The sequence below is a fragment of the Streptomyces guryensis genome (genome assembly GCF_021261325.1).
Classification (GTDB): domain Bacteria; phylum Actinomycetota; class Actinomycetes; order Streptomycetales; family Streptomycetaceae; genus Streptomyces; species Streptomyces guryensis.
This window is the reverse complement of record NZ_JAJSBI010000040.1, coordinates 9,386-64,709: the sequence shown is the minus strand read 5'-3', so window position 1 is coordinate 64,709 and position 55,324 is coordinate 9,386. Positions and strand designations below refer to the sequence as shown.

The window sequence follows — 55,324 nt, the reverse complement described above, 5'->3', positions numbered from 1 at the left end:
GGCTCATGGGCGGCGAGGGGCTGAAGCGGGCCACGCAGGTGGCCGTGCTGAGTGCCAACTACATCGCCAAGCGGCTGGAGCCCCACTACCCCGTGCTCTACAACGGTCCGGGCGGGCTGGTCGCGCACGAGTGCATCATCGATCTGCGGCCGCTGACCAAGGCGACCGGCGTGAGCGTGGACGACGTCGCCAAGCGGCTGATCGACTACGGCTTCCACGCGCCGACGATGTCGTTCCCGGTGGCCGGCACGCTGATGATCGAGCCGACCGAGTCCGAGGACCTGATCGAGCTGGACCGGTTCTGCGAGGCGATGATCGCCATCCGTGCGGAGATCGACAAGGTCGGCGCGGGCGAGTGGCCGGCCGAGGACAACCCGCTCCGCGGCGCGCCGCACACCGCCGCCGCGCTCGGTGGGGAGTGGGAGCACGCCTACACGCGTGCGGAGGCCGTCTTCCCTTCCGGGGTGGCGGCCGCCGACAAGTACTGGCCGCCGGTGCGCCGGATCGACCAGGCCTTCGGTGACCGGAACCTGGTGTGCTCGTGCCCGCCGCTGGACGCGTACGACGACTGACACAGTGGCAGTGGACGAGGGCCCCGCTTCGGCGGGGCCCTTTCCCGTTACGCCGTCGCGAGTGAGATCTCCGTCGACTTGATCAGGGCCACGACGGGTGTGCCGGCGGTCAGGTCGAGGTCCGTGACGGCGTCCTTGGTGATCGCGGAGGTGAGTTCGCCGCCGTCGACGGCGATCTTCACGGAGGCCATCGCGCCGCCGGTGGCCACGTCGGTGACCGTGCCGGGGAGCTGGTTGCGGATGGACAGGCCCTCGACCGGGGCGGTGGCCAGGGACACCTCGGTCGACTTCACCAGGGCGCGTACTGCGGTGCCGGCGGCGAGGCCGAGTTCCTCGGCGGACTCCAGGGTGATAGCTGCGGTGATGTCCTGGCCGCCGTTGAGGCGGACCTTGACGGTGGCCATGACCGCGCCGGGGGTGATGCCGGTGACCGTCCCGGGGATCTGGTTGCGGATGCTCAGGCTCATGGGGCTGGTGGGGCTCGTGGGGTTCATGGGGGACGCCTCGCAGGGGGTGGGGATTGGGGCTTGGTGCCCGGGGCCACCGTAGTCCTGCTGGGGTGTTATGCCCGGTATGGCCAACAGGTCGACGCGAGTGCGCTCCCTCTGGCTTCTGCGGGGAGGAGGCCGTCGGTCCTGGTTCGTGGTCAGGTGCGGTCGATGTGCACGTTGGTTGACTTCACCCGGGCGGTGGCCTCCATGCCGACTTCGAGGCCGAGTTCCTCGACGGCCTCCCGGGTGAGCAGTGAGACCAGGCGGTGGGGGCCTGCCTGGATCTCGACCTGCGCCGCCACGTCGCCGAGTTTGATCGCGGTGACGATGCCCGGGAAGGCGTTGCGGACCGAGGTGTAGGAGGTCTCCTCCTCGGCACTGCCGGCCTTGGCGAGTTCGACGGAGAAGGCGGCCAGGTCCCGGCCCTCGATGAGCCGTCGTCCGCCCTCGTCGCGATGGGTGGCCACCCGGCCGGCGTCCGCCCAGCGGCGCGCGGTGTCAGGGCTGACGCCGAGCAGCCGTGCTGCCTGGCCGATTGTGTAGCTCTGCATGCGGTCACGATAGGGCCGGGAACGTGCCCTGGTGGACGTGGGGTTGAGGGTTGGGTGTAACGCGATATAGCGTTAGTGCCGTGACGGGGAATCGGGGTGTGGGTATGTCGGCTGAGCCTTCACGCGGCGGCGGAGCGTCGCTCGATCTGCGGGCCTCGCATGCGGACCGGGACCGGGTGGTGGACGTGCTCCGCGTCGCTGCGGGGGACGGTCGGCTGACCCCGGAGGAGTTGGACGAGCGCCTTGAGGCGGCTCTGTCCGCCCGCACGATGGGGGAGCTCGTCGTACTGACGACGGATCTGCCGGCGGTCGCCGACGGGGTCGTGGGCGAGGCGGAGGACATGGACCGCATCGATCAGAAGGGCGGTTCGGCGCGGCGCGGCGATCAGTGGGTGGTGCCGCGGCGGCTGGAGATCGAGTCCGAGTGGGGTGATGTGACACTCGACTTCACCGGCGCGGTGATCACGCACGACACTCTGCACATCGACCTCGACATGCGGGGTGGAGCGCTGCGGCTGGTGACGCGGCCGGGCGTGGTGGTGGACACCGGCTCGCTGGTGACCGAGTACGCCAAGATCAAGACACGTCCGGAAGACGGCCAGGGCGTGCCGGTGGCGCTGCGCGTGGTGCTGGGCGGACGTAAGAGCTTCGGCCGGGTGGTCGTACGACCGCAGCGGCGCGGTTTCGTCAGGAGAGACCCGACGCCCTGAGCACCGCCTGCGCGGTCTCGTCGTCGATGCGGTGGCCGAGCGTCCGCAGCACGTCCGTGCCCTGGCGCAGGGCGGCGCTCAAGCGAGCGGCGCATGCCGGTGTCGAGTTCGTGCCACACCAGTGGATCGGCGACCGGGACGCGGGGGTCGAGTTCCAGGCGGTGGCCTTCGGCGTCGCGCAGGACCAGGTGCGAGGAGGCGCCGCTGAACTGGCCCACGCAGACCAGGGCGTCCGTACGGACCATACGGCGACGGGTCGTGCCGCGTGCCACGGGCCGGCCCGGGCCTGCTGTGACCCGGGGCGGGAGCAGGACGGACGGTGAAGACGGCTGCCGAGAGTGCGGCGTCGTCGTGGCTGGTCGCGCAGTTCCCCGCGCCCCTCGGGGGCGCCCCCAAGGGGCGCCAACGCTGCGCAGTCGTGCGTGGTTTCAGCCTGTGTGGACGCGTGGCCTGCGGGCCCGGTCCGGTTCCGCCTCGCGCAGGACCTCGCGGGTGACCGGGGCGACCTCGCCCTGGCCGAAGAGGAAGAAGCGGAGGAAGTTGGCGAAGGGGGTGCCCTCGGTCCACTCGAAGTAGATGTGCGGGGTGCAGTTGGTGGTGTCGCGGACGTGCAGGAGCAGGGCGGCCAGCGCGTTCGGGATGGAGGAGGATTCCAGGGTCAGCACCCGGAAGCGGTTGTGCAGGACCTCTCCGCGTACCGTCAGGCCCGCCTCGAACTCGGAGGGGTCGACGACCGTGACCTCGACGAAGACGAAGTCCTCGCCAGGAATGTCGTTGTCGTTCTGGATCTGCTCGATCTTGTCGCGGTACTCGGCCTTGTCCCGCTGGTCCGGCTCGTTGGCGATGAAGCGGATCTTGCGGCTGGCCATGTCCCGGATGAATCGTTCCGCCATGCCGTCCAGCGTCACGCTGGTGACACGCAGCTCGAAGGCGCGGGCCAGCCGGGACAGCAGGGAGACCAGGATGATGCCGGCGATGAAGCAGGCGCCGATCTTGACGCCGTCGGGGCGCTCGACGACGTTCGCGACGGTGACGTAGAGCAGGACCGCGGACACGGCCGCGAAGCCGATGGTCCAGCCCCGCTGCTGGGCGCGGCGGGCCGCGATGGTCACCGCGATCGCCGCCGAGGACATCAGGACCAGGACGCCGGTGGCGTAGGCGCCGCCCTGGGCGTCCACGCTGGCGTTGAAGATCCAGGTGACCAGGAAGGCGATCAGGGTGAAGACGATGACCATCGGGCGGACGGCGCGGGCCCAGTGCGGGGCCATGCCGTATCGGGGCAGGTAGCGGGGCATCAGGTTGAGCAGGCCGGCCATGGCGGAGGCGCCGGCGAACCAGAGGATGGCGATGGTCGAGACGTCGTAGACCGTGCCGAAGGCGTTGCCCAGGTATTCGTGCGAGAGGTAGGCGAGGGCGCGTCCGTTGGCCTGGCCGCCGGACTTGAACTCCTTCGCCGGGATCAGCACGGTGGTGATGAAGCTCGTGGCGATCAGGAACACGCTCATGATCAGTGCGGCGGCCGTGAGGAGCTTCTTCGTGTCGCGGATGCGGCCCTTGGGGTTCTCCTCCGTGTCGCCCGGGTCGCCCTGGACGTGTGGCATGACCGCGACGCCGGTCTCGAAGCCGGACAGGCCCAGCGCGAGCTTCGGGAAGACCAGCAGGGAGACCCCGATCATGGCGAAGACATTGCCGTGCTCGGTGGTCAGGGCACTGGTCCAGTCGGTGACCACGTGGCCCGCGGTGATCACGTGCCAGAAGCCGACGGCCACGACGACGACGTTGAGCCCGAGATAGACCACCACCAGGGCGACCGCGACGCCGATCGCCTCCAGGAAGCCCTTGAGGAACACCGCGCCGAGCAGGGCCACCAGGATCAGGGTGATGATCATCTGCTGGCCGTGCAGGGTGCTCTGCAGATGCGGGTTCTCGACCAGGTGGGTCGACGCGTCCGCCGCCGACAGGGTGATGGTGATCAGGAAGTCGGTGGCGGCGAAGCCGAGGAGGGTCAGGACGAACAGCTTGCCCTTCCAGAACGACAGCAGCCGCTCCAGCATCGCGATCGAGCCCTCGCCGTGCGGACTCTCCTCCGCCACGCGGCGGTACACCGGAAGCGCGCCCGCCAAGGTGACGACGACGAGCACCAAGGTGGCGACCGGGGAGAGCAGGCCGGCCGCGAGTGCGGCGATGCCGGGCTGGTAGCCGAGGGTGGAGAAGTAGTCGACGCCGGTCAGGCACATCACGCGGTACCAGCGCTGCCCCTTGTGGGCGGGCTCCGGCTGGGCGTGCGGTGCCTGCTGGACGCCCTTGCCCATGTCGGACAGGCCCTCCAGCATCCAGGCGCGCAGGCGACTGGGAGGCGGGTGCTCGGTCGTGGCCATCGGCGTGCTCCTGATGTGCGGCTCAGCGTGTGGATTCCGGCCATCACGCGGACGGCGGCACCAGCGTAAGCGGAGAGTGACGCATGGGCCCACGGATGAGGGGGGCGACGGCGTCAAGCTTCCGTTAAGACTCGCTGCTCGACTGGAGTGGCGCCCAGGACGGGCGCTTATGGAGTGGTTGACGATGGTTTGAGCCATCTGGGGGAGGGGAGTTCGATGATCGGGGACGGATACCCAGCGTCATGGCGGGCGTGGGATGCCGGGACGGTGCACGGGCCGGTCGTGCCGTGGGTCCACGTTTGGTGGGTGATCCCCGCCGAAACGGACGAAGGACGCCGTCACACGCCCCGAACTCCTCTGCTCCGCAAGGAATTTGCGGCTTTGGTGCATCCGGGGCAGGGCTCGGGTGCGTGGTGGCTCAGAGGTCCGTGAGGCGCGCTTCTTCGAGGTCCAACGACCGTTGCAGCCTCCTGCGCGTCGTGTCGCTGATGGCGTGTTCGTCGTACAGCCGCTGGAGCTCCACTGCCTCGAAGGCGATGACGTCGCGGCGCAGCTGGCGGTAGACCAGGTCGGCGGATTCGGCGGGGGCGGTCCGGCCGGTGTGGTCGGTGTGGTCGGTGAGGCGGTCGCGGGCGTCGTCGAGGCGGGCGGTGAGGCCGCGGCGGAGGCGGTCGAGAACGACGTCGGGGACGGCCTCCAGCTCCGAGAGTTCCTCCAGCCGGCGGATGCCCGCGTCGGCGAGACGGCAGCGGGCCGCGGCCTCCTCGCGCTCGGTGTGGTCGGGTTCGAGGGCGATGCCGGAGCGGCGGACCACGGAGGCCAGAGTGAAGCCCTGGACGACGAGGGTGATGACCACGACCGAGGTGGTCAGGACCAGGACCAGGGGGCGGTCCGCCAGCGCCGAGCCGCTCTTCGCGGTCTCCGGGATGGAGAGCGCCGCGGCCAGGGGGACCACGCCCCGGGTACCGGCCCAGGTCAGCACCATCGGGACGCGCCAGTTCATGGGGCGGATGCCGCCCTTGCGCTGTACCACCGCCGACAGCGGGGCCAGCCACAGCAGTCGTACGGCGATCAGCGTGCCGGCGACCGCGAGCGCGTACAGGGGCCACGCCCGGTCGCTGTCGGACAGCGCCCGCACCTGGGCGGGCAGGGCGAGGCCGATGAGGGAGAACACCACGCTCTCCAGCAGGAACACCACGGTGCCGTACACCGCGTGCAGCTGGAGCCGGATGCGTGCGTTGGTGAGCTTCTCGCCCCGTCCCCCGAGGATGACTCCGGCCACCACGACCGAGGTGACGCCGGAGGTGTGGGCCGCCTCGGCCAGGACGTAGGCGGCGTACGGCGTGACCAGGGCGATCACCGTCTCAAGGACCGGATCCTCGGTGCGCCGCCGGATGAGTGTGACGATGTAGGCCACGACCGCCCCGATCAGCGTGCCGCCGCCCGCCAGTACGGCGAACTCGCCGCCCGCCGCGCCCCAGTTCGCTGCCGCGGACGCCACGGCCACGCTCACCGCGACCCGGTACAGGACCAGCGAGGTGGCGTCGTTGAACAGGCTCTCCGCCTGGACCAGGACCTGGACCCTGGGCGGCAGGGCGAGGCGTCTGCCGAGTGCCGTGACCGCCACCGGGTCGGTGCTGGCCAGGACCGCGCCCAGCACGAAGGCCATCCGCCACGACAGCGGAGTCACCAGCGAGGCCACCGCGCCGACCGCCGCCGCCGACGCCAGGACCAGGCCGATCGCGAGGATTCCGACGGGCTGCCACACCGCGCGCAGCTCGCGCCAGGACAAATCCTCCGCGCTCGCGTACAGCAGCGGCGGCAGTACGACCAGGCCGATGATCTCGGGGCTGATCTCGATCTCGGGGGTGCCCGGCAGCAGGGCAACGGCGAGGCCGGCGACGACCAGGAGGGACGGTGCGGGGATGCGCCGGCGGCGCGCGAAGGTCGCCACGACGGTCGCCAGTACGACCAGTGCGAGTACCGTGCCCACGCTGCGCATGCCGTCCCCCTGGAGCCTTCACGGGAGCCACCGTGGCTCCCGGCCGACCAGACTTCCCGGCACACCGCTTTCACCCTATCCGTCCCACGTACGTCAAGACAGGGGCGGAGCCGGTCAGGGGTTGGCGGCGGACGCTGTTGGCATGTTCTTGGCGAAATCTTGGATCCTGGGCGGTGCTCCGCCGGAACTGCCCTCGCGACCTGCGGCGTTCTGCCTGATGTGACGTCGACTCTCCCCCTCTGCATACTGCCCGGCCAGAGATCGCAGCACATGGTGATCTGCGGCGACGACGCTCTCGCGCACCGGCTCGCCGTCGAACTGGACGCCGTGTGCGGCGAGATCGTCACCGTCGTGCTGCCGTCCGTGAGCGACGAGCGCGGCGCGCAGATCGCCGCGCTGCACGGCGACCCGGACTCCCCGGTGGAGGTGCACGTCTCCGTCCGCCCCGACGAGCGGGCCCTGCGGGCCGCGGGTGTCGAGCGGGCCGCCGCGCTCGCCCTGACCTACCGGGACGACCAGGTCAACATGACCGCGGCGCTGCTCGCCCGGACCATCAACCCCTCGGTGCGGCTGGTCGTCCGTATGTTCAACCGCGAGCGAGGCCGCCATCTGGAGCGGCTGCTGGACCGGGCGGCGGGACTGTGCGACGACCCCGCCCAGGACACCTCCACCACGGTGCTCTCCGACGCCGACACCGCCGTACCGGAACTCGTGGCGGCCGCCGCCGTGGGCCACGGCCACACCCTCCAGGTCGAGGGCAAGGTGTTCCGCGGTGTCGTACGGCCCGCGGGGTCCCCGTCGAACGCCACCGACCTGGCCACCCTCGCCGTCCTGTCCGGCGCCCACCAGGACGACCCGGCCAGCCAGGACAGCGCGGAGACGCCCGGCGAGGAGGGCACCCAGCTGCTGCCCGACACCCGGACCGCCCACCACCGCCAGGTCACGCACGGCCGGCTGATACTGCAGGAGGTCACCCACCTCGCCTCCGAAACGGCCGCCTGCGCCCGCCGCCTCCACCCTCGCCGATGGCTGCGGGCCCGTCTCGCCCATCTGCCGTGGAAGGTCTTCCTGTCCCACCAACTCGCGGCCGTCTACGGGGCGTTGACGGCCGTCGTGCTCGCGCTCGCAACGGCCACCGCGCTCTTCGCCGACGAGCACCCGTGGTGGAAGAACTTCTACCTGCCGCTGCTGGACATCTTCACCATGGGGGACCCGGCCACCGAGGAGTCGGTCGCCCGCCGAATCCTCCAACTACTGGCTGGTTTCGTCGGTTTGGCCGTGCTTCCGCTCGTCGTCGCCGCGACCATGAACGCCACCGATGCCTTCCGCACCGCCTCGGCGAGCCATCCGCCCGAGGACGACGTCAGCGGCCACATCGTCCTGGTCGGACTGGGGATGGTCGGCACCCGGGTACTGGACCGGCTGCGCGCCACCGACCACCAGGTGGTGGCCATCGAGCGCGACCCGCACGCCCGCGGCATCGCACTCGCCCGCCAACTCGGCGTACCGCTGATCCTGGAGGACGCCACGGCCCCGGGCGTACTCGAACTGGCCCGCATCCGGCAGAGCAGCTCGCTGCTCGTCCTCACCCGAGACGACGGCCAGAACCTCGACATCGTCATGGCCGTGCGGGAGACCAACCCCGCCGTGCGGGTGGTGACACGCCTGTACGACGACGCGTTCGCGGCCACCGTCCAGCGCACCCTGCGCGCCTCCTACCCGGACGCCCTCACCCGGAGCAGAAGCGTTTCCGCGCTGGCTGCTCCCTCGTTCGCCGCCGCGATGATGGGCCGCCATGTGCTGGGGGTGATGCCGGTGGAGCGGGGCTCGCTGCTGTTCACCTGCGTGGACGTGGCCGGGCACCGCGAGTTGGAGGGGCGCACCGTGCACGAGGCCTTCCGGGAGAACGAGTGGCGGGTGCTGGCCGTCGGGACCGCCGCCGGTCCGCTCCCCGCGTCGGCGGCCGTGGAGGGAGTCACCGAACCGCATCCCGGCCGGACGGATTTCGACTGGCGTCCCGCGCAGGGACGGATCCTGCGGGCAGGCGACCGTGTGGTCCTCGCGACGACGCGGCGCGGCCTGGACATCCTGATGACGGGCGTGCAGCCGCCTTCCGCGGACCGGCGGCAGTAGCTGCGGCCAGGCGATCCGCGGGATGTGCCGAAGGGCGACTCCCTCGCCGGGCCGCGCTGCACCATGGATCGCCTGCGGCATCGTCGTGGCTGTTCGCCCCCGCGCCGGAGCCGCAGATCGCAAAGACCCGTGCTCCTTCAGGGCGCTGCCGAGCCGCTCGGGGCACCGTCACCTCAGGTCGGAGACCCGGAACACCGTCTCGGCCGTCTCGCGCTCCACCTGCTCCGAGAGCCGGTCCAGCGCGGTGTTCCCGCACAGCAGGGTGCCCAAGGCCGGCGACGTCCCGGCATCCTCGCGCAACCGGTGCCGGAGGTCGGGATTGCGGACGAGGACCCCGGGGTCGAGTGCGACGCGCTCGCCGAAGGCGTCCCGGAGCACCGGGCGCTGGGTGATCCCGTCGAGGCCGGATCCGTGCCGTCGCGCGTCGTCGCGGTGTCCCATGGGCAAGACGGTAAGAGACCTTACGACGTGGGGGAATGGACCTTGACGGGACCCGTACGGCCCAGCCGTCCTTCTTGGCGGCGCCGCAACGTGGACCTGCCGTAGCCAGGGGGCGTGCGCCGAAGGACCGGCGCGGTGATCTTCTGGCTGCGCTTCTGTCTGCTCTGCCCCGGGACGCCTCCGACCTGCGGCGCTCGTACGGCCGACAGGGTTCCGTCAAAGGCGCGCGGAGCGCCGTGTGGGAGCCGTCAACGGAGCTCGTCTCGGCTGCGAAGCCTGTTTCCTCCAACCGTCCCTGTCCGACCGAACCCCTCCACGAGTTCACGATGGCCGATCTGGCCTTCGTCGTCGCCACGATCGCGTGCTTCGCGCTGGTGGCCCTCGTCGCCAGGGGGGTGACGAAGCGGTGACCGCCGAGAACATCGCCGGCCTGGTCGTGGCCGCCGCCCTGCTGGGTTATCTCGTCCTCGCCCTGATCTGGCCAAGGGCTGACCGGGTCGCGAGAAGCGAGCGGGTGCGGTCGGCAGGTGCGTCGGCACGGAGTGGTCGTGGCCCCCGACGGGGTCGTGGCCCCGGTGTCGGCCAGACGTACGCGACGACGTCCGAGGCGCACCGGCGCGTTGGACGTGGCACCGGGGGCATGGGCGCGTTCGTCATGCTTGGGTTCGGCGCGCAGTGCAGTGGCGCCGCATCCGCTGATGCCCCCCGGGGCGCCTGGCGGAGTGAGCGCGCGGTGCAGGTGGCGGCGCCGGCTCTCTGTCCGCGACCGGCCGTGGATCACGGGACCGGTGCCGAGCAGGCCTCCCGTCATGGAACGGGCGGCGCGGCGGTCGGCACCGGCCGGGTGTGGTGGTGCTATCCCTCCTCGCCCGCCGATCCTGCCGAGGGCAGTCGGTCGCGGATCTCGTCCATCACCGAGGAGTCGGTGAGGGTGGTGACGTCACCGAGCCGGCGGTTCTCGGCCACGTCCCGCAGCAGGCGCCGCATGATCTTTCCCGAACGGGTCTTGGGGAGTTCGGTGACGACCAGGATCTGCCGGGGCCGGGCGATCGGGCCGATCTCCTTGGCGACGTGGGCGCGCAGCTCGGTGGCCACCTCGTCCGCGCCGGCCGTGCCCGCCTGCTCGGCGTCGCCGCGCAGGATGACGAAGGCGACGACGCCCTGCCCGGTCGTCGGGTCGGTGGCGCCGACCACGGCGGCTTCGGCGACCAGCGGATGCGAGACCAGTGCGGATTCGACCTCCGTGGTCGAGATGCGGTGGCCGGAGACGTTCATGACGTCGTCGACCCGGCCCAGCAGCCAGATGTCGCCGTCGTCGTCCTTCTTCGCCCCGTCCCCGGCGAAGTACATCCCGGAAAAGCGGGACCAGTAGGTGTCGACGTACCGTTTCTCGTCGCCCCAGATGGTGCGCAGCATCGCCGGCCACGGATCCGTGAGGACCAGATAGCCTCCGGAGCCGTTGGGCACCGGCTTGCCCGAGTCGTCCACGACATCCGCGTGCACCCCGGGCAGCGGTCGCAGCGCTGAGCCCGGCTTGCAGGTGCTCACCCCTGGCAGTGGGCTGATCAACTGGGCGCCGGTCTCCGTCTGCCACCACGTGTCGACCACGGGGCAACGGTCCCCGCCGATGTTCTGGCGGTACCAGATCCACGCCTCGGGATTGATGGGCTCACCGACCGAGCCCAGCAGCCGCAGCGAGGACAGGTCGAAGCGGTCCGGGAATTCGGCGCCCCATTTCATGAAGGTGCGGATCGCGGTCGGTGCGCAGTAGAGGATCGTCGCCCGGTACTTCTCGACGAGCTCCCACCAGCGGCCCTTGTGCGGGGTGTCCGGTGTGCCCTCGTACAGCACCGAGGTCACGCCGTTGGCGAGCGGCCCGTAGACGATGTACGAGTGGCCGGTCACCCAGCCGATGTCCGCCGCCGTCCAGAACACGTCCCGCTCCGGCTTGACGTCGAACACCGCCCAGTGTGTCCATGCCACCTGGGTGAGATAGCCGCCGGTGGTGTGCAGGATGCCCTTCGGGCGGGCCGTCGTACCGGAGGTGTACATGATGTACAGCGGGTGCTCGCTGTCGAACGCCTCCGCCTCGTGCTCGGCCGGCTGCTCGGCCACCAGGTCGTGCCACCACACGTCCCGGCCGTCGGTCCATTCGACCTCCTGCCCGGTGCGCCGCACCACCAGCACGCTGCGCACCTCGGGGCACTCGCGGACCGCCTCGTCGACGGCGGGTTTGAGCGCGGAGGGTTTGCCCCGGCGGTGGCCGCCGTCCGAGGTGATCACCACGTGCGCGTCGCAGTCGAGGATCCGGCCGCGCAGCGCCTCCGCGGAGAAGCCGCCGAAGACCACGGTGTGCGGGGCACCGATGCGGGCGCAGGCCAGCATCGCCACCACCGTCTCCGGGATCATCGGCATGTAGATGGCCACTCGGTCGCCGGAGTGGACGCCGAGGGCCTGCAGGGCGTTGGCCGCCCGGCAGACCTCCTGTGTCAGCTCGGCGTAGGTGATGGTGCGGGTGTCGCCCGGCTCGCCCTCCCAGTGGAAGGCGACCCGGTCGCCGTGGCCGGCCGCCACATGCCGGTCCAGGCAGTTGTACGCCGCGTTGAGCCGCCCGCCGATGAACCAGCGGGCGAACGGTGCGCCGCTCCAGTCGAGCACCTGCTCCCAGGGTTGGGCCCAGTCCAGCCGGGCCGCCGCCGCGGCCCAGAAGGCCTGGCTGTCGGCGTCGGCCCGCTCGTAGTCCGCCGCGGTGGCGTTGGCCGCGGCGGCCAGCTCGGGAGGCGGCGGGAACCGCCGCTCCTCCCGCAGCAGGTTGGAGAGTGTCTCGCCGGCCGGCTCACTCATGTGTGGGCTCCGGCGAACGGGCCGCCACGGTGGGTCCGGTGCGGCATCAGGTGCTCGCCGACGTTCGGGAAGACCGGCACGACGGCGCGCTGGTAGGTGGAGTTGGTGACGCCCGCGAACGACGCGTACCAGGCGCACGCGGCGGTGACCAGGCCGAGCCAGCCGCCGGCCTTGGTGGTGTCCGGGGACTGGGCGAAGTCACCGACGCACAGGACGATGAACGTCGCCGACAAGGTCACGAACACGGCCAGTACCGCGCCCGTGGTACGGGTGGCGGCGACGGTCATGTACACCGTGAAGATGGCCCAGGCCAGCAGGAACAGACCGGTCGCCTGGTGTGCGGTGGAGGCGGGCAGGGTGCCCGCGACGAACTTCGCGTAGGCGGCGTACGCCAGCCAGAAGGCTCCGAAGGAGGAGAAAGCGGTCGCGCCGAAGGTGTTGCCCTTGCGGAACTCCCACATGCCGGCCAGCAGCTGGGCCAACCCGCCGTAGAAGAGTGCGAGGGGGAGGACCACCGCGACCAGTTTCTTGTCGGTGATCAGGTCCGCGTTGAAGACACTGAGGACGAACGTCGTCATGGCGAAGGCGCCGAGACCGAGAGGGCCGGGGTCGGCGATGGTGCCAGGGTTCGAGGTTGGTGTGCTCATCTCCGCTTCCTTCTGTGATCTGGATCACATGGATGCGTGATTCAGTGTAGATGTCACGAGTTCCCCCTTGGTGGCCAGTGGACGCATGTATCGCCGAACGGTGTGAATCGGGCGCTGAACGGTCCCGTCCGTTTCGTAATGTTCGCCAGTCGTACCGAATGTTTCGTACCCCATTGGGTGTGAAGCGTATGGGGGCGAGACCGACGCCCCGCGATGGCGTGCACGTTCTCCGCAGATTCACCGCGTACAAGGGGTTGCCACCGTTTGGGAGCTGTCTCTAGGGTGCGGCAACAACGCATCTTTCTGGATCATCTCCGAAACTTTCGGCACCAGTGGACGGTCGTGGACGCGCCGTCCCTACCCGAGGAGCGCATGATGGGCGACCGGGCACTCTCCCGCCGCGGCTTCCTGGCGGCCTCCGCCGCGGCCGGTCTGGGCATGACGGCACTGAGCGGATGTGGCGGGGACTCGGACGGAGGGTCGTCGGACGGGACGACCACCGTCGAGTGGTGGAACATCTCCACCACCGAGCCCGCAAAGACCGTCTGGGCGGGTCTGGCCAAGAAGTTCGAGGCCCAGAACCCCAAGGTGAAGATAAAGATCGTTCAGCTGGAGAACGACGCCTACAAGTCGAAGATGACGGCGCTGACCGCCTCCGGGAAGCTCCCCGACATCTTCCACACCTGGGGCGGCGGTGTCCTCAAGCAGCAGGTCGACGCAGGGCTCGTCGAGGACCTCACCGACAGGACCAAGCCGTGGGCCGACGCCCTGCTGCCGGTCGCCAAGAAGCCGTACATCCTCGACGACAAGACGTACGCGATCCCGTTCGACATCGGCATGGTCGGCTTCTGGTACAACAAGGCGCTCTTCGAGCAGGCCGGCATCAGCACGCCCCCGACCACCTGGAACGGCTTCCTCGACGCCGTGCGGAAGCTGAAGGCCAAAGGCATCACGCCGCTCGCCCTGGGGGGCAAGGAGAAGTGGCCCGGCATGTACTACTGGGCCTATCTCTCGATGCGCACCGCGGGCATCGACGCGCTGCAGAAGGCCAGCGACGACAAGGACTTCACCGCGCCCGGGTTCGTCCAGGCGGGGCAGCACCTCAAGGATCTGGTCCAACTCCAGCCGTTCCAGAAGGGGTTCCTCGGCGCCGCCTACTCGACGCCCACCGGAGAGGCCGCGACCGTCGGCAACGGCAAGGCGGCCATGGAACTGATGGGCCAGTGGGCCCCGAGCGTGCAGGCCGACCAGGGCAAGGGACTCGGCAAGAACCTCGGCTTCTTCCCGTTCCCCGCCGTCGAGGGCGGAAGGGGCGCCATCACCGAGGTGTTCGGCGGAGGCGGCGGACACGCCCTGCGCAAGGGCGCACCGCAGGCGGCCGTCGACTTCCTGAAGTTCTTCGCCTCCGAGTCCACCGACACCGAACTGGTCAGGAAGACCGGCACCATCCCGGTCGTCCCGGGCGCGGAGAGCGCCCTGTCCGACCCCAACATCAAGGCCGTACAGGCACAGTTGAAGGCTGCCACCGGCTTCCAGCTCTTCCTCGACCAGGCGTACGCCCCCGCCGTCGGACAGGAGGTCAACGACAGCGTCGCCGCGCTCATCGCCGGCTCCAAGTCCCCCGAGCAGGTCGCGCAGTCGATCACGAAGACCGCGAAGGAAGAGCAGTAGCCGCCGATGACCTCCACGTCCTCCACGTTCCTTCCGGACAAGCGGAGCGGCCCGAGCGTCGAACTCCCGCCCCCAGACGCGGACTTCGCGCGGGGGCGGGCCCGGCGGCGCCTGCTCAACTGGCTCACCGCGGTCGGCTTCCAGGTGCCCGCGCTGGTGCTGTTCATCGGTCTTGTCCTGCTGCCGATGCTGTTCGCGCTGTACGCCGCCTTCTTCCGCTGGGGCGGCTTCGGTATGCCCTCCGACTACGCGGGCACGGACAACTTCACCCGGCTCTTCCAGGACCCGGTCTTCCTGGGTGACCTGTGGCGCTGCCTGGTCCTGGTCGGGCTGTCGCTCGCGCTGCAGCTGCCGTTCGCGCTCGCCCTGGCCGTGGCGCTCAACCAGCGGCTGCGCGGCCGGGCCGTGTACCGGATGCTGTTCTTCGCGCCGTACGTCCTGTCCGAGGCCATCACCGGCGTGCTGTTCAGCATGGTCTTCGCCCCGGGCGACGGGCTCGCCGACCACGTCCTGGGCGCCGTCGGCCTCGATGGCCTCGGCGGGGAGTGGTTCGCCGATCCCTCCTACGTCATGGCCACGCTCTTCCTGGTCATGACCTGGAAGTACTTCGGCTTCCACATGATGCTCTACCTGGCCGGACTCCAGTCCATCCCGGCCGAGTTGACCGAGGCGGCGCTGATCGACGGCGCCGGGCCCTGGCAGCGCTTCCGCAATGTCACCCTGCCGCTGCTCGCGCCCACCCTGCGCATCAGCGTCTTCCTCTCCGTCATCGGGGCGATCCAGCTGTTCGACCTGGTGTGGGTGATCACCCAGGGCGGCCCCGACCACCACTCCGAGACGATGGCCGTGACCATGTTCCAGTACGGCTTCAAGCGCTACCAGGTCGGCTACGCCAGCGCTATCAGCGTCGTCATGTTCGGCATCTGCCTCGTCTTCGCCCTCGCCTACCAGCGGTTCGTGCTCCGCCGCGACCTCGAAGGGGCCACCACGAACATGAGGGGAGACGGCAAGTGAAGCCCCTTCGCAAACTGCCGCTGCACGTCGTCCTCGTCGCCGTCGGCTCGGTGATGGTCGTACCTCTGCTGTACGCCGTACTGTCCGGCTTCAAGTCCACGTCCGAGCTCTCCCGCAACCCGTTCGGGCTGCCCGAGCACTGGCTGACCGGGAACTACACCGACATCCTCGGCGGCGGCGACTTCTGGCGGCTGCTGGGCAACAGCACCCTGGTCGCGTTGGCGACGACCGTGCTGGTGGTCGCGGTGTCCGCGCTCGCGGCGTTCTCCTTCGCACGGTTCGCCTTCCGTGGGCGGGAGGTGCTGTTCACCTTCTTCACGATGGGGCTGATGTTCCCCCCCGCGGTGGCCGCCCTGCCGCTGTTCCTTCTCCTGCGCTACCTCGGCCTGCTGGACAACCCGCTGGGCGTGATCCTGCCGCAGGCCGCGTTCGGGCTGCCGATGACCATCATCATCCTGCGGGGCTTCTTCCGGCAGATCCCGGGAGAGCTGGAGGAGGCGGCCACGCTCGACGGGTGCAGCGCCTTCGGGTTCTTCTGGCGGGTGCTGCTGCCGATGGCACGGCCGGCGCTCGGCACGGTCTCGGTCCTCGCCGTCGTCGCCAGCTGGAACAACTTCATGCTTCCGCTGCTGGTGTTCACCGACTCCAAGTGGTGGACGCTGCCCCTCGGCGTCGCGCAGTTCCAGGGCCAGTACTCGGCCGAATACGCGCGCGTCTTCGCCTACCTCGTCCTGGCGATGGTGCCCGCCCTCGCCCTGTACTCGGTCGCCGAGCGCCAGCTCGTCGGCGGCCTCACCGCCGGCGCCACAAAGGGATGACCGCGCGGCGGCGGACGTACGGCCCCGCACCACACATCGTGAGGAGTCGCACCATGCGCAAGACCACCCGTCTCAGACTCGCCGGAGCACTCGCGGCCGCCCTGGTCGCGGCCGGCATCGCCACCGGCCCCGCGGCCCAGGCGAGCCAGAAGCAGCCGACGCTCGCGGAACTGGCCCAGCGCCACGGCCGCTACTTCGGCAGCGCCACCGACAACCCCGAACTCACCGACACCGCCTACACGGCCCTGCTCGGCAGCGAGTTCGACATGATCACGCCCGGCAACGGCATGAAGTGGTACGCCACCGAGCCCCAACAGGGCGTCTTCGACTGGACGAACGGTGACCAGATCGTCGACCTGGCCCGCAAGAACCACCAGCGGGTCCGTGCCCACACCCTGGTCTGGCACAGCCAGCTGCCCAGCTGGCTGACCAGCCGCGAATGGACCGCGGACGAGCTCAGGGCCGTACTGAAGAAACACATCCAGACCGAAGTGCGGCACTACCGAGGCAAGGTCTACTCCTGGGACGTCGTCAACGAGGCGTTCAACGAGGACGGCAGCTACCGCGAGACCATCTGGTACAAGACGCTCGGTCCCGGCTACATCGCCGACGCCCTGCGCTGGGCCCACCAGGCCGACCCGCACGCCAGGCTGTACCTCAACGACTACAACATCGAGGCGGTCGGCCCGAAGAGCGACGCCTACTACCAGCTGGCGAAGGACCTCAAGGCGCAGCACGTCCCGCTGAACGGCATCGGTCTGCAGGCCCACCTGGCCCTCCAGTACGGCTATCCCACCACCCTGGAGGACAACCTCCGCCGCTTCTCCGCGCTCGGCCTCGACACCGCGCTCACCGAGGTCGACGTACGGATGATCCTGCCCGCGGACGACGCCAAACTGGCCACGCAGGCCGAGTGGTACCGGTCCCTGACCGAGGCATGTCTCGCGGTGCGGCGGTGCGTGGGCATCACCGTGTGGGACTACACCGACAAGTACTCGTGGATCCCGGCGGTCTTCCCCGGTGAGGGCGCCGCGCTCCCGTGGGACGAGCAACTGCGGCCCAAGCCGGCCTACTTCGCGATCCGGGCGGCGCTGGGCGGCAAGTAGAGAACGCCCCGGCGGTGCAGTGGGGAGCGCCGCCGGGGTCCCGCCCCCGGGCTGGGCGCCGGTGGCCCAGGGACGGCAGGTGCTCGGTGGCGGTGATGCCGCCCCACCGGGTGCCGGCGCCGATGGACATCGGTCCGCGATGACCGCAGTACACGCGCGGCACTACGTGCAGTGATCGCCTCCGGACACGCGTCGGGGCCGGTTCGCGGGGTGTTCTCGCGACCGGCCCCTCAAGTCTCCGGGCGGCGTGGCGCTCCGCCCGGTGCCGCTCAGGCGGCCGTCACCACCTGGCCGGCGCCCAGCGGGCGGTGCGGCGCGATGATCTGGCCGTCGGGCAGGAGCTCACCGGTGTCCTCGAAGAGCAGAACGCCGTTGCACAGCAGGCTCCATCCCTGCTCCGGGTGGTGCGCCACAAGTCGGGCGGATTCCCGGTCGGCGGAGTGGGCTGTCGGACACGGTGTCTGGTGCTGGCACATTGATGGGATCTTTCGCTCTGTCGTGATGTGTGAGATGGCTGTCTTGTCTGTCCCGCGGCTTGAAGCTCCGTTCATGGCCGCCCCCCGTAGTGATAAGTCGGTCCAGTCCCAGTGTTGCCCCACGGGCGTCAATCCGCAGGGATTTCGCAGCACCGCTTCTCACAGGTTGAGGACGCATCCCCGGCACGGACGGTTCAGTCCAACTGCACTGTCACTTCGGGTGGTTCTCGGTGGCCTGATGAGGCTAGTCCTTACAGGTCAGGCGGCGTTTTCGGCTCGTACGAGCAATTGGTTGCTCGTACGAGCGAATTGCCGAGCGGAAAAGCGTCGTACCCCGCGATCCGGAATTCCGGGGCGGGGTACGAAAGGTGTGGCGAGGGGCGGTGTTCAGGCGGGCGAGCCCAGTAGCGGGACCGGAGTCACCCGATGGGTCAGCACCGGGAGCAGCTCGGCGACACGGTGCGGGCGGTGGGCTGCGATGCCGGGCGGCGCCGGCGCCAGCGGGACGAGCAGGTCCGTGGCGGCGGGATGGCCGGCGGCGCCGTCCGCGGTGCAGTCGCCGTGCAGCCACAGTGTGAGCATGTACAGGCTGGGTACCGAGAGCAGACGGGGCTGGTAGGGCTGGCTCATCGTCTCGGCCTGGCGCAGGGCGCGCTCGGTGGAGGCGATGTAGGGGCCTTCGAAGAAGTGCGAGAAGGCCCAGCCGTCGGGCGTCAGCATGGTGTCGGCTGCGGCCACCGAGCGTTCGCCGCAGCGGATCAGGAAGCGCCACCCGGCAAGCCGGGTGGCGGCCGCGCCCGCGGGGCTGAGTTCGTCCAGTACGTGTACGGGCAGCGGGAGTTCTGGCGTGGTGGGGCCCTGGGAGCGCAGCAGCGAGGGAGTTCGGGCCTCGCGGACCGCAGTGGGGGAACCGAGTGCGGTGAGGACGGTGCGAAGGGCGGGCGCGGGAGCCGGGGGGACATGCAGCGGCATGGTGGGTCGCCTCTCATTCGACAGGCACAGTGGCGCGAGGGCGGGGGCGGACGGCGCTGTCTGCTCACGGGGCCAGAGGGGCGGGGGCCGGGTCCTGGGAACGAGGCGTGTGGGTGAGGCCTGCCGCACGTCACCTCGACGGCAGGTTCCATGACCGCGGGCGCCACCCCTCTGTCTTGTTCGCGGAGTTTATACGACATGTGTTCAGACGGTGTTTCGTCTACACGTTTCCGGCGCACTCGGCAAGGGCGTATCCGGTCGGCGATTCGTGGGAATCATCCCGATTCCGGAACCACCTCATGCCGGTGACCTCGGAACATAGTCGGGGAGCGGTCGGCCAATTCTCGTCGGCGTTTTTCACGAGTTCGTCGACGGCCCGAAACTGCGCCGTGCTCCATGCCTGGTGAATGTGCCACCGGTCACGTGCAACAGAGTAGCGGGCGACACCCCCGCGCGGGGACGTTATCGATCGCCGCGGCTGGGCATCATCCCACGTGACCCCGACGCCGGGCTGGCCCGATCTTCGGGCCGCCCACTCGAGGAGGGACGCTTCGATGGGGGAGAAGGTCGTGGCAGGGCGGTTCGACCTGTCCGATCGGCAGCACTACCGCGACAAGCTCCGCAGGTGTCTGACGGGGCTGGAGCGGCTCCTGGACGAGAAGCGGTTCGATCGCCCGAAGAACCTCATGGGGCTGGAGATCGAACTGAATCTCGCCGGTGATGACGGCATGCCGAAAATGCTCAATGCCCAGGTTCTGGAGCGGATCGCAAGCCGTGATTTCCAAACAGAACTCGCCATGTTCAATCTGGAAGTCAACATTGCCCCACATCGATTGGGTGGGCGGGTATTCGACCGGCTCGCGGAGGAACTGCGGACCTCGCTGGCATATGCCCATCGAAAAGCCGGCGAGCTCGACGCGGGAATCGTGATGATCGGCATTCTGCCGACCCTCGACCGGGACGACCTGGTCTCCTCCAACCTCTCCGACGTCGACCGCTACGCCCTGCTCAACGAGCAGATCGTGGCCGCCCGCGGCGAGGACTTCGTCCTGGACATCGACGGAGTCGAGCGCCTCACCTGCACCTCGAAGTCCATAGCCCCGGAAGCCGCCTGCACGTCCGTGCAACTGCACCTCCAGGTCACTCCGGGCCGCTTCGCCGACGTCTGGAACGCCGCGCAGGCCGTCGCCGCTGCGCAGATCGCCGTCGGCGCCAACTCGCCCTTCCTGTTCGGCCGTGAGCTGTGGCGCGAGTCCCGGCCCCCGCTGTTCCAGCAGTCCACCGACACCCGGCCGCCGGAACTGCAGGCACAAGGCGTGCGCCCGCGCACCTGGTTCGGGGAGCGCTGGATCTCCTCGGCGTACGACCTCTTCGAGGAGAACCTGCGGTTCTTCCCCGCCCTGCTGCCGATCTGCGACGACGAGGACCCCCTCGACGCCCTCGACGAAGGCGGCGTGCCCAAGCTCGCCGAACTCGTCCTGCACAACGGCACGGTGTACCGCTGGAACCGCCCGGTCTACGGCATCGCCGACGGTGTCCCGCACCTGCGCGTCGAGAACCGGGTGCTGCCCGCCGGGCCCACCGTCACCGACGTCGTCGCCAACGCGGCCTTCTACTACGGCCTCGTCCGCGCCCTCGCCGAGGAGTCGCGGCCCGTGTGGACCCGGCTGCCGTTCGAGGCCGCCGCCGCCAACTTCGACGCCGCCTGCAAGCACGGCATCGACGCCCGTCTGGAGTGGCCGCGACGGGGGCGGTACGGCGGCACCATGCAGGTCGACGCGGTGAGCCTCGTACGCGACGAGCTGCTGCCGCTCGCCGAGGCGGGGCTGGACGCATGGGGGGTCGAACCCGCCGACCGGGACTTGTACCTGGGTGTCATCGACGAGCGCTGCCGGCGCCGGGCCAATGGTGCGACCTGGCAGGCGGCGACGTTCCACCGGGCACTGGAGACGGGGCTCTCGCGGGATGCCGCGCTGGCGGCCACGACGAGGAGGTACAGCGAGCTGATGCATCTGGGGGAGCCGGTGCATACGTGGCCGGTGGGGCTGCCGGAGCCGGTGCCGCTCGGCTGAGCGGCCGCTCCCTCGCAGGCGGCACAGCGGGGGCGGACTCGGACGTGTGGATCGAGCGGATCACGGCGGCCAACGGCGCGGTCGACGTGACTCCGGTGGGCGCGGTCTCCTCGGCGCCGATCGGCGTGGCCATGGTGCCCACGGCCGCGAAGTCGCTGAGGGCCGAAGAAGACGTACAGCTGGATCGACGCGACCGGGCTCTACGACACCACGCCCGCCGTATACAGGGATCGCCGTGGGCCCCGACTCCGACCGCCAGGAGGCCGAACAGACCGCCGAGGCGAGGGGCGGCTCGGGCCAGTCGGTCAGCAACCCGTCACAGATCCGGTCGGTGATGCTGAAGGCCGTCGTGGCGGCGGGGTCCAGGAGGGGATGACCAGCCTCCGAAGGGGGCGCGGGGAACTGCGCGACCAGCCACGACGAAGCCGCAGACGAAAGGCGGCGCATCCCGGACGGTGAGGACGGGCACCGTCGCGACGGCGCCCGTGCGGAGCCGCGCCCGTGGGCGGGGGCCGCTGCCGCCCGCCCCATACTGATCGGGCAAGCTGTGACGTCCCAAGACGGTGGTGCCCCTCCCTGCTGAACCTCATGCCGGACCGCGGCCGTATGGCATGCAAAGGGGAGGTACGCCCCGTACGGCGTCCGTCCCCCCGATGGACTACTCAACTGGAGGCAGGTGTGCAGGCAGAGGCGGGCCCGGTGGCCGATTCCATTCCACCGGAGCGGCCCTCGCGACGGATTCTCCGTGACGAGACGCTACTCGTTCTGGGGCTTTCGCTCGGTGCGAGTGGGGTATCCGCCCTGATCAGCTTTGTTGGATCGGTCACGAAGCCAGGGGGGCTCAAGGAGCAGGCGGCCACCCTCAACGCCTCGGCCGCTCCGGGCCGCCCCTGGCTGGATCTCGCCTGGCAGCTGTTCGGCATCGCCACGGCACTGGTCCCCGTCGCGCTCGTCGCGCACTTCCTGCTGCGTGAGGGCAAGGGGCTGCGCACCATCGGCTTCGACCGCACCCGGCCGTGGCCCGACCTCGGCCGCGGCGCCGGGATCGCGGCGGTGATCGGCAGCACCGGAATCGCCTTCTACCTGGCCGCACGCGGGCTCGGGTTCAACCTCACGGTGGTCCCGGAGGCGCTGCCCGGCGTGTGGTGGAAGTACCCCGTGCTGATCCTCTCGGCGATGCAGAACGCGATCCTCGAAGAGGTCATCGTCGTCGGCTATCTGCTGCGCCGGCTCGGACAGTTGGGCTGGACGCCCGGCACCGCCCTGGTGGCCAGTTCCGTACTGCGCGGCTCATACCACCTCTACCAGGGCATCGGCGGCTTCGTCGGCAACATGGTGATGGGCGTGGTGTTCGTGTACCTGTACCGGCGCTGGGGCCGGGTGGGCCCGCTGGTGGTGGCGCATTCCCTGCTCGACATCGGGGCGTTCGTGGGGTACGCGCTGCTGGCCGGGAAGGTGGGCTGGCTGCCGACGGCGTGAGCCCCGGCAGCCGGGCCCGCTAGGCGAGCAGCTCGCCCTCGATGACCGTGACCGCGCGCCCGCTCAGCAGCGTACGGTCGCCGCGCAGCCGGGTGTGGACACGGCCGGAGCGGGGCGACGCCTGCAGGCCGGTGAGGTCGGTGCGGCCGAGCCGCTCGGACCAGAAGGGGGCGAGGGCCGTGTGGGCGCTGCCGGTGACCGGGTCCTCGTCGATGCCGACGTTCGGGAAGAAGCAGCGGGAGACGAAGTCGTATCCCCGGGTGGCGTCCTCGGCGCGGGCGGTGGCGATGATGCCGCGCTCGGAGTAGGCGGCGAGCGCCTTGTGGTCGGGGGTGAGTGCGTGCACCGTCTTCTCGTCGGCGAGTTCGAGGACCAGGTCGCCCACGTTCGGGCCGGTGTCGAAGGCGGTTCGCGGCTCGGCGCCCAGCGCTTCGGCGACTCCGTCCGGGACCTCGACCCGCGTGAGCGGCGCCGTCGGGAAGTCCAGGGTGATCGAGCCGTCCTCCTCCGGTGTGCCGACGAGGACGCCGCTGCGGGTGGCGAACCGCACGGTGCCCTCGTGGGCGCCGGTCGTGTGCAGGACATGGGCCGTGGCCAGGGTCGCGTGCCCGCACATGGCGACCTCGGTCGCGGGGGTGAACCAGCGCAGCGCCCAGTCGGCCTCCCCGCCCTCGGGCAGCCGGTGCGCGAACGCGGTCTCGGCGTGGTTGACCTCCAGGGCGATCTTCTGGAGCCGGTCGTCGTCGGGGAAGTCGTCGAGGAGCAGGACGCCGGCGGGGTTGCCGGCGAAGGGGCGGTCGGTGAAGGCGTCGACGATTCGGATTCGCATGGCTTCGACGCTAGGGCGGAGTGGAGCGTTCCACCAAGTCCAATTCGGGGTCGGTGGACCGATTTCCGGGCCGTGTGCCTCAGCGAAGCGGCCCTCGGCTGACACCCTGTCGTTGACCGTTCAGCCATTGCCCAGGAGGCCGTCATGTCCCAGCCGTCCGTGCTCGCCGCCCTGCTCGCCGGGCTGCAGGGCGGATCGATCGAAGTCGTCGACCTGACGTCGCCGCTGTCGTCGGCCACACCGGTGATCCAGCTGCCGCCCCAGTTCGGCCAGACCCAGGTCTTCGAACTGGAGGAGATCAGCCGGTACGACGACCGGGGACCGGCCTGGTACTGGAACAACTTCCGCAGCGGTGAGCACACCGGCACCCACTTCGACGCCCCGGTCCACTGGGTCAGCGGAAGGGACCTCGCCGACGTCGCCTCGGTGCCGGCCGGCCGGCTGATCGCCCCGGCGGTCGTACTCGACTTCTCCGACCGCGCCGCCAAGGACCCCGACTTCCTGGTCGAGGTGGACCACATCAAGGCATGGGAGGCCGAGAACGGGCCCCTGCCCGAAGGGGGTTGGCTGCTGCTGCGCACCGGCTGGGACGCCCGCTCGCAGTCGCAGGAGGCGTTCCTGAACGCCGACGAGAACGGCCCGCACACCCCCGGTTTGTCGGCGGAGTGCGCCCGCTGGGTCGCCGAGGAGACCCCGGTGATCGGCCTCGGCACGGAGACGGTGGGCACGGACGCGGGACGGGCGCACGCCTTCGACCCGGCCTTCCCCTGCCACTCGTACTTCCTGGGCGCCGACAAATACGGGCTGACCCAGCTGCAGAACCTCGGTTCCCTGCCTCCGACCGGCGCCGTCGTCATCGCGGGACCGCTGCCCATCGTCTCGGGCTCCGGCTCCCCCGCACGCGTACTCGCCCTGGTGGAGCGGTCGTGAAGGTCGCCGAGGCCGTCGGGCGGGCGCTGGTCGCGTCGGGGATCGACCATGTCTTCGGCGTGGTCGGCTCGGGCAACTTCCATCTGACCAACGCCATGGTGGCGGCGGGCGCGCGGTTCGTCGCCGCACGGCACGAGGGCGGCGCGGCGACCATGGCCGACGCGTACGCCCGCACGAGTGGGACGGCGGCCGCGCTCAGCGTCCACCAGGGGCCCGGCCTGACCAACGCCCTGACCGGCATCACCGAGGCCGCCAAGAGCCGTACGCCCCTGCTGGTGCTGGCCGCCGAGGCGACCGCACAGCGCTCCAACTTCCGTATCGACCAAGCCGTGCTCGCGCATTCTGTCGGTGCCGTCACCGCGCGCCTGACGACCGCGCACGACGCCGTCGAACAGGCCCGCGCGGCCCTCCGGCGGGCCCGGCACGAGCGGCGCACGGTACTGCTGAACCTGCCGCTGGAGGTACAGGCCCTCGACGTGCCTGACGCGGCCCTGCCGGCCGCCCGCCCGATGCCCGTACGAGAACCGGTCGAACCGTCCGAGGCCGCGGTGGCGGAGCTGGTACGGGCCCTGGAGGGCGCCCGGCGTCCGGTCTTCGTCGCCGGCCGGGGCGCGCGCACCAGCGCCGGCCGCGACGCGCTCCTGGCGCTGGCCGACCGGTACGGCGCTCTCCTGGCGACCTCGGCCGTGGCCCGCGGCCTGTTCCGCGCGAGCCCCTACTCGCTCGACGTCTCCGGTGGCTTCGCCTCTCCCCTCGCGGTCGAACTCATCCAGGGCGCCGACCTGATCATCGGCTGGGGCTGTGCGCTGAACATGTGGACCATGCGGCACGGCAGTCTGATCGGCCCGGACGCGATTGTCGTCCAGGTCGACGACGACCCGGAGGCGCTCGGCGCGCACCGGGGGATCGACCTGGGCGTCGCCGGCGACGTGGAACGCACGGCGCGACGGGCACTGGAGGCCGGCGGCGGGAGCCGCCCGGGCTACCGGACGCCCGAGGTGGCCGCGGACCTCGCCGCGCGGGCGCGGTGGCGCGACGTTCCGTACGAGGACGAGGGCACCCGGCAGCGGATCGACCCGCGCACGCTGAGCATCGCGCTCGACGACATCCTCCCCGCCGAGCGGGTCGTGGGCGTTGACTCGGGCAACTTCATGGGCTACCCGAGCGCGTATCTCTCGGTGCCGGACCACAACGGGTTCTGCTTCACCCAGGCGTTCCAGTCGATCGGTCTGGGCCTCGCGACCACGATCGGCGCGGCCCTCGCCCAGCCCGGCCGGCTTCCGGTTGCCGCCCTGGGCGACGGCGGCGCGCTGATGAGCGCCGTGGAACTCGACACCGTGCGTCGGCTCGGTCTGCCGATGGTGGTCGTCGTCTACGACGACGAGGCCTACGGGGCTGAGGTGCACCACTTCGGCCCCGAGGGCTTCCCGCTCGACACGGTCACCTTCCCGGAGACGGACATCGCCGCGGTGGCCCGCGGCTACGGCTTCGAGGCGGTCACCGTCCGCACGCCGGCCGATCTCAAGGCCGTGCAGGACTGGGTCGCCGGGCCGCGCTCCGCACCCCTGCTCATCGACGCCAAGGTGAGTCGCGAACACGGTTCCTGGTGGCTGGAGGAGGCGTTCCGCGGCCACTGAGCGCCGCACGGTCCCGCACGGGCCCGGCCCTGATCTGGGGCCGGGCCCGTTCATGCGCGAATTTCCGGCGAGCCTTGCCATGCGTACTATTCCGATATATCGTTGAGGCATCGCGACAGATCAACGATGGAATGGAGTGATTGCGATGCGTTCTCACGGATTCGAACGTGGACACGGTGGACCCGGCCCTCGCGGCCGGGGTGGTTTCGAGGGCCGGCGCGGCGCCTTCGGCCCCTTCGGGCCGGGCGGCCCCGGCGGCGGTCCCGGGCCCGGCTTCGGTTTCGGCGGACCCGGGTTCGGCCCTGGCCCCTGGGGCCCGCGAGGGCGCGGCGGACCGAGGGGCAGGGCACGGCGAGGCGACGTACGAGCGTCGATCCTGGCCCTGCTGAAGGACCGGCCCATGCACGGTTACGAGATGATCCAGGAGATCGCCGAGCGCAGTGGCGGGGCGTGGAAGCCCAGCCCGGGTTCGGTGTACCCCACCCTCCAGCTGCTGGAGGACGAGGGCCTGATCGCCAGCGCGAGCGAGGGCGGCAAGAAGCTCTTCTCGCTCACCGAGTCCGGCCGCACTGCGGCCGACGAGGGCCCGGACGCGCCCTGGGAGGAAGCCTCCCGCGGCATCGACTTCGAGGCGCTCGGTGAGATCCGGCAGGCCGGCTTCGGTCTGATGGAGGCTTTCGGCCAGGTCTGGAAGACCGGCAGCAAGGAGCAGCGCGAGAAGGCGCTGACGGTCATCAACGAAGCCCGCAAGAAGCTGTATCTGATCCTCGCCGACGAGGACTGACGGTTCCTGCGGCGACCAAGGCGCCCCGCGGAGTGGTCCGCGGGGCGCCTTACCGTGTCCGGTCAGGACACCAGCCCGGCGAGCTTGCGCAGCGACTCGTTCAGCGCGGCGGTCCCCGAGTCCTTCAGCCTGCCAGCCATCAGGGTGACCGCGGCGCCCGTGAACTCGCCGTCGATGCGGACCTTCGTGGCGTCGCCCTCAGGTGTCAGGGTGTAGCGCGTGGCCACGTTCACGGCCATCGGGCCCTTGCCGCTGATGGCGAAGACCCGGGCCGGTTCCAGCTCCGAGATGGTCCACTCGACCTCGGCCGGGAATCCCATCAGCTTCATGTTCTCCTGGAAGGTCCCGCCCACTTCGAGCGCCGCCGGGCCGCCCTTCGGAAAGCTGGTGTGGGTGGCGTTCCACTGGCCGTACGCGGGCCAGTCCATGAGCTGTGCCCACACCTTCTCGGCCGGCGCCTCGATCCGTGCCTCCGCGTTGATTTCGGGCATGCGACCACCTCTTCGTGTCGGGCTGTGGTGTCGCGGAAAGTAACGGCAGAGGTCGCAACATTCAATACTGATGAACCATCAGGAATTGTGGAGGCGGTTCAGCCGACCCGGCGGATCGACGCGGCGTCGAAGAGGTCGCACGCCCGCGGGAAGGCGCTCTCGTCGTGGCAGTGCCAGGCGTCCCAGAACAGGTCGGCGGGCAGCGCGTCCTCCGGGGCGTACACCCGGTACACGTACTGCTTGCCGTCCACGGCCGGCAGGGACACCAGCCAGTACCTGCTCTCCACTCACCTTCTGGACGTGCTACGGGGCGCTGTGGTTGCACGAGGGGCGCGTGACAAGGCGGCGCGCGCCCGTGCGGGCAGAACGGCCAGATCTCATCCGTAAGGAGGAGATTCCGGCCCGTCGGCTCCACTCTCCGTGGGACGCCAAGATGCTCCCCCTCGGGGATGACCGGAGGCGAGGAGGTTGATGGGGTAGGGGATGTGCAACCCCGTATCCCCCGGCAGTCGGTCGGCGAGCAGGCCGTCGGCCCCCGCGTGGACAACGATGCCAGGCTCAGTGCCGAACTGGCGGCGGTGGTCTCCGGTGCCCGCCGCCGGGCGGTGCGCGACGGTGACCGGCAGATCGACACGGCCCATCTGCTGCACTCGCTCCTGGAGCAGGACCCCGAGGTGCGGGCCGTCTTCGACGACGGGCCCGAGATCGCCCGGCTGCTCGGCTACCTGGTGCAGCGCAGCATCGGATACGGCCTGCGCTGGCAGGGCGCCGTCGAGGACTCCGGCGCCGTACCCGTGGTGGCGGAGGCCGAGGGGTTCTCGCCGATGGCAGCGGGGGCGATGGGTCACGCCTGCGAGCGCGCCGCCGCCCGCGGCGCCGAACCGGCCCGCGGCATCGATCTCCTCGCGGCGATCGTCGTCGACCCACAGGCAAGGGCCGTCGAGGTCCTCGGCCGGGCCGGTATCGACACGGACGCCGTGCTGACCCGCATCGAGAACCGGCCGGCCCGGTCGAGGTGGTCCAGCCGCTGAGACAGGTGTCATCGGGGGTGACGCTCATGTCTTCGCCTGTCATCATGTGCCCGTGCATACGTCTGAGAGCAGCGGGGGAAGCCGCGGCAGGAGCGCCGGACTGGGCCTCGCCCTCGTGTCCGCGGTCGCCTTCGGAGGATCCGGGGTCGCGGCGAAACCCCTGATCGAGGCGGGACTCGACCCGCTCCACGTGGTGTGGCTGCGCGTCGTGGGCGCCGCCCTGGTGATGCTGCCGGTCGCCGTACGCCACCGCGCTCTGCTGCGCCGCCGCCCGGCGCTGCTCGCCGGGTTCGGACTGCTGGCCGTGGCCGGTGTGCAGGCCTGCTACTTCGCCGCGATCTCCCGCATACCCGTCGGGGTCGCGCTGCTCGTCGAGTATCTGGCACCCGCCCTGGTCCTGGGCTGGGTGCGGTTCGTGCAGCGGCGGCCGGTGACCCGTGCCGCCGCGCTGGGTGTGGTCCTCGCGGCCGGCGGGCTCGCCTGTGTGGTGGAGGTCTGGTCGGGGCTGAGCTTCGACGCGATCGGCCTGCTGCTCGCACTCGGCGCCGCCTGCTGCCAGGTCGGCTACTTCGTCCTGTCCGACCAGGGCAGCGAGGCCGGCGACGACGCACCCGACCCGCTCGGCGTCATCGCGTACGGCCTGCTGATCGGTTCCGTCGTCCTGACCGCCGCGGCCCGCCCCTGGACCATGGACTGGTCCGTGCTGACCGGCACCGCGCGGATGGACGGCACCCCCGTCGCCGCCTTCCTCCTGCTGGCCTGGATCGTCCTGATCTCCACCGTCCTCTCGTACGTCACCGGCGTCCTGTCGGTGCGCCGGCTCTCCCCGCAGGTCGCGGGCGTCGTCGCCTGCCTCGAAGCGGTCGTCGCGACGGTCCTGGCCTGGGTGCTGCTGGGCGAGCACCTGTCGGCGCCGCAGATCGTCGGCGGTGGGGTCGTCCTGGTGGGCGCGTTCATCGCCCAGTCCTCGGCACCCGCCAAGGGATCGCCTCAGCCGGTGGCGAGCGGCGGCCCGGAAAGGGAGTTGTCGTCCCGCGAAAGCGCCGCCTAGGGTGCTGATCATGCATTCGAACGCACTCGTCCTTCCGCCTCCGGCCGCCTGAGGCGGGCCCTCCGGAACCACGCCCGACCCGGTGTCGGGCGCAACGGTGCTGCCCGCAGAAGAAGTCCACGGCCCGGTTGATCCCGGGTCCCTTCCGAAACTTCTGCGGAGACATTCGTGTCGTCGAATGCTGCTTTCGGCCTGCCCGTCGGGCGAGGCCTGTTCTATCTGATCGTCGCCGGTGCCGCCTGGGGCACTGCGGGCGCGGCCGCGTCCCTGGTCTACCGGGCCAGTGACATGGGCTACGCCACCCTCTCCTTCTGGCGCTGCGCGGCCGGCCTGGTCCTGCTGCTCTCCGCCCGCCTGCTGCGTCCGCGCGGGCGGACCGCCGTGCGCGAGCCGCTCCGCCGCAGGGCGCTGCGGGTGGGTGTCACCGGGGTCGGGCTCGCCGTGTTCCAGACGGCCTACTTCGCGGCCGTGTCCGCCACCGGGCTCGCCGTCGCCACCGTCGTGACGCTGGGCACCGGTCCCGTGCTCATCGCACTGGGCGCCCGGCTGACGATGGGGGAGCGGCTCGGCCGCGGCGGCCTGACCGCCGTCGCCGGGGCCCTGGCGGGACTGGGGGTGCTCGTCCTCGGCGGCGGTGGAGCGACCGTACGCCCGTCGGGTGTGCTGTTCGCTCTGCTGTCCGCGGCCGGGTACAGCGTGCTGACCCTGCTCACGCGCTGGTGGGGGCGGGGCGGTGAGGTCGACGCGTCGAGTACGTCGGTGGGGGCGTTCGCGGTCACCAGCCTCTGCCTGCTGCCGTTCGCCCTGGCCGAGGGGATCGTCCCGCACACGGCCCATCCCGCCCGGACCCTGTGGCTGCTGGCCTACATCGCCGCCGTCCCCACGGCCCTCGCCTACGGTCTGTACTTCGCGGGAGCGGCCGCCGTCCGGTCGGCCACCGTGTCCGTGATCATGCTCCTCGAACCGGTCGGCGCGGCGGTCCTGGCGGTCGCCCTGCTCGGCGAACGGCTCACTCCGGCAACCCTGGTGGGCACGCTGCTGATGCTGGGCTCGGTGGCGGGCCTGGCCCTGGCGGAGGCACGCGGCACGGCGGCGGAGGATCCGGTGCCGGCGTGAGGCCGGGGGGCGACCGGCTCCCGGGTCATCGGGCAGGCGCATCAGCGAGCCCCCGACCACATCCCTCGCCGTCGCAGCTGGTGTTCCCGGGCCGCCGCGTCCCGGGAACCGCCCCGCGCCGCGAGTTCGGCCGCCGTCCGGTCCTGGATCTCCTCGGGCTTGTGACTCGCGTACTTGAACTTCGCCCGTACGTCGACCACTTCGAGCCGCAGACCGCGGATGCCCGAGAGCAGCCTGCCGTAAGGCTCCTCGCCCACCGCCGCCGACGCGGAACCGCCCTCGGGCTGGAAGTGGCCGACCTGACGGTTGAGCAGGTCGGCCTTCTCGTCCGGATCGTCCACGACATGGGCCGTGCAGCGGAGTTGGACCGCCGCGTAGAAACTCGTCGGAACGCCGTGCTCGGCCGGGCCGTCCGGCGGGGCCTGCCAGGGCCCGGGGACATAGACGTAGTCGTCGACCACGCTCAGCAGCACGTCCGGGTCGGCCTCCAGCGCGGACCACAGGGGGTTGGGCCGGGCGAGGTGCGTGACGGCCTCGGCGCGCTCGGGGTCGTAGGCGAAGTGGAGCGGCTGGACGTGGGGCGGATCGCCCGGCAGGCCGTTGACGGCGAGCTGACCGAAGTCGTGCCTGCCGAGCCACCGCTGCCACTCGGCGTCGTCGCGGGGCGCGTCCCAGGGGCGGATCAGCATCACGGCACCGCCAGGTAGTCCGGAAGGGCGGTGCCCGGTGCCAGGTCGGCGTCCGGCACGGGTGCTTCGTAGCCCTTCCGCAGCGGGACGACACCGGCCCAGTACGGCAGGGAAAGGTCCTCGGGCTCGTCGTTCACGCCGCCCGTGCGGAGCTTGGCCGAGACCTCGTTCAGGTCGAGGCGGATCACGGCGGTGGCCGCGAGCTCCTTCTTGTCGGCGGGCCGGGAGTCGGCCGCGCGGCCCGGTACGACGTGGTCGACCAGCGCGTCCAGGGCCGCCCGCTTCTCCTCCGGGTCCGTCACGTCGTGGGCGATGCCGTGCACCACCACGGACCGGTAGTTGATCGAGTGGTGGAAGGCGGAACGGGCCAGGATCAGCGCGTCGACGTGCGTGACGGTCAGGCACACGGCCAGCCCCGGGTCGGCCTTGCCGGTCATCCGCAGCGGGCGCGAGCCCGTCGAACCGTGCACATACAGGCGGTCGCCGACCCGCCCGTACAGCGTGGGCAGCACGACCGGCGCCCCGTCCCGGACGAAGCCCAGATGGCAGACATAACCCTCGTCGAGTATCGCGTGCACCAGCTCCTTGTCGTACGACGCCCGGTCCGCGGAACGGGTGGGGACGGTGCGGTCGGTCGGCGTATAGGCGGCGGGCTGCGACGTCGGCTGCTGCTCGGTCCCCTGCATTGCGATCTCCGTTGCTGTGCGTGTGGTCCGGTGTCGGTGTTGCGTCGAGCTATTGCACTAGTGCATAATGTGCTTTGTGCTAGAAGGATATCGGATCGAGGGGCGGCGCGCAGCAGAGATTGCGGCGAGCGTCGAGCGTGCGGTGGGGTCCGGCGGGCTGGGGCCCGGTCAACTGCTGCCGCCCATGCGGGAGTTGGCGGCCGAGCTGGGCGTGAATCCCAATACGGTCGCGTCCGCGTACCGGATCCTGCGGGAGCGCGGAGTCATCGAGACGTCCGGGCGTCGAGGCAGCCGGGTCCGGTCCAAGCCGGCCACCACGGGTCGCGACTACGCCCGGATGGACGTGCCGGCGGGGGTGCGGGACGTGGCCGACGGCAATCCCGACCCGGCGCTGCTGCCCTCGCTGGCGAAGGCGTTCGCGGCGGCGGCCGAGCAGGGCGACCGGGAGCCCGTGCTCTACGGGGACGACCTCGTGGAGCCGGAGCTGGCGCGGATCGCGCGCGCGGACCTGGACACCGACGGGGTGCCGGACGGCCCGCTGACGGTGGCGTCCGGCTCACTGGACGCCATCGAGCGGGTGCTCGCGGCGCACCTCAAGCCGGGGGACACCGTCGCCGTGGAGGATCCGGGCTGGGGCAGCCTGCTCGACCTCGTCCCGGCACTCGGCCTGCGCACGGCTCCGGTGGGTGTGGACGACGAGGGCCCGCTCCCCGACGACGTGCAGCGGGCCCTGGCGGCCGGCGCCCGTGCCCTGATCGTCACGGACCGCGCCCAGAACCCGACCGGCGCCGCGGTGACCGCCACGCGCGCGCGTGCCCTGCGCGCCGTACTCCGTGAACACCCGGCGATCCTCCTGATCGAGGACGACCACGGCCACGGCATCGTCGACCTCCCGCTGCATCCCCTGGCCGGAATCACCGGGCACTGGGCCTTCGTGCGCTCGGTCGCCAAGGCGTACGGCCCCGACCTGCGCCTCGCCGTCCTCACCGGGGACATCACCACGGTCGACCGGGTGAGCGGCCGGCACCGCCTCGGCCCCGGCTGGGTCAGCCGCCTCGTCCAGCGGGCGGTGGTACGCCTGTGGGCCGACGACGCGCTGGACACACGCGAGGTCGCGGCGGCCTACCGCGCCCGCCGCGACCTCCTGATCGACGCGCTCGCGCAACGTGGCGTAGAGTCCCACGGCCGCACCGGCCTGAACGTCTGGGTCCCCGTCCCCGACGAAACCACCGCCGTGGCCGCCCTCCTCCACGCCGGCTGGGCAGTGGCCCCGGGCGCCCGCTTCCGCATGAGCGCCCCACCGGGCATCCGCATCACGGTCGCGACCCTGGCACCGGAGGAGGTCAGTCTCCTGGCGGACGCGATCACGAGGGCTTTGGGCCCCTCACCGACCCGAAGCTACGTCTAGGCGGATGCGCAACCCTCCCAGGGGTGCGGGGCTGTATCAATGTGCGGCTCCGCCGCGTGGGCGCGACCAGCCACTAACCGACCCGCACCCGCGCACGCTCCTCAACCCCATCCCCATCAGGCGCACTTGAGCCACCGCGAACCCGCACTTGCGTAAGCGCGGCCCCCGCCAAAACGATCACCGCGCCCACGGGTGTGGACCACCGCAGCGACTCCCCGAGGACAACCACACCCGCGCCCGTGGCGATCACCGGAATGAAGTACGTGACCATCTGCGCGGTGGTCGGCCCGACCTCGGCGACCATGCCGTACTGGATGAGAATGGCAAGCCCCGTACCCAGCACCCCCAACGCGGCGACGGCAAGCAGAGGCACCACCGGAAACCGCGCCGGAAGCGAGGTGAACAGCGGTGTCACAATGCCGAGTTGAACCGCCGCCAGCAGCAACTGCGCTCCGGTCATGGACAGATGGGAGTGGCCGGTCCCGGCCAGCGTACGGCGGACGTGAATCCAGCCGATGGGGTAGCTGAGCGAGGCCAGCAGAGCCATCACCGTGCCGGTGGCGTCCAGGCCGTGGAAACCCTGCCAGGCGCCGAGGACCGTCAGCACGCCCAGGAAGCCGAGGCCGAGGCCCGCCACGCGCAGGCGGGTCGGCCGGTCCTCGGAGAGGGCGACCAGGGAGAGCGCCATGCCCCACAGGGGTGAGGTGGCGTTGCAGATGCCGGCCAGGGTGGACGGGATCGTCAGCTCCGAGTACGCGAAGAGCGAGAACGGCAGCGCGTTGAGCAGGAACGCGGCGACCGCCAGATGCACCCACGTGCGCGCCCCGCGCGGCAGGCGCTCCCGCTTCGCCGCCATGGCCGCCGCGAGCACCGCCGTACCGAACACCAGCCGTCCGAGCGTGACCTGGAAGGCCGCGTACCCCTCGGTGCCCACCTTGATGAGCAGGAAGCTGAATCCCCAGATCAGAGAGAGGGCGCCGAAGCGGAGACGCCAGTCGACGGCGGGGCGGTGACGTGGTGCGGTGCCGGTGGTCATGGGCGTAACGATGAAGCACGCAACCTCGTAGAACAATCGAGAATTTCCGCCCGATACTTCGTAGTATTGCTTACATGTTGAATCTGGAGCGTCTGCGCACCCTCGACGCGCTCGCCCGGCACGGCTCCGTCAGCGGCGCCGCCGAGGGGCTGCACGTCACCACGTCGGCCGTCTCGCAGCAGCTGGCCAAGCTGGAGCGGGAGGTCGGCCAGCAGCTCCTGGCCAAGAACGGGCGGGGCGTGCGGCTCACGGACGCGGGCCGGCTGCTCGCCGAGCACGCGGCCCGCATCCTGTCGCAGGTCGAGCTCGCCCAGTCCGACCTGGAGGCGCACCGCGGGGAGGTGGTGGGGGAGCTGCGGCTGGCGGCGTTCCCCACCGCCGCGCGCGGCCTGTTCCCGGCCGCGCTGTCCCGGCTGCGCAAGGCGCATCCCGGCCTGCGTGTCACCTCTCGGGAGACGGAGCCCGAGGCCGCCGTGCTCGCCGTGATGCGCGGCGACTTCGACCTCGCCGTCGTCCTGGACTGGTACAACAGGCCGCTGCCCATGCCCGACGGGCTGGTCAAGGCCGTCATCCTCGACGACACCGCGGACATCGCGATGCCCGTGGATCACCGTTACGCGGAGCGCGCCGAGGTGGACCTGGAGGACTTCGCCGACGACGACTGGATCACCTGGGGCGAGAACGAGTTCTGCCACGAGTGGCTGATCCACACCCTGCGCTCCAAGGGTATCGAGCCGCGTGTCTCCCACCGAGCCGAGGAACACCCCACTCAACTCGCCCTGGTGAGCGCGGGGTTGGGGGTGTGCGTGGCACCGAGGCTGGGGCGCGGACCACTCCCGGAGGGGGTGCGGGCCGTGCCCGTGCGCCAGTCGGTTCGGCGCCAGATCTACGCCGTCTGGCGTGCGGACGCCGACCGCCGCCCGTCGATCCGGGCGGCGGTGGAGGCGCTTCAGGACGCGGGGGGCGAGTTGGGCTAGGCGGGGCCCAGCTTGCGGAAGTCCCAGGACACGATCTTCTCCGGGGTCAGCCGTACCCAGGCGTGCCGGCCGTCGTGCGGCATCTCCTCCAGGTTGAAGTTCTTGCGGGCGAACAGGGTCTCCGGGACGTCGAGTTCGGCGCACAGCTCCCCGGTGCGGGGGAACTCGCCCACGAACTCCACGGATCCGGACAGCTCGACGCCGCGCAGTTCGTCGTACTCCTCGCCCGTGTCGACCACGATCGCGACCCGTGGATCGCGCCGCAGGTCGGTCCAGCGCTTGCTGCGCACGACGGAGTACAGCCACATCGAGGTGCCGTCCCAGGCGAACCACAGGGTGCTCACGTGCGGAGCACCGCCCGCCGAGACGGTGGCGACCCGGCAGGTGCGCTGGGTGGCGAGGAACTCGTCCAGCTCACCGGGCGTCATCATGATCTTCCGGCCCCGACGCTGAGTGACGGTCATGCGGCCCCCTCTTCTCTCACGTCGTGTCAGAGGAACTCCAGTGATCCTCTGACATCACGTCAGAAAAGGACGGTCTGGAAAGGATGGGACGTCTTCCGCCCGTACGCAATGGCCGTTACGCTCGCCCGCTCCGGAACGCCGCCTACGAGGGGGAACCGTGCCGTCCTACGACCAGCTCAGCGAACTCCTCGACCCGGCGACCACCGTGCTGCTGACCGTCGAGTGCCAGCAGGGGGTCGTCGGCCCGGACGGCGCGCTGCCCGAACTCGCCCGCGAGGCACGCTCCTCGGGGGCCCTCGCCAACGTCGCCCGGCTCGTGGCGGGCGCGCACAGGAGCGGGATCCAGGTCGTCCACGCGGTCGCCGAGCGCCGCCCCGACGGCCGCGGCGCCAACCGCAACGCCCGTCTCTTCCGCGCCGCCGAACGCCTCCCCGTGCAACAGCTGTCCGGCACGGCGGCGGTGCGCGTCGCCGCCCCGATCGAGGTCACCGAGGCGGATCTCGTCGTACGACGACTGCACGGACTGTCCCCGGTCCAGGGCACCGACGTCGACGCGCTGCTGCGCAACCTGGGCTGCCGCACGCTGGTCGTGACCGGGGTCTCGGCCAACGTGGCGATCCCGAACACCGTCTTCGACGCCGTGAACCGGGGCTACACCGCCGTCGTACCGTCCGACGCCATCGCGGGAGTGCCCTCCGACTACACCCCCGCGATGATCCGCCACACGCTCGCGTTGGTCGCCACGGTCGCGACCACGGACGAGGTGCTGGGCTGCTTCGAGCGGCCCCGGCGGACCCGGGTCACGCCAGCGTGATCGAGTCCCCGCTCACGGTGATCTTCTCGGCGGGCAGGGGCTGGGTCGCAGGCCCCTTCTTCACACTGCCGTCGGTCACGGAGAACTCGCTCTTGTGGCACGGGCAGATGATCACGCCATTGGAGATCTCGGACACCGCGCAGCCCTGGTGGGTGCACTTCGACGAGAACGCCTTGTACGTGCCCGCGGTCGGCTGGGTGACCACCACGCCCTGGTCCTTGAAGATCTTGCCGCCGCCCGCCGGGATGTCGGCCGTCTTGGCCAGCGCGGTGCCGCCGCCGGAACCGGACGAGGCGCTGGAGCCGCCGCCGCTCGCGTTGGCGCCTGCCTGGGTGTTCGAGGACGAGGAGTCGGAGGACCCGTTGTCCGATCCGCACGCGGTCAGCGCGACGGCGAGCCCCGTCGCGCCCACCGCCGCCACAACAGTACGGCGGCCGGGTGCCGGAACGGGGTGGAGCGGTTCGCTGGTCATGCTGACGTTCCCTTCCATGCAAGCGTCGAAGATCTGTCCAGGGGTACGGTCGCCGAGCAAGGGCTGTTCAGACGACATCGAGAGCTTGACGGGTTCGAGGTCAGGGGGAGGTAAGCCAGAGCTGTCGTTTCGCTGTCGGCCGCCATACTCCCCAGATTCTCCCCAGAGTTGGCCGTGCTGCGGGGCGGCGGCGACTGGGAGGCCGGTCGATCTCATGCGCCGTCGTAGGCACGGTGAGTGACCGGCGCAGGCAGGACTCTGCCGGGAGGTTCTTCGTCTCTTGGTGGTACACGGGCTTGTCCTCTTCTGGCCGAGGCAATGGGTCGCATCTCCTGGTGCGAAGCCGAGTTGGTCCGGGCCTGGTCCGGATCTTGGTCGTGCCGGTGCAGTGCGGCAGAAAGCCCGGATGCACGGTTTCGTCATCGCGGCGGCGGTCAGTGAGACCGTGCAGCGGGCATGAGGTGCAGGACCGCCCGGGCTGCTCGTGGCGAGCTGGCGAAGTGCACGTGTCCGGCCGGATCGCATCCACGTCCCGCGCGTTCACGAGCAGGCACTCCGGTCGCTGAGTTCCAGGATCGATGGTGTCGTGCGGGACGCGCAGACGGACCATCCCGGCGCGCCTTCGCGATGTCGATCTTCGCGATCGTCCCCTCGTCTTGGTCCCGTCACCGTGTGTGGTGCCTCGGACCCGGTGGCCGGGGCTCTTGCCGCGAACATGGCTGTGGCGCCTGCGCGCCCTCATCCGCGATCCGCTCAACGCGGAGATCGCCCTCGGACTGGGGTGGGAGAGGCGACGGCCAGGGGGCAGGTCGCGTAGATCCTTGAGGAGGACGGGCTCCCGGACCGGGTGCAGACCGTGATCCTCGCATGCGACAGCGGACTGGTGGTGCCGCGCGGCGCCCCGTGGAGAAGACGAAGGGCACGGACGACGAAGTGATCAGTACTCCAGCTCGGGACGCAGCGGGCCGCCGACCGTGTGGAGGTACCGCAGTACCTGGGCGTAGGAGTTGAAGAGCCCGGTCTCGTGGTAGAGGATACCGTGCCGGGCACAGTACGTGCGCACCAGTTCCTGGGCATGCCGCAGGCTGGGACGCGGCATGGAGGGGAACAGGTGGTGTTCGATCTGGTAGTTGAGCCCGCCGAGCGCGAAGTCGGTGAACCGGTGGCCGCGGATGTTGCGTGAAGTCAGTACCTGCCGGCGCAGAAAATCGATCTTGTCGTCCTTGGCGAAGACGGGCATGCCCTTGTGGTTCGGGGCGAACGAGCACCCCATGTAGAGCCCGAACAGCCCCTGGTGCACGACAAGGAAGCACACGGCCTGGACGGGGGACAGAACCAGGAACAGAGCCGCGAGATAACCGCCGAGATGCGCCGTCAGCAGTCCCGCCTCGGCCAGCTTGCCCGCCCGCGACGTCGCGGTTCCGGTGCGGGCCAGCAGCGCCCGTACGCCGGCGACGTGCAGGGCGAGTCCTTCCAGGAGGAGCATCGGGAAGAACAGCCAGGCTTGGTGACGGGCCAGCCAGGCGTACGCCCCGCTGCGGACGCGGGCATGATCCTGGGTGAAGGCGATCGCGCCGTCGGCGATGTCGGGGTCGCGGTCGACGTGGTTGGGGTGGGAGTGGTGCCGGTTGTGCTTGGCGATCCACCAGCCGTAGCTGAGGCCGATCAGGAGGTCGGCGTGCACGCGGCCGAGCAGGTTGTTGACGCGCTTGGAGGCGGCGATCTGGTGGTGTCCCGCGTCGTGCCCGATGAACCCGGTCTGGGTGAACATCATCGCAAGGAAGACGGCGGTCAGCAGCTGCCACCATGACTGCCCGATCAGCGCGAACGCGGTCCAGCCGGCGGCGAGCAGAAGCAGGTTTGCGCCGACCTTGACGGCGTAGTAGCCCGGTCGTCGCTTCAGCAGCCCGCTCTGCCTCACTTCGCGGGACAGCGCGGCGTATTCGCTGCCCCGGCTGCTGGGCGGGGGCTCGGTCATCTCGTCATGGGCCGCCGGATCGGGGCTCCGGTCGCTGACGTCAGTGGTCACAGTGTTCCCTTCGGGAGGTACGGCGCTGCCCACGGAGCGAGGGGCGGGCCTGCCTCAGGAAGGGCGCGCTCAGAGCCCGTGGACCTGGTCGGCCTGCATGCCCTTGGGGCCCTGTCCGGCGGTGAACCCAACCCGCTGGTTCTCCTCCAGGGAGCGGAAGCCGTCGGTGTCGATCGCCGAGTGGTGGACGAAGATGTCGGCACCGGCCTCATCAGGGGCGATGAAGCCGAAACCCTTCTCCGCGTTGAAACCACTTCACTGTTCCTTGAGCCATGTGATGTCTCCTTCGAGAGGGCGGCTGGGTCGGAATGCGCGCGATCACGCGATCCCGGGCTGTTGGTCGCCGGCCGTCGAAGAAAACCCCGAAACGGCGTAACGCCCGCTGTCAGAACTCCGCGGGCGCTTCCACGTTCGCAACTTCAACTACAACCACCCCCACAACGTCCACAGCGCCGGGAAGGTTCCCGGACGAGCCGGGAAGAGCTCGGTGACGCCCCGGCGGGCCGGCTTCCGGGGGGCGGCATCCGGCACCTGACGGGCTCGGAGGGGAGTACGGTTGCGACACCGAGCGCACCTCGCGTTTCGGCGTCGCCCCCGGGCAGGGCACAGGCCGACGTACATCGGATCCGGCCGGAAATGAGCCGCAGCATGCCTCTCGGCCCGCACCGTCACGGCGTCCTCCATACCCGGTCCCGCGCAGCGCGGTAGCGGATTTCCCGGCTTCCGGGCTGTCCGAGAGGCACCAGGCCATCTCGCGCACGGCCCTGGACCGACCAGCCGGCTGGACCGATCAGCGGCTCTGAACCGATCAAGAGGATGCGGGACGTATGTATTCACAGGACTCGATCTCCGGCCGCCGCCGCGGCCGGCCCGAACCGACCGCGGAGATGCTCTCCGGACTGGCCTGCCTCATCTGCGGCACCGACTTCCGCCACGCGTCCGCCCCGGAGGCGGTGGTGGTTTCCCACCGCGACGACGGGCAGCTCCTCGCCTGCCACGGAACGTGCGCGCGCATGGCGAGCGGGTCGGTCGACGGCCTGGACGAACCGCCCCTCCCGCTGGCCGAGCGGGTCCGCAGGCACCGGGCCGACGGCTCCTGACCCGGATATCGGGCAGCCACAACAAGCACGCCCTGAACGAAGCGAACGAAATGATGAGGAAGCGTATGAGCCTGATGAGTCTCGGAGTGCTCGCCTCCTCCCGCAAGGAGAACGAGTTCCGCCTGCCGTTGCACCCCGCTCACCTGGACCGGATCGCCCCGGACGTACGCGAGAGGATCTTCCTCGAACAGGGCTACGGCGAACGGTTCGGCGTCGCCGACGACAAGCTGGGACCGCTCGTGGCGGGCATGCGCTCCCGCGACCAACTCCTCGCCGAGTGCGACGTGTTGCTGCTGCCCAAACCGATGCACGACGATGTCGCCGGGCTGCGCGAGGGCCAGGTGCTGTGGGGGTGGCCGCACTGCGTGCAGGACGAGAAGATGACCCAGATCGCCATCGACAAACGGCTGACCCTCATCGCCTGGGAGGCCATGAACCACTGGACTTCCACGGGCGCCTTCAGCGTCCATGTGTTCCACAAGAACAATGAGCTCGCGGGCTACTGCTCGGTGCTGCACGCCCTTCAGCTCGGAGGCCTGACCGGCAGCTACGGGCGGCGTCTGCGCGCTGCGGTCATCAGTTTCGGCGCCACGGCGCGCGGAGCGGTCACGGGCCTGGGCGCCATGGGGGTTTCCGACGTCACGGTGCTCACCCAACGCGTCGCGGCAGCCGTCGCCTCGCCGATGCCGTCGGTCGTGATGGGCCACTTCGAGCAGCAGGAGGACGATCCGTCGCGCTTGCGGGCATTCACCGCGGCAGGTTTCGTGCCGCTGGCGGAGTACCTGGCAGGGTTCGACATCATCGTCAACTGCGTCCTGCAGGACACCGACGCGCCGCTCACTTTCGTCACCGACGAGGAACTCGCCCTGTTCCGGCCGGGGACCTTCTTCATCGACGTCGCCTGCGACGAGGGCATGGGCTTCGAATGGGCCCGTCCGACCACCTTCGGCGAGCCCATGCTCGGGGTGGGGCCGGGCTGCCACTACTACGCGGTGGACCACAGCCCGTCCCACCTGTGGAACTCGGCCACGTGGGAAATCAGCGAGGCACTCCTGCCCTACCTGCGCAAAGTCATGAGCAGCCCCGCGGCATGGGAGGCCGACCCCACGGTCAGGAAGGCCATCGAGATCCGCGACGGCGTCGTGCTGAATCCGAAGATCCTCTCCTTCCAGCACCGGACAGCCGCCTACCCCCACAGCCCCGAGATCCCGGCCCCCGTCATCACACCAGGGCTGCACTCCGCCGCGCAGCCGGCCTGACACACCCCGACCGAGCGTGGTCACTTCCCCTGCGGGAATGTCACCACAGCCGCCCCCAGGTATGTAACGCGGCGCGGGCGGCCCAGCCGTACGGGGGCTGCACCGGGGTGGCCCCTAGCCAGTGATTACGGGCCAGGCGGTACAGGGTGACCAGGAGCGAGGCCGCGGCCTTCGGGCCGGTGTCCGTGAAGGCGGCCTGCAGCCGGTCCAGGGCCTTGGCGGAGTCGGGCACGACGGGACGTACGGGACCCCGCTCGCGCTCCAACTCCTCGAGGGAGGTCGGTTCGACACCACGCTGTTCGGCCTCCGCACACAGGTGGATCGCCGCGCCGACGGCGAACCAACCGCGGTCGTGGGCGCCGACGAGCCGGAACGGGTAGGAGGCCTCGTTCCCCGAAGGAGAACCTCGCCCGCGAAGCCCAGGTCAGCCATGCCACCGTCCACCGCGCCGACGACATCCTCGCCGAGTGGAACACCAAGGTCGCCCGCCCCATCCTCCGAAATGGGCTGGTGTGACGATCAGTTGGGGGTGAAAGGCAGGGACTCCGTGGGGGACGAAAGACGGCAGAGCCAGAGGGTGGGGTGGGGCAGTGCGGATGGGCCGGGCGGGGAGCGCCCGGACCCCGAAGAGCCGTTGATGCTGTCGTTGAAGGCGATCAAGCTGGTCTCGTTTCGCCGCCACGGCCGCTGCGGGTCATGGAGGACCTGTACGCAGCGCAGTAGGTGATCGGCCACGGTGCGGGTGTCACCTCGACCGCTGGCGCCTTCGACCTTGTCGTCGTCCTGCAAGAACAGTCACATCAGCCATTCGCAGGCGTACTGCACACCCGGCAGAGTGCCGTGCGGATGTACACGGGCGGCCAGCTCCCCGAATCGCCCGCGCTGTTTCCTCCTCTGCGCGGGTGGTCACGTGGCCGTAGCGCCGCAGCCACGTCAGGGGCGTGCTCGCTCACCTCTTCGTGGTCAGGGTGGAGGGCTGGCTCGATCGGGCACCACTTCCCGGCTGGCATAGAGGTTCAAGCGTGCGGCACGCAGTCGAGGACCAGCAGCGGGGGCGCAACGGCGCACCCGCGCGAACGCGATGACCTTCTTCGCCTCGGCGAAGGCGCTGTTGCGGGCGTGCCGCCGAACGGCCTCTTGCCCCCGCTGCTCTTCAGAAATCCGTGGGGCCGACATATGAAGAACGGTCGCCTGGTCAGCCGGCCGGTTGTGGGGTGAGGGTGGTGCGGTCGAACGGGCCGCCGTGCGCAGCGGCGTACGCGATGGCGTCGTTGACGGCATCGAGGCCGAACGACCGTACCCGCTCAGGGGCGAGGTCCAGCGCGCCCGAGGCGAGGAGCCGGATGATGCCGGCGTTCGCCGTGCGCGGGTACATCCACTGCCCGCGCACGGTGACCGAGTTGCGCATGATCCACGGGTACGGGAGTTCGAGGTCGTCGCCACCGAGCATGCCGACGCCGCCCATGAGGACGACGCGGCCGTACTCGCGCACGGTCATCGCCGCCGTGCGCGCCGCCGAGCTGGGTGCGCTCGGCGGGAGCAGGTCGATCACCATGTCGATCGGGCCGTCGCCCGCCGCAGACATCGCCGCGCGGTCGCCGGCCTCGTCCCCGGTCAGCGGGACCGGGCGCACGCGCGGACCGAACCGGTCGGCGAGAAGGTCGAGCGTGGCCCGGTTGCGGCCCGGGGCGACCACGCGGCCCGCCCCCATCGCGAGCGCGACCGCGACCGCACTGCTACCGAGGTTGCCGGTGGCCCCGCTGACGAGCAGCGTCTCGCCGGCTTCGAGCCCGCCGGCCAGCAGCCCGCCGTATGGGATGACGTGCACGCCGAGCGCGGCCCAGCGGGCCGGGTCCTGCCCTGCGGTGGCGGGCAGCGGAAAGACGTTCTCCGTCGGGACCCGCATGAGTTCGGCGAACGATCCGTCGTGCAGGTACCGGGCGAGCCGCGCGCCGCCCTCGCCGCGGGAGCTCCAGCCCTGGAGCGTGATGTCGGGTGTCAGGGCGTCGTCCCGCGAGCGCACCGTGGAGTCGCACCACACCAGGTCGCCGGATCGCAGCCGGGTGGCGTCCGGGCCGACATGGACGACCCGTCCCACGCCGCCGACACCAGGCACGACGGGAGGGACCAGGGGGTAGTTCCGTTCGCCGCTGAAGACCTCGGCCGCGTACGGGGGCACGCAAGCGGCGAGCATCTCGACCACCACCTCGCCGCCGCCGGCCCCGGGGTCGGGCACCTGTCGCACCGTGAGCGGGGTGCCGAACCCCGTCAGAACTGCTGCTCGCACCTGATGACCTCCATGTACGTCCGAGTTCCCGGGATCGACACTAGGAGCCTCTCCACCATGCGGGAAGCGATGATCTGGCATCCGTGGTATGCGTAGGGCGCATGGACATCTCCACTGTGGGCCTGCGGGTCCTGCGACAGATCGCCGAATCCGGCAGCTTCACCGCCGCCGCCGCCCAGCTCGACTACACACAGTCGGCGGTCTCGCGGCAGGCCGCCTCCCTCGAACGGAGCGCGGGCGCCGCCCTGTTCGAACGCCGCTCCGACGGGGTACGGCTCACCTCCGCGGGTCTGACCCTGCTGCGGCACGCCCGCACGATCCTTGACTCCCTCGCGGCGGCCGAGCGCGACCTCGCCGGCACCGCCCCGCAGACCGAACTGGTGAGGCTCGGGGTGTTCCTGAGCGCGGGCGCGGCGATCCTGCCCGCCGCACTCGCACGGCTCGCGGCGGCCGACCCACACATCACGGTCACCACGATCGAGGGCACGACGCCCACCCTGAGCCGGGCGCTGCGTGCGGGCTCGATCGACCTTGCCCTGCTGACGTCCCGTCCGCCTCACCGTCCGTCGGACGGGGAGTCGCCGCGCCTGCACGTCGAGACCATCGCGGACACCGAACTGGCCGTCGCGGTGCAGTCGACCGGAGAGTTCGCCGGCCGCGCCACCGTGCACATCGACGAGCTGGTCGACACCCCGTGGATCGCCACCCCGTCGTCGAACTCCGCGCCGCTGCTCGGCGTCTGGCCCGGCCTGCCCGGACGGCCGCGGATCGTCCACTCCGCACGCGACTGGCTGACCAAGCTTCAGCTGGTCGCCGGCGGCTTCGGCGTGACGACGGTGCCGTCCCGACTCTCGCCCGCGCTGCCGCCCGGGGTCAGCCTGCTGACCGTCGAGGGTGCACCCCCCGAAATCCGCCGAGTGCTCGTGGCGCGCCTCCCTGGCCGCCCCGCCCCTGCGATCACGGCCGTCACCAGAGCGATCACCTCCACCGCCTAATGGGAGCCACCGAGTCGGAGAGACTCGGTGTCGTAGCCCGCCGAGGGCGCACACCATCACGTGGACCTCAGCACTGGCCGGGGCCCTTTTCTCCAGATGCCCGTCAGGGCGGTCCTCAACGCCATCGCGTTGTGGACGACGACGTACATCGACGCCGCCGTCACTCGGCTCCGCACCGAAGGTCACGATGTCCGTCGACGAGGACGTGGCCCGGCTCTCGCCGCTGAAGCACCGGAACCTGAACCTGCTCGGCCGTTACAGCTTCACCGCCAACGTCCCGGCCACCGGCGTTCTACGTCCCCTGCGCGACCCGGACGCGCCGGAGTTGGACGAGGACGACGCTGGGAAGGTGGCCGCGCCACCTCGGGCGGGACGGTCGTGGGCACCACCTGGCACGGTCCCGTCTGCTGGGCCCAGGCCGATCGAGACCGTGCGGCGGGGTTGGCGTGAGCCGCTCACGTTGGGCGGTCCGCCGTCCGGGCGAGCTCCACGATCTCGTCGACGGGCCTTCCGGTGTGCAGGGCGAGGGTCTGCGCGATGAGGTCGGTGAGGTCCGGCCAGGGCATGTTCCCGTGCGCGTTGTACAGCGCGACCAGGCCGTGCAGGGCGGTCCAGAGCAGCAGGCCGGCCTGCCACTCCTGCTCGGGGCCGCGACGGTCCTGGCGTTCCTGACGGTCCTGGTGTTCGTGACGGTCCTGGTGTTCCGGCTGGTCCTGGCGGGCGCCGGCCAGCGAAGCGACGACGGATCCGAGCAGTTCCTCTCCCGCGCCGTGTGCGTTCGTGGGCACCAGCTCGGCTGGCATCCCGCCGCCGAAGAGCGTGCGGTACTGCCCGGGGTGATCGACTCCCCAGTGCACGTAGGCGGCACACCGGGCGACCAGGTCGGCCAGGGGCCCCTCGGCGCCGTCCGCGGCCGTGCCCATGACCGCCGCGAGTTCGTCGTAGCGCAGCCGCAGCACATGCTGGACGAGCGCGCCGAGGTCCGGGAAGTGCCCGTAGATGCTCGCGGGGGCGACGCCGACCTCGCGTGCGACCTGTCGGAGGGTGAGTGTCTCGGGCCGTTCGAGCGTGGCCAGCAGCCGGGCGGCGGCCTCCACCAGTTCGGCCTTGAGGACCTGCCCCTGTCCCCGTGGGTTCCGTCGGCGCCGGCGGGGGACGGCTTCTTCGCTGCTCACAGGGGTACTCCCGGCGTTCGGCAACAGTCGTTCACTTTACCGCCGGCCACGCGTCCGCCTCCCACTCCCTCGCCTCCAACCCCCTGTCTTGACAGCAGTAACCAACACTTGTTCACTTACATAACCAACAGGTGTTCAGTCATCCGGGAGGAAGCATGCGCATCGCCGTACTCGGGGCGACCGGCAGGGTCGGCCGCCTCGTCGTCGAGCAGGCCCTGCAGCGCGGGCACGAGGTCGTCGCGCTGGTCCGCCGACCGGAGACCCGCCCGGTGTCCGGGCAGCCGACCGGCGAGATCCGCCGGGCCGACGTCACCGCCCCCGCCGCGTTCCCGGACCTGACGGACGTCGACGTGGTGGTCTCCGCGCTCGGCATCGGCAAGGGCGACGGCCAGGGAACGCTCGTCGCCGGCGCGAGGGTCCTCGCCGACGTCCCGGTGCGCACGCTGTGGCTCGGCGCGCTCGGTTCCGGCTCCTCCGTCGGCGCCGGCGGCGGGATCTACCAGTGGGTCATGAAGGCCTTCGTCGGCGAGGAACTGGCGGAGAAGGCCGCCGCGGACTCGATCGCCCTCGACGGCGGCGCGACCGTCTTCCACGCCCCCGACCTGTGGGCCGGCAGCGTCAGCACCGGGCGCCGCAACATCCCGCTGGAGGACTACGCGAAGCCCGTCCTGCCGCCGCACGCCTCCCGTGCCACCGTCGCGGCGCTGATGCTCGACGAGGCCGATCGGCCGACCCGCGCATCGGGATCCTCGTCCCGGTGGGACGCATCTGATGCGCGGGTACGTCGCCGTCGAGGAGGCCATCGCGATCCCGGGCCTGGCGGACCGGCGGCCGCCGTCGCCGATGCCCGACAACATCGAACCGGCCTTCCTCGCGGACATGGCCGCCCGGCTGCCCGACGTCACGCGGTTGCGGCTGCCCGACATGGACGCCAACGGCATCGCCGTACAGGTGCTCTCCCTCACCGTCCCGGGCATCGAAGCGGAAGCCGATCCGGCCCGCGCGGTGGACAACGCCCGGTACGTCAACGACCACCTCGCCGAGATCGTCGACGCCCACCCTGGCCGGTTCGCCGCCTTCGCGGCGCTCCCGCTCCAGGACCCGGCCGCCGCCGTCACGGAGCTGCGCCGAACCGTCCAACGCCTCGGGTTCAAGGGAGCGCTCGTCAACGACCACATCCAGGGCCGGTACCTCGACGACCCCGCGTTCGACCGGGTCTGGGCCACGCTGAGCGAACTCGGTGTACCGCTGTACCTGCACCCCGGCATGCCGCCCGCGGACCGCTGGCGCGTCCTCGACGCCCATCCCGAGCTGGACGGCGCGTTGTGGAGCTGGCAGGCCGCCACCGGCGGGCACGCCATGCGCGTGATCATGTCCGGGGTGTTCGACCGGCATCCGGAGGCGACGATGATCCTCGGGCACGCCGGCGAGTTCCTCCCCTTCCAGCTCTCCCGCTTCGACTCGCGCTACGCGACCCTCACCGTGCCGCACCCGCTGCGGCGCAAGCCGTCCCAGTACTTCGGGACCAACGTGCTCGCCACGACCAGCGGTGTGTTGTCCCCGGCCGCGATCGAAGCGCTCGTGCACGTGCTCGGTGCGGACAGCGTGCTGTTCGCTGTCGACTACCCCTACGAGAGGACAGGTGCGGCCGTCACCGCCCTCGAACGGACCCGCCTCCCGGACGCCGACAAGCAGAAGATCGCCTCCGGCAACGCCCGTCGGCTCCTACGCCTTTGACCGTCCCCCGGAGCCGACTGCCGGGCGCGCTCCGGTTGTTCTGTCGTCGACCTCCGCCTCGTGCGCGGGCTGGTGGGTCTGCGGGACGAAGGCCTCCAGCGGGGCCTTGCCGGACTCGACCAGGATCTCCCGCTTTCGGGCGGCAACGTAGTAGCGGAGCCCGTGAGGCCCCGCACCGCGCTGCTGCGCCGGTTGGGGCCTCACACGCGTATCCGCGGGGGCGGATGTTCATGCACGCGTCTGTGTGCCCAACGCCGCTTGTGCTGGCACGGTTACGGTGCCTGGTTGTGCGGCGAGCGCTTGGTCGACGAAGTCCCGTACGAGGGCCAGGGCGTCGGGCACCGTGACGTCCTTCGTCCATGTGGTGCTGTGCGGCCGGCATTCCGGCTCGAAGCGGTGTGCCCCGTGGGCGAGTTCCATGTGCCGGGCGCACGGCTGGCGCCGGCATGGGCGGCTGCGGTGGCGCTCGGTCGCCTCCAGATGCTTTTGGACGAGGCCGACGTGGTACCGGCCGGGCAGGGTCCGCCCTTCCGGGCAGCCGCGGCATTCGAGGAGATGCAGGGCGGCGCCCTCCTTCTCCTCGAGGAGGTTGCGCGGGGTGCTCTTGCCCTCGAAGGTGTTGCAGCTGCCGCACAAAGGCCCGCGTAGATAGCCGTGGTCGTGGCAGTGATCCCACGCCGCCGCTCGGGTCTCGGCGCACAGGCGGCACAGGTAGTCGTCGGCTCGGGTGCCGCGCATGCGGCGCGAGTCGTAAAGCACGCCGCGCAGGTGCCCGGTGTACGGCTCTCCTCCATTCTGGCCGCGGCCGTCGATGACAGGCGGCTTGCCGGGAACCCCATGCGCGCGAAGTCCGTCCGGTGGCCCAAGGCGCCACAGGAGCGCCGCGAGGCTTGGCCGTTGGAGACGGCGCTGCAAGTGCGCGACGTCATCAACCCGCGCAACCGGATAACCGTCGTCCTCGGCCTGGGGTGCGGACTCCGGCAGCGCGAGGTGTTCGGTCTGAGCCCGGAGGACATCGACTACGCGAGAGGCGTGCTTCATGTCCGGCGGCAAGGCCAGGCGATCAAGGGGAGGCTGTACTTCGCCCTGCCGAAGGGGAAGAAGACTCGTACCGTCGACATGCCCCCTTCGGTGGCCGAGGAGCTGAAGCGCCATGTCGAATCGTTCCCACGGGTGGAGGTGGAGCTTCCGTGGGGGAAGCCGGCGGGGCAGGGACAGAAGTTCTCCCTGCTGCTCATGACACGACTGGGCAACCCCGTCGCGGTGAATACGTGGAACACCTATACCTGGAAGCCCACGCCGGCCGAGCCTGGACTCATCCCGCCGCGAGCCGAGGGAGCGAAGCCTGGCAGTGGGCGGCGGCCCCGAAGGACGGCATCCACGTGCTGCGGCACACCTATGCCTCGATCACGCTGGAGGCCGGAGAGTCTGTCGTGACCTTGGCGCGGTGGCTCGTGCACTCCTCGCCCGCGATCACCCTCGGTTACTATGCTCACTTCATGCCGGAGGCCGGAAGCAAGGGGCGCACCGCCATCGATGGACTGCTTGGGGGGCGGGGAGACCGGCATGCCGGTCGAAACTCCCCAGATTCTCCCCAGGCCCGTTGACGGGCGATTCCCGCTACTGCAGCCCTCCAAAGCCGACCATGGATTGCAAGGCTGAATAGATGGGTTGCCTGGGAAAGTGCTGAAGAAGGTTGCCGCGACCCGCTATATCACACCCTTGCGGGAGGGTGGATCGCTGCCGGGACTCGCCGAGGCCGACGACTTCGGGACGTACGTCCTGAAGTTCACCGGCGCCGGACAGGGCCGCAAGACACTGGTCGCCGAGGTCGTCTGCGGCGAACTCGCCCGCCGGCTCGGCCTGCGGGTGCCGCGGCTCGTGACGGTCGCCCTCGACCCGGTGCTGGGTCTCGGCGAGCCCGAGCAGCAGGTGCAGGACCTGCTGCGGTCCAGCGGCGGCACCAACCTCGGGATGGACTTCCTCTCCGGTGCCCTCGGCTTCGACCCGCTCGCCTTCACGGTGGGCCCCGAGGAGGCCGGCCGGATCGTGTGGTTCGACGCCCTGGTGAACAACGTCGACCGCTCCTGGCGCAACCCCAACCTGCTGATGTGGCACGGCGACCTGTGGCTCATCGACCACGGCGCCACCATGATCTGGCACCACAACTGGCCCGGCGCCGAAGCCTCGGCGGGCCGTTCCTACGACGCCTCGGACCACGCCCTCGCCCGCTTCACCCCCGATCTCGCGGGCGCCGCCGCCGAGTTGGCGCCCCGCGTCACCGAGGAGCTCCTGGCCGAGGTCACCGCCGAGATCCCGGACGCCTGGCTGGCCGACGAACCCGGCTTCGACACGCCGGACGACCTCCGGCGGGCCTACGCGCGGCCGCTGCTGGCCCGGGCGGCCGTCGTCCACGAGCGCGTCACCGGAATCGAGGAGGGCAAGTGAGCGAGCGCCACATCCACATGGCCGGCTCGGTGGTCGAGCGGCACATCATCCGCGGCGGGCAGGGCGGCGGGCGGGACGTCTTCGAGTACGCCCTGCTGCGCGTCGTACCGCGCGTGGAGCGCGGTGAGTGCATCAACGCCGGCGTGCTCGTGTACTGCCGCGCCAAGGCCTACGTCGGAGCCCGCACCCACCTCGACGAGGCGCGGCTGCTGGCCCTCGACCCGGCGGCGGACGTGGCCGGGATCCGGGCCGCCCTCGGGGCCGTCGAGAGCGTGTGCGGCGGCGGGGACGCGGCCGGGCAGGCGACGGGCGACGACGCCGGACGGCGCTTCCGGTGGCTGATTGCGCCGCGTTCCACGGTCGTCCAGCCCGGGCCGGTGCACACTGGGCTCACCGCCGATCCGGCGGCCGAGACGGAGCGCCTGCTCGACCTGCTGGTGAGGTAATGGATCACACCCGCGCCGCGTGCCGTTGACACCGAGTGCCAGGCCTTCTAGCGTCACGTCTGCCGAAGGTACTAAGCGGTCGCTCACCTAAGCGGGCGTAGTTTCTCAAGGGCGAGGAGAACGAGCAATGTCCACCACTGAGCAGCGGGTCGCCGTGGTCACGGGCGGGGCGCGGGGCATCGGCGCCGCCACCGCCGTACGACTGGCCGCCGAAGGCCGCGCGGTCGCCGTGATCGACCTCGACGAGGCCGCCTGCAAGGACACCGTGGAAAAGATCACCGCGGCGGGCGGCAGGGCCCTCGCGGTCGGCGCGGACGTCTCCGACCAGGCGCAGGTCGAGGCCGCGATCGCACGCGTCGCAGCGGAGCTGGGCGCGCCGACGATCCTCGTCAACAACGCGGGCGTGCTGCGCGACAACCTGCTGTTCAAGATGAGCGTCGCCGACTGGGACACCGTCATGAACGTCCATCTGCGCGGTGCCTTCCTGATGTCGAAGGCCGTGCAGAAGCACATGGTCGACGCGGGCTTCGGCCGGATCGTCAACCTGTCCTCGTCCTCCGCGCTCGGCAACCGCGGGCAGGTCAACTACTCGGCCGCCAAGGCCGGTCTGCAGGGCTTCACCAAGACCCTCGCCATCGAGCTCGGCAAGTTCGGCGTCACCGCCAACGCCGTCGCCCCCGGCTTCATCGCCACCGACATGACCGCCGCCACCGCCGCGCGCGTGGGCATGGGCTTCGAGGACTTCAAGGCCGCGGCCGCCACCCAGATCCCCGTGGCCCGGGTCGGCGAGCCGGACGACATCGCCAACGCGATCGCCTTCTTCACGGGCGAGGCGGCCGGGTTCGTCTCCGGCCAGGTCCTTTACGTCGCCGGCGGACCGCTCGACTAGGAGATCACGGACCATGACTGAACTGCCCGCACTCTCCGGCAAGGTCGCCCTCGTCACGGGCGCCAGCCGAGGCATCGGCTACGGCGTCGCCGAGGCGCTGGTCGCCCGCGGCGACCGCGTCACCATCACCGGACGCAACGAGGACGCCCTCAAGGAGGCCGTCGACAAGCTCGGCGCCGAGCGCGTCATCGGCATCGCCGGCAAGGCGCACGACCTGGAGCACCAGGCCGAGGCCGTCGAGCGCACCATGGAGGCATTCGGCCGCGTCGACTACCTGGTCAACAACGCCGGTACCAACCCGGTGTTCGGCCCGATCGCCGACCTCGACCTGAACGTGGCCCGCAAGGTCTTCGAGACCAACGTGATCTCCGCGCTCGGCTTCGCGCAGAAGACCTGGCACGCCTGGCAGAAGGACAACGGCGGCGCGATCGTCAACATCGCCTCCGTGGCCGGCCTCGCGCCCTCGCCCTTCATCGCCGCGTACGGCGTCAGCAAGGCCGCCCTGATCAACCTGACCGCGCAGCTGGCGCACGAGTTCGCGCCCAAGGTACGGGTCAACGCGATCGCCCCGGCCGTCGTGAAGACCAAGTTCGCCCAGGCACTGTACGAGGGCCGGGAGGCGGAGGCGGCCGCCGCCTACCCGCTGGCCCGGCTCGGCGTGCCGTCCGACATCGGCGGCGCCGCCGCGTTCCTCACCTCCGAGCAGTCCGCCTGGGTCACCGGCCAGACACTCGTCGTCGACGGCGGCATCTTCCTCAACGCCGGCGTCGCCTGACGCAAGCGATTGCGACCGTAACGATCGGGTGCACAAGGGCGCCGTTTCCTTGACGGAAACGGCGCCCTCGTCGTCGTGAAGGAAGGACACAGGGGAATGACAACGTCGTCATGAACTTGCTGATCAAGGCCCTTGTGACGACCGGGTTCAACCCTCGTTCCACTGCGGTATGGTCTGCCGACCCTTGGTACGGCAGATCGAGGAGCGAGCGCGTGTTCAACCGGAACCGAGGCCTGCGGCAGGCGGCGGCCATCGCGTCCATATCGTCGCTGGTGACGGGATGCGGAGTCCTCTCGTCGGACTCCTCCGACAGCAAGGGACCCATCGTCGTCGGCACGACCAGCGCGCCCAGCACACTGGATCCCGCCGCCTCCTGGGACCAGTCCTGGGAACTGTTCCGCAACATTTACCAGACGCTGCTCAGCTACCCCTCCGGAGCGACCACACCGCAGCCGGACGCGGCGGACAGCTGCCGCTTCTCCGACGGCTCGAACACGACGTACACATGTGAGCTGCGCGAGGGCCTGAAGTTCTCGGACGGGCACCCGCTCGACGCCAAGGCCGTCAAGTACTCCATCGACCGGATTCTCAACATCAACGTCAACGGCGGGCCCGCCGGCCTGCTCGGCAGCCTGGCCCGGGTGCAGGCACTCGGCGACCGGGAGATCGTCTTCCACCTCAACAAGCCCGACGCCACCTTCCCGTTCGTGCTCGCGACGCCCGCCATGTCGATCGTCGACCCCGCGGAGTACCCGGCGAGATCCCTGCGCAAGGGCGACAGCATCGACGGCTCCGGGCCGTACACACTCCAGTCGTACGAGGACGGCAAGAAGGCCGAACTCGTCAAGAACGACAACTACAAGGGCTATGCCCAGCGCAATAACGACGCGGTGACCATCCGGTACTTCCAGGACTCGTCCACCATGGTCACCGCGCTCAAGGACAAGCAGGTCGACGTCGCCTTCCGCGGCCTCAACGCGAACGACATCGTCGACCTCCAGCGCCATGACGCGAGCGGAAACCTGCAGCTCATAGAGGGCTCCGGCATCGAGATCAACTACCTGGTGTTCAACCCGAAGGACCCCTGGGCCGCGAAGCTCCCCGTCCGCAAGGCGATCGCCCAGCTCATCGACCGCGGCGCGATCGCGCACAAGGTCTACAAGGACACCGTCGAACCGCTGTACTCGATGGTCCCCAAGGGCCTGACCGGGCACACCACCGACTTCTTCGACGACTTCGGCAACCCCAGCACCTCCAAGGCCCGCAAGATCCTCGCCGACGCCGGCATCACCCGGCGCGTCCCGCTCACCCTCTGGTACACCACCGACCGCTACGGCTCCTCCACCAAGCTGGAGTTCGCCGAGATCAAGCAGCAGCTGGAGGACTCCGGCCTGTTCACGATCACCCTGAAGAGCCGCCCCTGGAAGACCTACGTGAAGGGCTACCAGAACGGCGAGTACCCGGTGTTCGGACGCGGCTGGTTCCCCGACTTCCCGGACCCCGACAACTTCATCGCGCCGTTCGTCGGCAACCAGAACGCGCTCGGCACGCCCTATCCGGCGCCCGAGATCACCGGGAAGCTGCTGCCCCGCTCCCGCAGCGAGAGCGACCGCGCCAACGTGGTCTCGGACTTCGAGCAGGCCCAGCAGATCCTGGTGAACGACGCACGGCTGCTGCCGCTGTGGCAGGGCAAGCAGTACGTCGCGGCGAGCGACGACATCTCCGGCGCGGAGCAGGCCCTGGACCCGTCGACGATCATGCTGATGGGGGAGCTGTCCCGCAAGACCAGCTGGTAGACGGTGCACTTCGGGCGGTGCGGGGTCCTTGTCAGTGGTCGCCTGTAGGTTCTGAACCTGGAAGCGACCGCACCCGGTCTACCGCACATCGTAAGGAAGTTGACGTGACCGACATCGCCATGCTGCCCGAGTCCTGGCGCGGGGTCCTGGGCGACGAGCTGCAGCAGCCCTACTTCAAGGAGCTCACCGAGTTCGTCGAGGCGGAGCGGGCGAAGGGTCCGGTGTACCCGCCGCGCGAGGAGGTCTTCGCCGCGCTGGACGCCACCCCTTACGACCAGGTGAAGGTCCTCGTCCTCGGCCAGGACCCGTACCACGGCGAGGGACAGGGACACGGACTGTGCTTCTCGGTCCGTCCGGGCGTCCGGACCCCGCCGTCGCTCCGCAACATCTACAAGGAGATGAAGGAGGAGCTCGGCCTGCCCGTCCCGGACAACGGCTATCTGATGCCGTGGGCCCGGCAGGGTGTGCTGCTGCTCAACGCGGTGCTCACCGTGCGCGGCGGCGAGGCCAACTCGCACAAGGGCCGCGGCTGGGAGAAGTTCACCGACGCGGTGATCCGCGCGGTGGCCGACCGCCCCGACCCGGCGGTCTTCGTGCTGTGGGGCAACTACGCGCAGAAGAAGCTCCCGCTGATCGACGAGACCCGGCACGTGGTGGTCAAGGGCGCCCACCCCTCCCCGCTGTCCGCGAAGAAGTTCTTCGGCTCCCGCCCCTTCACTCAGATCAACCAGGCCGTCGCCCTCCAGGGCCACCAGCCGATCGACTGGACCGTCCCGGACCTGGGCTGACCACCGCCGGGCCGGTTCCCCACCGAATCGGCCCGGTGCCGCCTGCCAGGGATTGCCGCGGGCGGCGGTTAGCGTCGATCAGGAACAGCCGACCAGCCGGGAGGACGCCGTGGCCAACGGGCAGGAGCAGGCGGCACAGGACGCCGTGATGACGCGGATCGGTCAGGTCGTCATGCTGCATCACGCGGGCGACCGCGAGGAGGCCCGGCACCGCTTCCTCCGGCTGTGGGCGGAGATCGGCGAGGACGGCGACGCGCTGCACCGCTGCACCCTGGCCCACTACATGGCCGACACCCAGGACGACCCCGCGGACGAACTGGCATGGGACCTGCGGGCGTTGACCGCAGCCGAGGAACTCACGGACGACCGCCTCGCCGAACACGAGGGAACGCTCGCCGTGCGTGCCCTCTACCCCTCGCTGCATCTGAACCTGGCGGCCGACTATGTGAAGCTCGACCGCAGCGGCGCCGCACGCACCCATCTGCGCCAGGCCCGTCGCGCGGCCGGGGCGCTGGCGGACGACAGCTATGGGGACGGGGTGCGGGCGGCCATCGGGCGGCTCGAACTGCGGCTGGGGGAGGAGAGCCCGGACGGCGACGGACGGTGGGGGCCGCCCCGGCAGCGGCCGTAGGGCCGGTCCGGAGCGGCTGGGAGCACCTCGACTCCGGTACGCCTGCTTGCAGATGAGCACCTCGACTCCGGTACGCCTGCTTGCAGATGAGCACCTCGACTCCGGTACGCCTGCTTGCAGATGAGCACCTCGACTCCGGTACGCCTGCTTGCAGATGAGCACCTCGACTCCGGTACG

Annotated in this window: 55 protein-coding genes and 4 pseudogenes (1 of these 59 only partly in view); 36 read left to right on the top strand and 23 right to left on the bottom strand. The window is 70.5% G+C overall.

The window, feature by feature from the left end; all coding sequences use genetic code 11:
- Positions 1-572, top strand: partial view of an aminomethyl-transferring glycine dehydrogenase gene (gcvP, locus tag LJ657_RS44410; RefSeq protein ID WP_232655409.1) — the 3' end only. It extends 2,314 nt beyond the left edge of the window; the window shows 572 of its 2,886 coding nt (coding positions 2,315-2,886); the start codon falls outside the window, past its left edge; it ends in the stop codon at positions 570-572.
- A 47-nt stretch (positions 573-619) separates the two neighbouring features.
- Here the strand turns inward: gcvP and LJ657_RS44405 are convergent, their stop codons facing one another.
- Both LJ657_RS44405 and LJ657_RS44400 read right to left on the bottom strand, forming a co-directional pair.
- Positions 620-1,039 carry a TOBE domain-containing protein gene (locus LJ657_RS44405; RefSeq protein WP_232655419.1) on the bottom strand — a complete coding sequence of 140 codons (420 nt, stop codon included), beginning with the start codon at positions 1,037-1,039 and terminating at the stop codon, positions 620-622.
- 179 nt (positions 1,040-1,218) lie between these two features.
- Positions 1,219-1,614: a TOBE domain-containing protein gene (locus tag LJ657_RS44400; protein WP_232655408.1), complete on the bottom strand. Its 396-nt coding sequence runs from the start codon at positions 1,612-1,614 to the stop codon at positions 1,219-1,221.
- 104 nt (positions 1,615-1,718) lie between these two features.
- Between LJ657_RS44400 and LJ657_RS44395 the strand changes: the two genes are divergently transcribed.
- Both LJ657_RS44395 and LJ657_RS44390 read left to right on the top strand, forming a co-directional pair.
- Positions 1,719-2,324, top strand: coding sequence for a DUF1707 SHOCT-like domain-containing protein (locus LJ657_RS44395; protein WP_232655407.1), 606 nt, complete (start codon positions 1,719-1,721; stop codon positions 2,322-2,324).
- A 110-nt stretch (positions 2,325-2,434) separates the two neighbouring features.
- On the top strand, positions 2,435-2,647 hold the full coding sequence (locus tag LJ657_RS44390; protein ID WP_232655406.1) for a hypothetical protein: 213 nt from the start codon (positions 2,435-2,437) through the stop codon (positions 2,645-2,647).
- A 105-nt stretch (positions 2,648-2,752) separates the two neighbouring features.
- On the opposite strand, the gene LJ657_RS44385 is transcribed toward LJ657_RS44390, so the two are convergent.
- Together LJ657_RS44385 and LJ657_RS44380 are read right to left on the bottom strand one after the other, a co-directional pair.
- Positions 2,753-4,702 (bottom strand): APC family permease, encoded by a 1,950-nt coding sequence (locus tag LJ657_RS44385; RefSeq protein WP_232655405.1) that lies wholly within the window; start codon positions 4,700-4,702, stop codon positions 2,753-2,755.
- 418 nt (positions 4,703-5,120) lie between these two features.
- A complete protein-coding gene (locus LJ657_RS44380) occupies positions 5,121-6,704 on the bottom strand; it encodes a Na+/H+ antiporter (protein WP_232655404.1) in 1,584 nt (527 codons plus the stop codon).
- A 270-nt stretch (positions 6,705-6,974) separates the two neighbouring features.
- Between LJ657_RS44380 and LJ657_RS44375 the strand changes: the two genes are divergently transcribed.
- Positions 6,975-8,837: an NAD-binding protein gene (locus LJ657_RS44375; RefSeq protein ID WP_232655403.1), complete on the top strand. Its 1,863-nt coding sequence runs from the start codon at positions 6,975-6,977 to the stop codon at positions 8,835-8,837.
- A 168-nt stretch (positions 8,838-9,005) separates the two neighbouring features.
- On the opposite strand, the gene LJ657_RS44370 is transcribed toward LJ657_RS44375, so the two are convergent.
- Positions 9,006-9,278, bottom strand: coding sequence for a hypothetical protein (locus tag LJ657_RS44370; protein ID WP_232655402.1), 273 nt, complete (start codon positions 9,276-9,278; stop codon positions 9,006-9,008).
- A 236-nt stretch (positions 9,279-9,514) separates the two neighbouring features.
- On the opposite strand from LJ657_RS44370, the gene LJ657_RS44365 reads away from it, so the two are divergent.
- Positions 9,515-9,688, top strand: a complete 174-nt coding sequence (locus LJ657_RS44365; RefSeq protein WP_232655401.1) for a hypothetical protein — start codon at positions 9,515-9,517, stop codon at positions 9,686-9,688.
- Positions 9,685-9,762: pseudogene (locus LJ657_RS44360) on the top strand (K(+)-transporting ATPase subunit F); the annotation flags it as partial. The gene LJ657_RS44365 and the pseudogene LJ657_RS44360, both read left to right, overlap by 4 nt.
- A gap of 371 nt (positions 9,763-10,133) precedes the next feature.
- Here the strand turns inward: LJ657_RS44360 and acs are convergent.
- Both acs and LJ657_RS44350 read right to left on the bottom strand, forming a co-directional pair.
- Positions 10,134-12,122, bottom strand: coding sequence for an acetate--CoA ligase (gene acs / locus LJ657_RS44355; RefSeq protein WP_232655400.1), 1,989 nt, complete (start codon positions 12,120-12,122; stop codon positions 10,134-10,136).
- On the bottom strand, positions 12,119-12,769 hold the full coding sequence (locus LJ657_RS44350) for an acetate uptake transporter (protein WP_232655399.1): 651 nt from the start codon (positions 12,767-12,769) through the stop codon (positions 12,119-12,121). The genes acs and LJ657_RS44350 overlap by 4 nt, the downstream gene beginning before the upstream one ends.
- A 375-nt stretch (positions 12,770-13,144) precedes the next feature.
- On the opposite strand from LJ657_RS44350, the gene LJ657_RS44345 reads away from it, so the two are divergent.
- From LJ657_RS44345 to LJ657_RS44330, 4 genes are read left to right on the top strand one after another with little or no spacing between them, the layout of a single operon-like run.
- Complete coding sequence (locus LJ657_RS44345; RefSeq protein ID WP_232655398.1) at positions 13,145-14,440, top strand: extracellular solute-binding protein; 1,296 nt, start codon at positions 13,145-13,147, stop codon at positions 14,438-14,440.
- Positions 14,441-14,446: 6 nt separating this feature from the next.
- Positions 14,447-15,454, top strand: a complete 1,008-nt coding sequence (locus LJ657_RS44340; RefSeq protein WP_232655397.1) for a carbohydrate ABC transporter permease — start codon at positions 14,447-14,449, stop codon at positions 15,452-15,454.
- 53 nt (positions 15,455-15,507) lie between these two features.
- Entirely contained in the window at positions 15,508-16,272 is a 765-nt protein-coding gene (locus LJ657_RS44335; RefSeq protein ID WP_232655418.1) for a carbohydrate ABC transporter permease, read from the top strand.
- A 53-nt stretch (positions 16,273-16,325) separates the two neighbouring features.
- Positions 16,326-17,378: an endo-1,4-beta-xylanase gene (locus tag LJ657_RS44330; RefSeq protein ID WP_232655396.1), complete on the top strand. Its 1,053-nt coding sequence runs from the start codon at positions 16,326-16,328 to the stop codon at positions 17,376-17,378.
- A gap of 269 nt (positions 17,379-17,647) precedes the next feature.
- Here LJ657_RS44330 and LJ657_RS44325 read toward each other — a convergent pair whose 3' ends face one another.
- Complete coding sequence (locus LJ657_RS44325; protein ID WP_308117144.1) at positions 17,648-17,854, bottom strand: DUF5999 family protein; 207 nt, start codon at positions 17,852-17,854, stop codon at positions 17,648-17,650.
- Positions 17,855-18,241: 387 nt separating this feature from the next.
- Positions 18,242-18,826, bottom strand: coding sequence for a hypothetical protein (locus tag LJ657_RS44320; protein WP_232655394.1), 585 nt, complete (start codon positions 18,824-18,826; stop codon positions 18,242-18,244).
- A 554-nt stretch (positions 18,827-19,380) separates the two neighbouring features.
- On the opposite strand from LJ657_RS44320, the gene LJ657_RS44315 reads away from it, so the two are divergent.
- The 3 genes from LJ657_RS44315 to LJ657_RS44305 all read left to right on the top strand — a co-directional run bounded on the left by LJ657_RS44315 (position 19,381) and on the right by LJ657_RS44305 (position 22,377).
- Entirely contained in the window at positions 19,381-20,898 is a 1,518-nt protein-coding gene (locus LJ657_RS44315; protein WP_232655393.1) for a glutamate-cysteine ligase family protein, read from the top strand.
- Between the two features lie 235 nt (positions 20,899-21,133).
- The gene (locus LJ657_RS44310; RefSeq protein WP_232655422.1) at positions 21,134-21,274 is read left to right on the top strand and encodes a hypothetical protein; all 141 of its coding nucleotides are present in this window, start codon (positions 21,134-21,136) and stop codon (positions 21,272-21,274) included.
- A 302-nt stretch (positions 21,275-21,576) separates the two neighbouring features.
- On the top strand, positions 21,577-22,377 hold the full coding sequence (locus tag LJ657_RS44305) for a CPBP family intramembrane glutamic endopeptidase (RefSeq protein ID WP_232655392.1): 801 nt from the start codon (positions 21,577-21,579) through the stop codon (positions 22,375-22,377).
- A gap of 19 nt (positions 22,378-22,396) precedes the next feature.
- Here the strand turns inward: LJ657_RS44305 and LJ657_RS44300 are convergent, their stop codons facing one another.
- Entirely contained in the window at positions 22,397-23,206 is an 810-nt protein-coding gene (locus tag LJ657_RS44300) for a PhzF family phenazine biosynthesis protein (protein WP_232655391.1), read from the bottom strand.
- 144 nt (positions 23,207-23,350) lie between these two features.
- Between LJ657_RS44300 and LJ657_RS44295 the strand changes: the two genes are divergently transcribed.
- The 3 genes from LJ657_RS44295 (at position 23,351) to LJ657_RS44285 (ending at position 26,557) form a co-directional block, all read left to right on the top strand.
- A complete protein-coding gene (locus LJ657_RS44295) occupies positions 23,351-24,136 on the top strand; it encodes a cyclase family protein (RefSeq protein ID WP_232655390.1) in 786 nt (261 codons plus the stop codon).
- Complete coding sequence (locus tag LJ657_RS44290; protein WP_232655389.1) at positions 24,133-25,773, top strand: thiamine pyrophosphate-binding protein; 1,641 nt, start codon at positions 24,133-24,135, stop codon at positions 25,771-25,773. Before LJ657_RS44295 ends, LJ657_RS44290 begins: the two co-directional genes overlap by 4 nt.
- Positions 25,774-25,918: 145 nt before the next feature.
- On the top strand, positions 25,919-26,557 hold the full coding sequence (locus LJ657_RS44285) for a PadR family transcriptional regulator (protein ID WP_232655388.1): 639 nt from the start codon (positions 25,919-25,921) through the stop codon (positions 26,555-26,557).
- Positions 26,558-26,619: 62 nt separating this feature from the next.
- On the opposite strand, the gene LJ657_RS44280 is transcribed toward LJ657_RS44285, so the two are convergent.
- Together LJ657_RS44280 and LJ657_RS44275 are read right to left on the bottom strand one after the other, a co-directional pair.
- The gene (locus LJ657_RS44280; protein WP_232655387.1) at positions 26,620-27,048 is read right to left on the bottom strand and encodes a type II toxin-antitoxin system Rv0910 family toxin; all 429 of its coding nucleotides are present in this window, start codon (positions 27,046-27,048) and stop codon (positions 26,620-26,622) included.
- Between the two features lie 98 nt (positions 27,049-27,146).
- Complete coding sequence (locus tag LJ657_RS44275; protein ID WP_232655421.1) at positions 27,147-27,335, bottom strand: hypothetical protein; 189 nt, start codon at positions 27,333-27,335, stop codon at positions 27,147-27,149.
- Positions 27,336-27,533: 198 nt separating this feature from the next.
- On the opposite strand from LJ657_RS44275, the gene LJ657_RS44270 reads away from it, so the two are divergent.
- The 3 genes from LJ657_RS44270 (at position 27,534) to LJ657_RS44260 (ending at position 30,246) form a co-directional block, all read left to right on the top strand.
- Positions 27,534-28,079 carry a Clp protease N-terminal domain-containing protein gene (locus tag LJ657_RS44270; protein ID WP_232655386.1) on the top strand — a complete coding sequence of 182 codons (546 nt, stop codon included), beginning with the start codon at positions 27,534-27,536 and terminating at the stop codon, positions 28,077-28,079.
- 46 nt (positions 28,080-28,125) lie between these two features.
- Complete coding sequence (locus tag LJ657_RS44265) at positions 28,126-29,130, top strand: EamA family transporter (protein WP_232655385.1); 1,005 nt, start codon at positions 28,126-28,128, stop codon at positions 29,128-29,130.
- 168 nt (positions 29,131-29,298) lie between these two features.
- Complete coding sequence (locus LJ657_RS44260) at positions 29,299-30,246, top strand: DMT family transporter (RefSeq protein WP_232655384.1); 948 nt, start codon at positions 29,299-29,301, stop codon at positions 30,244-30,246.
- A gap of 41 nt (positions 30,247-30,287) precedes the next feature.
- Here LJ657_RS44260 and LJ657_RS44255 read toward each other — a convergent pair whose 3' ends face one another.
- Both LJ657_RS44255 and LJ657_RS44250 read right to left on the bottom strand, forming a co-directional pair.
- The gene (locus LJ657_RS44255; protein WP_232655383.1) at positions 30,288-30,935 is read right to left on the bottom strand and encodes an FMN-binding negative transcriptional regulator; all 648 of its coding nucleotides are present in this window, start codon (positions 30,933-30,935) and stop codon (positions 30,288-30,290) included.
- Complete coding sequence (locus LJ657_RS44250; protein WP_232655382.1) at positions 30,935-31,621, bottom strand: pyridoxamine 5'-phosphate oxidase family protein; 687 nt, start codon at positions 31,619-31,621, stop codon at positions 30,935-30,937. The genes LJ657_RS44255 and LJ657_RS44250 overlap by 1 nt, the downstream gene beginning before the upstream one ends.
- Before the next feature lie 76 nt (positions 31,622-31,697).
- On the opposite strand from LJ657_RS44250, the gene LJ657_RS44245 reads away from it, so the two are divergent.
- On the top strand, positions 31,698-33,029 hold the full coding sequence (locus LJ657_RS44245; RefSeq protein WP_232655381.1) for an aminotransferase class I/II-fold pyridoxal phosphate-dependent enzyme: 1,332 nt from the start codon (positions 31,698-31,700) through the stop codon (positions 33,027-33,029).
- A gap of 73 nt (positions 33,030-33,102) precedes the next feature.
- Here the strand turns inward: LJ657_RS44245 and LJ657_RS44240 are convergent, their stop codons facing one another.
- Positions 33,103-34,065: a DMT family transporter gene (locus LJ657_RS44240; RefSeq protein ID WP_232655380.1), complete on the bottom strand. Its 963-nt coding sequence runs from the start codon at positions 34,063-34,065 to the stop codon at positions 33,103-33,105.
- Positions 34,066-34,139: 74 nt separating this feature from the next.
- On the opposite strand from LJ657_RS44240, the gene LJ657_RS44235 reads away from it, so the two are divergent.
- Positions 34,140-35,042, top strand: coding sequence for a LysR family transcriptional regulator (locus tag LJ657_RS44235; RefSeq protein WP_232655379.1), 903 nt, complete (start codon positions 34,140-34,142; stop codon positions 35,040-35,042).
- Here the strand turns inward: LJ657_RS44235 and LJ657_RS44230 are convergent.
- Positions 35,039-35,506 carry a pyridoxamine 5'-phosphate oxidase family protein gene (locus LJ657_RS44230; RefSeq protein ID WP_232655378.1) on the bottom strand — a complete coding sequence of 156 codons (468 nt, stop codon included), beginning with the start codon at positions 35,504-35,506 and terminating at the stop codon, positions 35,039-35,041. The two genes, LJ657_RS44235 and LJ657_RS44230, sit on opposite strands and share 4 nt — an antisense overlap.
- 157 nt (positions 35,507-35,663) lie before the next feature.
- On the opposite strand from LJ657_RS44230, the gene LJ657_RS44225 reads away from it, so the two are divergent.
- Positions 35,664-36,320, top strand: coding sequence for a cysteine hydrolase family protein (locus LJ657_RS44225; RefSeq protein ID WP_232655377.1), 657 nt, complete (start codon positions 35,664-35,666; stop codon positions 36,318-36,320).
- Here LJ657_RS44225 and LJ657_RS44220 read toward each other — a convergent pair.
- The 3 genes and pseudogenes from LJ657_RS44220 to LJ657_RS44210 form a co-directional block, all read right to left on the bottom strand.
- Positions 36,307-36,792, bottom strand: coding sequence for a Rieske (2Fe-2S) protein (locus LJ657_RS44220; RefSeq protein ID WP_232655376.1), 486 nt, complete (start codon positions 36,790-36,792; stop codon positions 36,307-36,309). The two genes, LJ657_RS44225 and LJ657_RS44220, sit on opposite strands and share 14 nt — an antisense overlap.
- A 937-nt stretch (positions 36,793-37,729) precedes the next feature.
- Entirely contained in the window at positions 37,730-38,821 is a 1,092-nt protein-coding gene (locus tag LJ657_RS44215) for a fatty acid desaturase family protein (protein ID WP_232655375.1), read from the bottom strand.
- Positions 38,822-38,890: 69 nt separating this feature from the next.
- Positions 38,891-39,095: pseudogene (locus LJ657_RS44210) on the bottom strand (cold-shock protein).
- A 553-nt stretch (positions 39,096-39,648) separates the two neighbouring features.
- Between LJ657_RS44210 and LJ657_RS44205 the strand changes: the two are divergent.
- Together LJ657_RS44205 and LJ657_RS44200 are read left to right on the top strand one after the other, a co-directional pair.
- Positions 39,649-39,921, top strand: a complete 273-nt coding sequence (locus LJ657_RS44205; protein ID WP_232655374.1) for a hypothetical protein — start codon at positions 39,649-39,651, stop codon at positions 39,919-39,921.
- Between the two features lie 65 nt (positions 39,922-39,986).
- Entirely contained in the window at positions 39,987-41,180 is a 1,194-nt protein-coding gene (locus LJ657_RS44200; RefSeq protein WP_232655373.1) for a N(5)-(carboxyethyl)ornithine synthase, read from the top strand.
- A gap of 1,195 nt (positions 41,181-42,375) precedes the next feature.
- On the opposite strand, the gene LJ657_RS44195 is transcribed toward LJ657_RS44200, so the two are convergent.
- Complete coding sequence (locus LJ657_RS44195) at positions 42,376-43,467, bottom strand: alcohol dehydrogenase catalytic domain-containing protein (protein ID WP_232655372.1); 1,092 nt, start codon at positions 43,465-43,467, stop codon at positions 42,376-42,378.
- A gap of 101 nt (positions 43,468-43,568) precedes the next feature.
- On the opposite strand from LJ657_RS44195, the gene LJ657_RS44190 reads away from it, so the two are divergent.
- Together LJ657_RS44190 and LJ657_RS49275 are read left to right on the top strand one after the other, a co-directional pair.
- Complete coding sequence (locus LJ657_RS44190; protein ID WP_232655371.1) at positions 43,569-44,462, top strand: LysR family transcriptional regulator; 894 nt, start codon at positions 43,569-43,571, stop codon at positions 44,460-44,462.
- Positions 44,463-44,573: 111 nt separating this feature from the next.
- Positions 44,574-44,799 (top strand): annotated as a pseudogene (locus tag LJ657_RS49275) (Tn3 family transposase); the annotation flags it as partial.
- A 118-nt stretch (positions 44,800-44,917) separates the two neighbouring features.
- Here LJ657_RS49275 and LJ657_RS44185 read toward each other — a convergent pair.
- Positions 44,918-45,637: a TetR/AcrR family transcriptional regulator gene (locus LJ657_RS44185; RefSeq protein ID WP_232655370.1), complete on the bottom strand. Its 720-nt coding sequence runs from the start codon at positions 45,635-45,637 to the stop codon at positions 44,918-44,920.
- A 155-nt stretch (positions 45,638-45,792) separates the two neighbouring features.
- On the opposite strand from LJ657_RS44185, the pseudogene LJ657_RS44180 reads away from it, so the two are divergent.
- A pseudogene (locus LJ657_RS44180) lies at positions 45,793-46,296 on the top strand (NAD(P)-dependent oxidoreductase); the annotation flags it as partial.
- Positions 46,297-46,408: 112 nt separating this feature from the next.
- Positions 46,409-47,374 carry an amidohydrolase family protein gene (locus LJ657_RS44175; protein WP_232655369.1) on the top strand — a complete coding sequence of 322 codons (966 nt, stop codon included), beginning with the start codon at positions 46,409-46,411 and terminating at the stop codon, positions 47,372-47,374.
- Here the strand turns inward: LJ657_RS44175 and LJ657_RS44170 are convergent.
- Complete coding sequence (locus tag LJ657_RS44170) at positions 47,363-47,578, bottom strand: hypothetical protein (protein WP_232655368.1); 216 nt, start codon at positions 47,576-47,578, stop codon at positions 47,363-47,365. The genes LJ657_RS44175 and LJ657_RS44170 overlap by 12 nt on opposite strands.
- A 24-nt stretch (positions 47,579-47,602) precedes the next feature.
- Positions 47,603-48,112, bottom strand: a complete 510-nt coding sequence (locus tag LJ657_RS44165; protein WP_232655367.1) for an endonuclease domain-containing protein — start codon at positions 48,110-48,112, stop codon at positions 47,603-47,605.
- A 159-nt stretch (positions 48,113-48,271) separates the two neighbouring features.
- Between LJ657_RS44165 and LJ657_RS44160 the strand changes: the two genes are divergently transcribed.
- The 8 genes from LJ657_RS44160 to LJ657_RS44125 all read left to right on the top strand — a co-directional run bounded on the left by LJ657_RS44160 (position 48,272) and on the right by LJ657_RS44125 (position 55,147).
- Positions 48,272-48,811, top strand: coding sequence for a site-specific integrase (locus tag LJ657_RS44160; RefSeq protein ID WP_232655366.1), 540 nt, complete (start codon positions 48,272-48,274; stop codon positions 48,809-48,811).
- Positions 48,812-49,057: 246 nt separating this feature from the next.
- Positions 49,058-49,822, top strand: a complete 765-nt coding sequence (locus LJ657_RS44155; protein WP_232655365.1) for a HipA family kinase — start codon at positions 49,058-49,060, stop codon at positions 49,820-49,822.
- Positions 49,819-50,268, top strand: coding sequence for a DUF3037 domain-containing protein (locus LJ657_RS44150; protein WP_232655364.1), 450 nt, complete (start codon positions 49,819-49,821; stop codon positions 50,266-50,268). Before LJ657_RS44155 ends, LJ657_RS44150 begins: the two co-directional genes overlap by 4 nt.
- Positions 50,269-50,395: 127 nt before the next feature.
- Entirely contained in the window at positions 50,396-51,157 is a 762-nt protein-coding gene (gene fabG, locus LJ657_RS44145) for a 3-oxoacyl-ACP reductase FabG (RefSeq protein WP_232655363.1), read from the top strand.
- Positions 51,158-51,170: 13 nt separating this feature from the next.
- A complete protein-coding gene (locus LJ657_RS44140) occupies positions 51,171-51,932 on the top strand; it encodes an SDR family oxidoreductase (protein WP_232655362.1) in 762 nt (253 codons plus the stop codon).
- A 212-nt stretch (positions 51,933-52,144) separates the two neighbouring features.
- Positions 52,145-53,728 (top strand): ABC transporter substrate-binding protein, encoded by a 1,584-nt coding sequence (locus tag LJ657_RS44135; protein ID WP_232655361.1) that lies wholly within the window; start codon positions 52,145-52,147, stop codon positions 53,726-53,728.
- Positions 53,729-53,832: 104 nt separating this feature from the next.
- Positions 53,833-54,516, top strand: a complete 684-nt coding sequence (gene ung / locus LJ657_RS44130) for a uracil-DNA glycosylase (RefSeq protein WP_232655360.1) — start codon at positions 53,833-53,835, stop codon at positions 54,514-54,516.
- A gap of 109 nt (positions 54,517-54,625) precedes the next feature.
- Positions 54,626-55,147 (top strand): hypothetical protein, encoded by a 522-nt coding sequence (locus LJ657_RS44125; RefSeq protein ID WP_232655359.1) that lies wholly within the window; start codon positions 54,626-54,628, stop codon positions 55,145-55,147.
- Positions 55,148-55,324: the final 177 nt, after the last annotated feature.

What these genes read in the sequence shown, in the direction of transcription:
- LJ657_RS44405 (WP_232655419.1), bottom strand. Translation starts at nt 1,039, where the DNA reads ATGAGCCTGAGCATCCGCAACCAGATCCCCGGGACGGTCACCGGCATC.
- LJ657_RS44400 (WP_232655408.1), bottom strand. Translation starts at nt 1,614, where the DNA reads ATGCAGAGCTACACAATCGGCCAGGCAGCACGGCTGCTCGGCGTCAGC.
- LJ657_RS44395 (WP_232655407.1), top strand. Translation starts at nt 1,719, where the DNA reads ATGTCGGCTGAGCCTTCACGCGGCGGCGGAGCGTCGCTCGATCTGCGG.
- LJ657_RS44385 (WP_232655405.1), bottom strand. Translation starts at nt 4,702, where the DNA reads ATGGCCACGACCGAGCACCCGCCTCCCAGTCGCCTGCGCGCCTGGATG.
- LJ657_RS44380 (WP_232655404.1), bottom strand. Translation starts at nt 6,704, where the DNA reads ATGCGCAGCGTGGGCACGGTACTCGCACTGGTCGTACTGGCGACCGTC.
- LJ657_RS44375 (WP_232655403.1), top strand. Translation starts at nt 6,975, where the DNA reads ATGGTGATCTGCGGCGACGACGCTCTCGCGCACCGGCTCGCCGTCGAA.
- LJ657_RS44370 (WP_232655402.1), bottom strand. Translation starts at nt 9,278, where the DNA reads ATGGGACACCGCGACGACGCGCGACGGCACGGATCCGGCCTCGACGGG.
- acs (WP_232655400.1), bottom strand. Translation starts at nt 12,122, where the DNA reads ATGAGTGAGCCGGCCGGCGAGACACTCTCCAACCTGCTGCGGGAGGAG.
- LJ657_RS44350 (WP_232655399.1), bottom strand. Translation starts at nt 12,769, where the DNA reads ATGAGCACACCAACCTCGAACCCTGGCACCATCGCCGACCCCGGCCCT.
- LJ657_RS44345 (WP_232655398.1), top strand. Translation starts at nt 13,145, where the DNA reads ATGGGCGACCGGGCACTCTCCCGCCGCGGCTTCCTGGCGGCCTCCGCC.
- LJ657_RS44340 (WP_232655397.1), top strand. Translation starts at nt 14,447, where the DNA reads ATGACCTCCACGTCCTCCACGTTCCTTCCGGACAAGCGGAGCGGCCCG.
- LJ657_RS44335 (WP_232655418.1), top strand. Translation starts at nt 15,508, where the DNA reads ATGGTCGTACCTCTGCTGTACGCCGTACTGTCCGGCTTCAAGTCCACG.
- LJ657_RS44330 (WP_232655396.1), top strand. Translation starts at nt 16,326, where the DNA reads ATGCGCAAGACCACCCGTCTCAGACTCGCCGGAGCACTCGCGGCCGCC.
- LJ657_RS44325 (WP_308117144.1), bottom strand. Translation starts at nt 17,854, where the DNA reads ATGTGCCAGCACCAGACACCGTGTCCGACAGCCCACTCCGCCGACCGG.
- LJ657_RS44320 (WP_232655394.1), bottom strand. Translation starts at nt 18,826, where the DNA reads ATGCCGCTGCATGTCCCCCCGGCTCCCGCGCCCGCCCTTCGCACCGTC.
- LJ657_RS44315 (WP_232655393.1), top strand. Translation starts at nt 19,381, where the DNA reads ATGGGGGAGAAGGTCGTGGCAGGGCGGTTCGACCTGTCCGATCGGCAG.
- LJ657_RS44300 (WP_232655391.1), bottom strand. Translation starts at nt 23,206, where the DNA reads ATGCGAATCCGAATCGTCGACGCCTTCACCGACCGCCCCTTCGCCGGC.
- LJ657_RS44295 (WP_232655390.1), top strand. Translation starts at nt 23,351, where the DNA reads ATGTCCCAGCCGTCCGTGCTCGCCGCCCTGCTCGCCGGGCTGCAGGGC.
- LJ657_RS44285 (WP_232655388.1), top strand. Translation starts at nt 25,919, where the DNA reads ATGCGTTCTCACGGATTCGAACGTGGACACGGTGGACCCGGCCCTCGC.
- LJ657_RS44280 (WP_232655387.1), bottom strand. Translation starts at nt 27,048, where the DNA reads ATGCCCGAAATCAACGCGGAGGCACGGATCGAGGCGCCGGCCGAGAAG.
- LJ657_RS44255 (WP_232655383.1), bottom strand. Translation starts at nt 30,935, where the DNA reads ATGCTGATCCGCCCCTGGGACGCGCCCCGCGACGACGCCGAGTGGCAG.
- LJ657_RS44250 (WP_232655382.1), bottom strand. Translation starts at nt 31,621, where the DNA reads ATGCAGGGGACCGAGCAGCAGCCGACGTCGCAGCCCGCCGCCTATACG.
- LJ657_RS44240 (WP_232655380.1), bottom strand. Translation starts at nt 34,065, where the DNA reads ATGACCACCGGCACCGCACCACGTCACCGCCCCGCCGTCGACTGGCGT.
- LJ657_RS44235 (WP_232655379.1), top strand. Translation starts at nt 34,140, where the DNA reads ATGTTGAATCTGGAGCGTCTGCGCACCCTCGACGCGCTCGCCCGGCAC.
- LJ657_RS44230 (WP_232655378.1), bottom strand. Translation starts at nt 35,506, where the DNA reads ATGACCGTCACTCAGCGTCGGGGCCGGAAGATCATGATGACGCCCGGT.
- LJ657_RS44220 (WP_232655376.1), bottom strand. Translation starts at nt 36,792, where the DNA reads ATGACCAGCGAACCGCTCCACCCCGTTCCGGCACCCGGCCGCCGTACT.
- LJ657_RS44205 (WP_232655374.1), top strand. Translation starts at nt 39,649, where the DNA reads ATGTATTCACAGGACTCGATCTCCGGCCGCCGCCGCGGCCGGCCCGAA.
- LJ657_RS44200 (WP_232655373.1), top strand. Translation starts at nt 39,987, where the DNA reads ATGAGCCTGATGAGTCTCGGAGTGCTCGCCTCCTCCCGCAAGGAGAAC.
- LJ657_RS44190 (WP_232655371.1), top strand. Translation starts at nt 43,569, where the DNA reads ATGGACATCTCCACTGTGGGCCTGCGGGTCCTGCGACAGATCGCCGAA.
- LJ657_RS44175 (WP_232655369.1), top strand. Translation starts at nt 46,409, where the DNA reads ATGCGCGGGTACGTCGCCGTCGAGGAGGCCATCGCGATCCCGGGCCTG.
- LJ657_RS44165 (WP_232655367.1), bottom strand. Translation starts at nt 48,112, where the DNA reads ATGCGCGGCACCCGAGCCGACGACTACCTGTGCCGCCTGTGCGCCGAG.
- fabG (WP_232655363.1), top strand. Translation starts at nt 50,396, where the DNA reads ATGTCCACCACTGAGCAGCGGGTCGCCGTGGTCACGGGCGGGGCGCGG.
- LJ657_RS44140 (WP_232655362.1), top strand. Translation starts at nt 51,171, where the DNA reads ATGACTGAACTGCCCGCACTCTCCGGCAAGGTCGCCCTCGTCACGGGC.